This is a genomic window from Streptomyces sp. NPDC056144, from assembly GCF_042264145.1.
Classification (GTDB): Bacteria; Actinomycetota; Actinomycetes; order Streptomycetales; family Streptomycetaceae; genus Streptomyces.
The window spans coordinates 1-54,962 of sequence record NZ_JBHJVF010000018.1 but is presented as its reverse complement, the minus strand read 5'-3'; the positions used below and the strand labels follow the sequence as shown (position 1 = coordinate 54,962).

The window sequence follows — 54,962 nt, the reverse complement described above, 5'->3', positions numbered from 1 at the left end:
GGCCTGGATGAGCTGCCTGTCCACGGCGTCCATAGGTATAGGCCTTCCATTATCCAGCGATACCGCGAGTTTAGGTGTAGAATCTAAGGCATACAGAGCAGACGCCCTGCGAATCAGTCCAACATGTGCATCAGGTGTCTGCAGATCAAAGACGATCTAATGGAGTGGTGATCACCGTGTACACGATCGAGATGGCCTACGCCCGCATGCGTGAGCTGCAGGAGATGGCCAACCGCTCGCGTGCCCACCAGTCGACCTCCGCCTCGAAGCGCGCCGCGAAGAAGCGCGCCAAGAAGCGCTAATCGGTAGGGAGAGCCGCACCGAGCTCTCCTTCCCACCGGCGGTACAGCTGGTGCGGCACACCTGCCGCGTCCAGCACCCGCCCGGCGACGAAGTCCACCAGATCCTGGATGTGCGTCGCCCCCGCGTAGAACGCCGGAGAGGCGGGCAGCACCACAGCGCCCGCCTCGTCCAGCGTCACCATGTGTTTCAGCGTCTGACCGTTCAGCGGGGTCTCCCGCACGGCGACCACCAGCGGCCTCCGCTCCTTGAGCGTCACGCTCGCGACCCGCTGCAGCAGATCCTTCGAGAGCCCGAGCGCCATTCCCGCGACCGCCGCGGTCGAGGCCGGGACCACCAGCATGCCCTTCGAGGGGTACGACCCCGACGACGGCCCGGCGGCCAGATCCCCGGCCACCCAGTACCGCACGTCCCCCAGCTTGTCGGAGACGTCGAACGTGTCCGGCTTCCCGTCGGCCCCCCGGGCCAGCCAGGTCGCGAGGTCCTCGCGCCAGTGGGCGTCCCGGAAGGAGAGGCCGGTCTCGTCGAGGAGGGTGAGCCGCGAGGCCCGCGACACGACGAGGTCCACGCTCTCCCCCGCGGCGAGCAGACCCCGCAGGACGGAGGCGGCGTACGGGGTCCCCGAAGCACCGGAGACCCCCACGATCCATGGCGTGCGGGCGCTGCCGCCGTCGTTCCTGAGGCCGTCGTTCATGCGGTCGAGCCTATCGGTCATCCGATGTCACGGCTCAGGGCGTGAGCCCGCGCACGAGCAGGTCGAGCAGGGCGCACACGAAGAGCGTGATCCCGATGAAGCCGTTCACGGTGAAGAAGGCCCGGTTCAGGCGGGACAGGTCGTGCGGCTTCACGATCGTGTGCTCGTAGCAGAAGGCGGCGACGACGATCACGAGACCGAGCCAGAAGAAGAACCCGACGTCCGTGGCGAGCGCGTACCAGACCAGGAGCGCCGTGGTGACGACCGCGGAGGCGCGGGCGCCCCAGAGGGCGGCCGGGATGCCGAAGCGCGCGGGCACGGACATGACGCCGCCGGCCCGGTCCGCCTGCACGTCCTGGCAGGCGAAGATCAGGTCGAAGCCGCCGATCCACACGCCGACCGCGAGGCCGAGGATGACCGCGTCCCAGGACCACTCGCCGGTCACGGCGAGCCAGGCGCCGATCGGGCCCATGGCCTGGGCGAGGCCGAGGATCGCGTGCGGGAAGTTCGTGAACCGCTTCCCGTACGGGTAGACGACCATCGGGATGACGGCCAGCGGCGCGAGCGCGAGGCACAGCGGGTTGAGCAGCGCGGCGGCGCCGAGGAAGACGACCACCGCGATCCCGGCCCCGGTCCACGCCGACCGCACGGACACGGCCCCCGTCACGAGCTCGCGGTTCGCCGTGCGCGGATTACGCGCGTCGATCTCGCGGTCGATGATCCGGTTGCAGGCCATGGCGAAGGTCCGCAGACCCACCATGCAGACGGTGACGAGGAAGAGCGTCCACCAGTGGATGTTCTTGTCGACCTGGAACATCGCGGTGAGGGCGGCGATGTACGCGAAGGGCAGCGCGAAGACCGAGTGCTCGATCATCACGAGCCGCAGGAAGGCCTTCGTACGGCCCGGCTGAGGCTGCTGCGGCTGGGCGCCGGGCACGGCGGCCGTGGCCATCACAGCCCGTACTCCTTCCAGCGACGGTCGACGAGCGCGGCCGTCGCCGGGTCCGACTCGACCATGTCCGGCCAGCCGCCGTCCCGGGTGTAGCCCTCCTCGGGCAGCTTCTTCGTGGCGTCGATGCCGGCCTTGCCGCCCCAGAACTGCTGGTAGGAGGCGTGGTCGAGATGGTCGACGGGCCCCTCGACGACGGTCAGGTCACGGGAGTAGTCGGTGTTCCCGAGCGCCCGCCACGAGACCTCGTGCAGGTCGTGCACGTCGCAGTCCTTGTCGACCACGATGATCAGCTTGGTCAGCGACATCATGTGGGCACCCCAGATGGCGTGCATGACCTTCTGCGCGTGCTTCGGGTACTTCTTGTCGATCGAGACGATCGCGCAGTTGTGGAAGCCGCCCGACTCCGGCAGGTGGTAGTCCACGATGTCCGGAACGATGATCTTGAGCAGCGGCAGGAAGAACCGCTCCGTGGCGCGCCCGAGCGGCCCGTCCTCGGTCGGCGGACGGCCGACGACGATCGACTGGAGCAGCGGACGCTTCCGCATGGTGATGCAGTCGATCTTCAGCGCGGGGAACGGCTCCTGCGGCGTGTAGAAGCCCGTGTGGTCGCCGAAGGGACCCTCGGGCAGCATCTCGCCGGGCTCCAGCCAGCCCTCGACGACGACCTCGGCGTGCGCCGGGACCTGGAGCGGGACGGTCTTGCAGTCGACCATCTCGATCCGCTTGCCCTGCACGAAACCGGCGAAGAGGTACTCGTCGATGTCGCCGGGCAGCGGGGCCGTGGAGGCGTACGTGACGGCCGGCGGGCAGCCGAAGGCGATGGCGACCGGCAGGCGCTCGCCCTTCGCGGCGGCGACCGCGTAGTGGTTCCGGCTGTCCTTGTGGATCTGCCAGTGCATGCCGATGGTGCGCTTGTCGTGGCGCTGGAGGCGGTAGAGACCGAGGTTGCGGACGCCGGTCTCGGGGTGCTTGGTGTGCGTGAGCCCGAGGTTGAAGAAGGAGCCGCCGTCCTTGGGCCAGGTGAAGAGCGCGGGAAGGAGGTCGAGGTCGACGTCGTCCCCGGTGAGGACGACCTCCTGGACGGGAGCGTCCTTCACCTTCTTCGGCGGCACGTGGACCATCGAGCCGAGCTTGCCGAAGGCCTCGCGGACGCCCACGAAACCGTGCGGCAGCTCCGGCTTGAGGAGCCCGCCGATCTTCTCGCTGATCTCCCCGTACGACTTCAGGCCGAGGGCCTTGAGGAGGCGGCGGTCGGTCCCGAAGACGTTCATCGCGAGCGGCATGGCGGAGCCCTTGACGTTCTCGAAGAGAAGCGCCGGACCCCCCGCCTTGTTCACCCGGTCGACGATCTCCCCTACCTCCAGGTACGGGTCGACTTCGGCCTTGATGCGCTTGAGGTCGCCTTCGCGCTCAAGCGCCCTGAGCAGCGAGCGCAGATCGTCGTAAGCCATAAGGGCCAGTATCGGTCACCGGCTACCCTGGAACTGTCACCGGGGCCGCCGAATCGCGCGCCCGCCACCGCTTCCAGGGGGCTGCACCACATGCTCAGGGCGCTGATGTACATCCTGCCGCTGGCGCTGACGATCTACGCGTTCATCGACTGCCTGAACACCCCGGAGGAAGACACCAAGCACCTGCCCAAGGTGGTCTGGGTCATCATCATCCTGCTCTTCTGGTTCGTCGGCCCGATCGTCTGGCTCTTCGCGGGCAAGCGGCGCCGAGCGGCCCCGGCGGGCGGATTCAGGGGCGGGTCCAAGGGCGGCGGCTGGGTCGCGCCCGACGACAACCCCGAGTTCCTGAAGTCGCTGAAGAAGGACCAGCCGGCGGACGAGCCCGTGGACCGGCCGACGGACGGGTCGACGGACGGGCCGACGCTCAGCGAGCGGGAGGCGGAGCTGAACCGCCGCGAGGAAGAGCTGCGCAAGCGCGAGCGCGACCTCGACGAAGGCACGGACAAGTCCTGATGGAGCTGCGCCTCCTGGCGGCCTTCGAGAAGGTGGCGGAGGTCCTCTCCTTCACGCGGGCGGCGGCGGAGCTGGGCTACGCCCAGTCCAGCGTGACGGCCCAGATCCGCTCCCTGGAGTCCTCGCTCGGCGTGGAACTCTTCGAGCGCCTCGGCTCCCGCATCCGGCTGACGGAGGCGGGCGAGCGCCTGCTGCCGTACGCGGTCCGTCTGCGGACCCTCGGGGAGGAGGCGCGGGAGGCCGTGGCGGGCACGGCCGCCCCCTCCGGCACGATCGCGATCGGCACGATGGAGTCCTTCACCTCCTACCGGCTGCCGCCGCTCCTGGAGTACTTCCACCACCGCTACCCGGACGTGCGGCTGATGCTGCGGCCCACGCTCGGCGACGAGACCCGGCGGGCGCTGCGGCAGGGCGTGTACGACGTGGGCTTCCTGATGGAGGCGGAGACGGAGCACGAGGGCCTGGAGTCGGAGATCGTGACCCCCGAGCCGCTGACCCTGGTCGCGTCCCCGTCCCACGCCCTCGCGGGGCGCCCGGCCCTCTCGGCGGCGGACGTCGCCTCGGCGACGCTGCTCGGCCTGGAGCCCGGCTGCCCGTACCGGGACCTCTTCGAGGAGGCGCTACGGGAGTGGTCGCCGCAGTTCACGGAGTTCGGCACGGTCGAGGCGACGAAGCGGGGCGTGGCCGTGGGCCTCGGGATCGCGCTGCTCCCCCGGGTGGCGGTGGCGGAGGAACTGGCCTCCGGGACCCTCGTCGCCCTTCCTTGGGAAGCCCCCTTCACCCTCTTCACCCAACTCGCGTGGCGGCGGGGGAAGCGGCTGCCGGCGCACGTCCGCCTGTTCGTGGAGCAGACGCGACGACTCGTGTCCGAGCAGTCCCGGCAGTCCGAGCAGTCCGAGCAGTCCCCGCAAGCGTGACCTTGAGGCTCGCGAGGACGATCAGCGGGACGCCGAGCGCCTGGACGAGCCCGATGTGGTGCCCGTACACCGCCCAGTCGACGCCCATGGCGACGGCGGGATAGGTGAAGGCCAGGACGGCGATCTTCGCGGTCGGCAGCTTGGCGTAGGCGGCGTACATGAGCACGTACATCACCCCGGTGTGGATGACGCCGAGCCCGACGAGCCAGCCCCACCCGCCGCTCACCCCGCTCGCCCCGCCGAGGTCGACGAAGGGCAGGAGCAGCGGCAGGCCCGCGGTGACCTGCACGAGGGCGATCAGGTGGGGCCTGACGCCGGTGATCCGCTTGGTGACGAAGGTGGCGAGGGCGTAGAGCACGGCGGCGGCGAGGGCGAAGCCGAGGCCGGCGAGGGAGCCGGTGTCCCCCGGCCCCACCCCGGAGACGAGGACGAGCCCGGCGAACGCGACCCCGAGCCAGCCGAGCTTCGCCTTCGCGATCCGCTCCCGCATGAGGACGGACCCGAGCAGCACGAGGAAGAACGGCTGCGTGTGGTAGACGACGGTGGCGAGGGAGATCGAGGTGGCGGCGTAGGCCTCGAAGAGGAAGACCCAGTTGAAGACGATGAACACCCCGCCGAGCAGCGCGAGCCCGAACGACCTCGGCGTGAACCCGTGCCCGGTGAAGAACCCCCGGGCGAGGCTGTACGCCCCGAGCGCCAGCGCCCCGAACAGGCACCGGTAGAACACCACCTCGAACGGCGACGCCCCCGACTCGACGACGAAGACCCCGAGGGTCCCGGACAGCACCATGGCCAGGCTGAGTTCGACGGCTCCCCGCGTTTCGCTTCTCATGCCGACGACGCTACGAGCGGACCGGCGGAGGGGTCCACGGGCCATTGGGGCGTCCTGCCGATGGGGGCGATCGGCGGAGCCGATGCCGGGGAAGGCTTCCCGCATGGACGCTTCCCGTATGAACGCTCCCCGCACAGACGTTCCCCCCATGGACAAGGAACTCGCGCGGCTCTGGCTCGGCACCGCCCTCCACGAGGCCCGGGACGGCCTGGCCGAAGGGGGCATCCCGATCGGGGCCGCGCTGTACGGGGCCGACGGGCGGGTCCTCGGACGCGGGCACAACCGGCGGGTCCAGGACGGGGACCCCTCCCTCCACGCGGAGACCGCGGCCTTCCGCGACGCCGGGCGGCAGCGGTCGTACCGGGGGACGACCATGGTGACGACGCTGTCGCCGTGCTGGTACTGCTCCGGGCTCGTCCGGCAGTTCGGGATCTCGCGGGTGGTCGTCGGGGAGGCGCGGACCTTCTTCGGGGGCCACGAGTGGCTGGCCGGGCACGGGGTCGAGGTCGTCGTCCTCGACGACGAGGACTGCGTCGCGCTCATGCGGGACTTCGTGCTCGACCGGCCGGAGCTCTGGTACGAGGACATCGGCGAGGACGTGCCCGCCGGACCCCCGTCCGTCGAGAGCTCGTGAGAAAAGCTTGACTAAGCCCCAACATGCTTTCTATACCCTGGATTTGATGATGTGACGGGTTGGGTGGGGCGCATCTCGTGGGGACACAGGGGGGCTGTGGCGCGTGGAGAGACAGCTGTACGGCCGCGGTGCGGCGCTGGACGACGACGGGCTCGTCGCACGGCTCATCGGACTGACCGAGGGGGGCGCCGCGCGGGTCGCGTACGAGCACGGGGACGACCCGCCCGTGACCGTCTTCACCGGCGGGCGCGGCATGGGGAAGACCGCCCTCCTGAAGGAGGTCCGCAACCGGTACAAGGGGGTCACCCCGCTCGCGCTGCTCGACTGCGCGCGCATCGACGAGCCCGCCGACCACGGTCCCGGCTGGACGCCGGTCACCGGCGCGCTCGCCGATCTCGCCGTGAAGCTGTCGCCGAGGGGGCCGCTGGTGCGGCCCGTGCGGTTCCCGAGGCTCTCGCTCGGGCTCGTCGCCGTCGCCTCGCTGGGCTGGCGGCCCGGGGACGAGGAGCAGACCGCCGGTGATCTCCGGCGGCTCCGGCCGCTGCTCACGACGGTCGACGCGACCAGGGGCGCCACCGCCGAATGGGTCGGGCGGGTGCTGACCAACCTCGCCACCACCTTCGCCGAGGCCACCGCGCCGCTGGCGGGCCCGATCGCCGGGGCGACCGTGGAGACCGTCCTCGAAGAGGTCTTCAGCCGCCGCCAGCGCACCTACACGAACTGGTACGGCACCTACCGGAACGCGGGCGGCGTCGGCAGGACCGGGCTCCAGCTGCTCGCCGCCGACTTCGAGCACGGCGGCGAACGGCGGCGCGAGGCGGAGGCCTTCCTCGTCCAGACGCTCACCGAGGACCTGTTACGCGCCTACACCGGCCTCACCCAGCTCGGCGCCCGCGTCGGCCGCCCCGTCCTCCTCCTCGACAACGCCCACGAACCCCTCGGCCGCCAACTGGTCGAACCGATTCTGCGGGCCCGCGCCGGCGGCCGCCGCGACCGGACCGTGGTCCTCGCCACCTCCCGCGTCCGCGAGCACGAGGCCATGCGGCACGCGACCAGGGCCCAGCTGCCCGAGACCGCTCACCGGGCGCCCTGCCCGCGCGGCGCGAGCGTCAGCTCCGGGATCCTCGCCGTCGCGCTGACCCCGCTCTCCCCGACCCAGACCCGGAACGCCTTCGACGACCACGACCCCGAGGGCACGATCCCCGCCGAGCTCGCCCGCGCCGTCCACCGGCTGACCGGCGGGCGGCCCGGCGGCGTCGACCGCCTCGGCCGGGCCGCCGGCCAGGCCCCGCCCGGGCAGCGCGCCGGCCTCACCCCCGGCGGCCTCCTCGACCTGCCCGTGGAGCTCCGCGAGGACGCCCCGCCGGTCCAGGTCGCCCCCACGCTCCTCGCCGAACTGCTGCCCGTCCGAAGACCGGAGCCGTACGCCGTCCTCGCCGCGACCCACGACGAGGAGTCCGCCCGGCTCCTCGCCCACGCCCGCCTCCAGAACGAGTCCCTCGACGGGGACGTGGCCCTGCGCGTGCGCGACCACCTGCGCTCCGAGGACTGGCGCGAGGGCCCCGGCCACTTCGTCGCCGACCCGCTGCTGCGCGCCCTGCTCCTGCACCGGCTGCGCTTCGAGGACGCCGATCACCCGCGGTACGCGCAGTGGCGCGCGGTCCACGAGACCCTGCGCCGCCACTACGGGCCCACGCCCGGCCCGTACCGCCTCCACCACGACCTCGCGCTCGGCGACACCGAGGAGGCCGTCACCCACTTCCGGGCCACCTTCCCCGAGCAGGACGTCCTCGGCTGGCTCGGGCGGCTGCGGTTCGTCGCCGCCGCCCCGTACCCCCGCGACCGGGACCGGCCGCGCACCGACCCGCGCCGGGCCGTCGCCCTCGGCCAGGCGCCCGCCGGGACCCTCCCGCCGGGCCTCGACGTCGACACGATCGAACTCCACCTGTCCATACGGCGGCTGCTGCACGCCGTATGGCTGCTCACCGATCCGCTCGCGCTCCCCGACGAGGAGGTCGCCCGGCGGCTCGCGCACGAGCTGCGCGGGCTCTCCGGCCGCCATCTGACGGGCAGCGGTTTCCTCTGGGACGCGGCCACGCACTGGCCGCGCGACATCCGCGCCTGGCGGGGGCTCTCCCTGCCGCCGGGGCGCGAGGACGGAGTCTGACGCCATGCCCGACCGCATACCGCGCCCGTTCGGCGGACCGCGTCGCCGCGTCCGCACCCCCCGCCAGAAGCTGGTCATCACGGTGGTCGGCGCCGCCCTCGTCTTCGGCGCGGGCGGCTACGGCATCAACAGGATCGTCCAGCCGGAGGACCTCTCCTGCGACGTCGGCGTCGAGCGCCTCGTCGAGGGAGGCGAGTGCGTCGGCGTCAACGGCACCGGCCACGCCTTCGAGGTGCCCGAGCTCGCCGAGATCGCCGACGCCATCGGCCGCGAGAACGCCACCCTCAAGCCCGAGGAGTACGCGACCGTCGCCGTCCTCCTCCCGCTCAGCTCCCCCGACCCCGGCATGCGGACGAAGGTCCTCCACGAGGTGCAGGGCGCGTACGCCTACCAGTACCGCGCCAACCACGAGTCCAACAGCCAGACCCCGAAGATCCGGCTCGTCCTCGCCAACACCGGCAAGGGCAACGCCCAGTGGGAGCGGATCACCCACCAGCTCGCGACGATGACCGGCGCACCCGACCGGCTGCGGGCCGTCACCGGCGTCGCCACCTCCTCCACCGAGATGCGGCAGGCGGTCGGCGCGCTCACCGGCGCCGGGATCGCCGTCGTCGGCACCACCATCACCGCCGACGACATCGCCAACGGCCCCGGCGCGGCGAACCGCTATCCCGGTCTCGCCCGCGTCTCCCCCACCAACACCGACGAGGCCAAGGCCCTCGCCCACTTCGGCCGCGTCGACGCCGCCAAGGCGATCCTCGTCCAGGACACCCGCAGCGGCGACCACTACACGGACACCCTCAAGTCCGCCTTCTCCACCACCCTCAAGGGCGCCCCGTACGAGCCCCAGCTCTTCACCTCGCCCGCCGATCAGACCGAGGAGGGCACCACCGCGAACACGTTCCGGCAGATCACCCACCTCATCTGCGACACCCGCGCCGAGACGGTCTTCTTCGCCGGCCGCCACACACAGCTCCGCCAGTTCATCAACGCGCTGGGCGCCCGGGGCTGCCTCGACCGCTCCTTCACGATCCTGACCGGCGACGAGGGCTCGTACCTCGGGGCCGACAAGAAGCTCGACCGCGCCGCCCTCAAGGCGAAGCTGACCGTGCGGTACGCGTCCCTCGCCCACCCGGACGCCTGGAAGCCCGGCAAGGGGCGGCCCGTCCCGGCGACGGGCGGCTCCGTCGTCGCGTACAAGACCTTCGAGACGGACATCGCGCGCGCCTCGAAGAAGCCGGTGGCACTCGCGGACGGGCAGGCGATCATCGCGTACGACGCGATGGCGACGGCCGTCCACGCGATCCGCCAGGCCACCCCGCAGGGCGCGCAGTACCCGGAGCCGGCGGACGTGGTGACGCAGTGGCCGCAGGTGAAGGGCTCGCTGCGGGTGCAGGGCGCGAGCGGCTGGATCTGCCTGGACAACTACGGCAACCCGTACAACAAGGCGGTCCCGATCGTGGAGCTCGCCCAGGACGGCTCCCAGCGCTTCGTCCAGATCGCCTGGCCGGAGGGCCGCCCGCCGACGACCTCCTGCCTCCCGCCGAAGCGAGGGTGAGCCCTGGCGCGCCCACCGGTTGTGGGCATGCGTTCCCCGGGGCGGACTACGGCTCCCACCTGGGCCAGGGGCCTTCGTCGCGCTCGTACAGGCCGCGCAGGTGACGCCACCGCTCGGGCGTCCAGGCCGCCCACTCCGTACGGTGACCGCCCAGCGCCGCCGCGAGCCGTTCGAAGTGGTCGTGCCATCCCGCCAGGCAGTCGAGGCGGTACGCGCGGTCGCCCCGGATCTCGTTGGTGAAACGCAGCACGGCCGACCCCCCGGCCCCGCCAGGACCATGTTCCACGTGAAACCGGATCCTGCCGTGGGTCGTGGGATCGACCGTGTACTCGGCGACGTGGCCGGGGTCCCAGGCGGTCACCCGTCCCTCGGCCACGGTGTCACTGTTGAGCCAGCGGAGGGTGACCCGACCGTCGAGCCGGGGCTCGAAGGGGTCCGCCGCGCAGAGCCAGCCGACCAGCCCTCCGGGCGTGGCGACGGCCTCCCACACATCGGCGGGCGGGTGCGGAAGCTCCATGACGTACCGCAGCAGGTGCGTGTCGCCGTCGTGGGTCTCGCACCTGCCCCGAGGTATCTCGCTCATACCTCCAGCGTGGCCCCGGGGCCTCTCACTCGCGAGCTCAGACGCCCGCGTACGAGTGCTTGCTGCTCACGAAGATGTTCACGCCGTAGTAGTTGAACAGGAAGCAGGCGAAGGCGATGAGCGCGATGTACGCGGCCTTCCGCCCCTTCCAGCCCGCCGTGGCCCGCGCGTGCAGGTACGCCGCGTAACCGACCCACGTGATGAAGGACCAGACCTCCTTGGCGTCCCAGCCCCAGTAGCGGCCCCAGGCGTCGCCGGCCCAGATCGCGCCCGCGATGATCGTGAAGGTCCAGAGCGGGAAGACCGCCGCGTTGACCCGGTACGAGAACTTGTCGAGCGAGGCCGCGGACGGCAGCCGCTCCATGACCGAGCGGGCGAAGGTGCCCGGGTTGCCGCCGGTCGCGAGCTTGTTCTCGTACGAGTCGCGGAAGAGGTACAGCAGGGTGCCGACCGCGCCGAGGTAGAAGACCGCGCCGCAGAAGATCGCGGTGGAGACGTGGATCCACAGCCAGTACGAGTCGAGCGCCGGGACCAGCTGGTCGCTGGGGGTCTTCAGCCAGGTCGTGGCCATGCCCAGGTCCAGCAGGACGGTCGTCACGAGCGGCAGACCGATCCAGCGGACGTTCTTCTTCGCGAGGAGGAAGCCGAGGTACGCGCCGACCGCCACCGTGGAGAAGGTGGTGGAGAACTCGTACATGTTGCCCCAGGGGGCCCGCTGCACGGACAGCGCGCGCGTGATCACGCCCGAGGCCTCGACCAGGAAGGCGAGGACGGTGAGCGAGACGGCGATCCGGCCGTACAGGTCGCCCTTGACCGTGCCGCCGGCCGCGCCGGGGCCGTCCGGGACGTTCCGGGCACCGGCCGCGGCCCGCGTGACGACCTGCGGCTTGTCGAGGACGGCGGTGGCGCCGGCGGCCCCCTTGACCTGGACGGTCACGGCGGGGGCCGCGGCCGCGTCGGCCGTCTTCTTCTGCGTGAGCGCGGCGGCGGTACGGCCGACCTTGCTGCGGCTGCCGAAGACCCACTCGGCGATGTGGGCGAAGAAGGCCAGGGTGTAGACGGCCATCGAGGAGTAGATGAGCAGGTCGCTCAGCTGCGCCAGGCTCTCGTTGGTCGTGGCGGCGAGGGTCACTTGTCGGCCTCTCCAGAAGGGGCAGGGTCTTCTGCGGGTGCTTCGGCTGCTGCTTCGGCGGGGTCATCCGCTGCTGTGGGTGCGGGAGGTGCGGGTGGCGCCTGCGCCGCGAGCGCGGCGGCGAGGTCGCCCAGCTCCTCCGGCAGCTTGGCGGACTCGCTCCGGCCGAGGCCGGCCATCTCGACGACGGTCACGCCGTCCTCACCGCGTACGGCCCGGACCCAGACCCGGCGCCGCTGGATGAAGAGCGAACCCGTCAGACCGGCGATCGCGGCGATCGCGCCCGCGAGGGCGAGGCCGTTGCCCGGCTGCTGCGAGATCTGGAAGCTCGCCCACTCCTTGATGTCCTTCTCGAAGGTGATCGAGCCGGCGCCGCCGGGCAGCGTCATCGCCTCGCCGGGGAGCAGCCGCTCGGCCTTCCCGGTGCCCTTGTCGAGCTGGAACTGCTTCATCTTGCTCGTGTCCAGCTGGTACACGTTCTGCGGCAGACCGGAGTCCACGCCGAGGCTGCCGTGGTAGCCGGTGAGCGCGATGACGGGGAAGTCCAGGGCGGGGAACTGGGAGAACATCGTCCCCTTGCCCTCGCCCGCGAAGGTCGGCACGAACAGCGCGGTGAAGCCGAGCTGGTCCTTCTTGCCGTTCTTGTCGCGGTAGCCGTCCATGACCTTGATCGCACCGGTCGACGTGATGTTGTTGTCGACGGGCAGCATGGGCACGGCGCCGTGGAAGACGACCTTGCCCTTGCCGTCCCTGACGGTGAAGACGGGCGCGTAGCCGTGGGCGATCAGATAGACCTTGGAGCCGCCGACCTCAAGGGGCTCGTTGACCCGGATGACGGCCTTCTGCTCCTTGCCGCCGTCCTCGGAGTACGTGACGTCCGCCTCGAAGGTGCGCGGGGTGCCGCGCTGCGGGCCGGTCTTCTCGTACGTACCGGTGAACGAGTTCAGGGTGAAGCTGAACGGCTCCAGCTCGTCCGTGCCGAACTGGGAGCCGGACTTGAAGTCGTCGTACTGGGTGAGCGTGTTGGAGAAGCCGTCGCCCTCGACGATCAGCTTGCCGCCCTCGGACTTGAAGAGCTGGCCCCAGGCGAAGGCGACGAGCATGACGATCAGGGCGACGTGGAAGGCCAGGTTCCCGGCCTCGCGCAGATAGCCCTTCTCGGCGGCGACGGCGTCACCCGCGGTGTGGGCGCGGAAGCGGCGGCCCTTGAGGACCGTCAGCGCGGCCTCGCGGACCTGCTCGGGCTCGGCCTCGGTGCGCCAGGTCGCGTACGCGGGGAGCCGGGTGAGGCGCTTGGGCGCGCCCGGCGGGCGGCTGCGGAGCTGGCCGACGAACTGCCAGGTGCGGGGCAGGATGCAGCCGATGAGGGAGACGAACAGCAGGATGTAGATCGCGGAGAACCACACCGAGCTGTAGACGTCGAAGAACTGGAGCTTCTCGTAGAGCGGCGTCAGCGTCGGGTGGGCGTCCTTGAACGCCTGCACCTTGAACTCGTCCGCGCTGCTCTGCGGGACCAGGGAGCCGGGGACGGCGCCGAGGGAGAGCATGAAGAGGAGGATCAGCGCGACCCGCATGGAGGTCAGCTGCCGCCAGAACCAGCGGATCCAGCCGATGACCCCGAGGGTGGGCCCGCCGAGGGGGGCGTCGCCGCGGTCCTCGGTGGGGGCGGTGGAGAGCTGGGCCCCGGCCGCGGCCTCGGTCTCGGCCTCGCCGGGGTTCTCCCGCTGCTCCGTCGTGTCGGTCTTGCTCATGGAACTCAGATCCCCACCGTGAAACCGCTGGACCAGCCCTGCATCGTGGCGACCATGCTGTCCCACGCGCCTGTGAGGAGCAGGACGCCGGTGACGATCATCATCCCGCCGCCGATCCGCATGACCCATACGTAGTGCTTCTTGACCCAGCTGAACGCGCCCAGCGCCTTGCGGAAGGCGACGGCCGCGAGGACGAACGGTACGCCGAGCCCGAGGCAGTACGCGAAGGCGAGCACCGCGCCGCGGCCGGCGCTCGCCTGGTCGATGGCGAGGGCGTTGACGGAGGCGAGGGTCGGGCCGATGCACGGGGTCCAGCCGATGCCGAAGAGCGCGCCGAGCAGCGGGGCCCCGGCGAGTCCGGCGGCGGGCTTCTTGTGGAAGCGGAACTCGCGCTGCGTGAACCAGGGCATGAGGCCCATGAAGAAGACGCCCATGGCGATCATGAGCACGCCGAGGATCGTCGTGAGCGTGTCGCGGTACTCCTGGAGGTTCGTCCCGAAGTAGCCGAAGAGGGCGCCGCCGGAGACGAAGACGGCGGTGAAGCCGAGCACGAAGAGGACGGCCCCGGTGGTCATCCGGCCGCGGCGGCTCTCGGCGAGGTCGGTGCCGGTGACCCCGGTCACGTACGAGAGGTAGCCCGGGACGAGCGGGAGGACGCACGGCGAGAAGAAGGAGACCAGGCCGCCGAGGACCGCGATGGGCAGGGCGAGCAGCAGGGCTCCGCTGGTGACCGTCTCGTTCACCGGCTCACTTCTCCTTGAGGAGCGGCTCGATCATCGAACGGAGCTTCTCGTCGTCGAGGGCCATGAGCGAACGGGCGGCGATCTTGCCCTCCTTGTCGAGGACGACGGTGGAGGGGATCGCCTGCGGGTTGAGGGTGCCCTTGGGGAAGCCGAAGAGGATGAGCTTGCCCTGCGGGTCGTAGAGGCTGGGGTACGGGACCCCGTAGTCCTCCTCGAAGGCGATCGCGGGCTGCTTGTTGGGGTCCCGGGTGTTGAGTCCGACGAACTCGACGTCCTGGCCCTTGAGCTCCTTGGCGACCTTGGCGAAGTGCGGGGCCTCGGCGCGGCAGGGGCCGCACCACGAGCCCCAGACGTTCAGGACGACGACCTTGCCCTTGAGGTCGGCGACGTCGAGCGGCTTGCCTTCGAGGGTCTCGCCGGCGATCTCCTTGGGCGTTGTGCGCTCGCCCTTGGCGACGGTGTCGATACCACCCGTGTTGCTCACGAAGTTGGTGCCGCCACCGCCGCCGGACTTGCCGTTGTTGTCGCCGGAGCACGCCGAGAGCGCGACGGCGGCGGTCAGCACTCCGGCGACGGCCAGCAGGGTGCGTCGTGGGGCACGACGGGCGAGGCTAAGGCTCATGTGAAAAGTTTCGCATGGGCGTTTGGGGGATCTTGGGCACCCCCCTACGTGCCCGTAAAGCCCCTTGTCAAGACGGCTTAAGACGACGGCTTACGGCGACGACTACGGCGCGGTCGTGGCGCTCGCGGTCGCGGCGGGCCTCAGGTACGCGTTCCAGCCGCCGGCCGGCTTCTGTCCGACCTCAAGGCCGCGCAGCTTGGCGAGGATCTTCGGGTCCTGGACGTCGAGCCAGTCCACGAACTGACGGAACGAGACAAGTCGGACATCCTTCTTGCCGGCCATGCCCTTGAGCGCGTCCTCGACGGCGTCCATGTAGATGCCGCCGTTCCACTGCTCGAAGTGGTTGCCGACGAAGAAGGGCGCACGGTTGGACTCGTACGCGCGGTTGAAGCCGCCGAGGAGCGCGTCGGTGGCCTGCTTGCGCCAGCCCGGGTAGCGCGAGGGCATGCCCTTGGTGGTGTTCTTCGACTGGTTGGCGAGCATGTTGTAGTCCATCGAGAGGACCTCGAAGGAGTGCCCGGGGAAGGGCACGGCCTGGAGCGGCAGGTCCCAGATGCCCTGGCGCTTGACGGGCCAGGTCTGCCGGCCGCCCGGCGAGCTGGCGTCGTAACGCCAGTTCAGGCGCTTGGCGGTGGGCAGCAGGTTGTCCTGGCCGAGGAGGCAGGGCGTACGGCCGCCGACGAGCTCCTTCGAGTAGTCGAAGGGCAGCGGGTCGAGGTCGGTCCAGCCGCTGTTCGTCTTCCACTCGGTGACGAACTTCATCGCCTGGTCGATCTCGCTCTGCCACTGCGCCGGGGTCCAGTTGCCGACGGAGCCGGAGCCGCCGCAGAAGTGGCCGTTGAAGTGGGTGCCGATCTCGTGGCCTTCGAGCCAGGCCTGCCGGACGTACTTGAGCGTGTCCTTGATGTGGCCGTCGGTGAGGTAGCCGATGTCGGAGGCACCGACGCGGTTGTTCGGCGGGCGGTAGAGGTTCTTCTTCGACTCGGGGAGGAGGTAGATCCCGGAGAGGAAGAAGGTCATCGCCGCGTCGTGGTTCTTCGCGAGTTCGAGGAAGCGCGGGAAGAGGCCGTTGCCGACCTCGCCGGCGCCGTCCCAGGAGAAGACCACGAACTGCGGCGGGGTCTGGCCGGGTTCGAGCGGGACGGGGGCGTCGGGCTGGTGCGGCTGCTTGCCGGTGTCGGCGGTGGAACCGTCGCCGATGAGCCGGGCGTCGTCCTTGGTGGGGGCGGGAGTCGTCGCGTCGGTCGCGGTGTCACCGCCCTTGCCGGGACCGGAACGCCCTGGCTTCTTGTCGTCACCGGTGCCGCACCCGGCGATCCCGATGGCCGCCGCGGCCCCGACACCCGCCCCGAGAAGTCCCCTTCGACTGATTCCGCTGATCCCGCGCATGAACATCCCCATTCGCGCTGACGTACTACCGAAACGTCATCCAAACCGACAATGAGTGAGATGCAGGGCGGAACACGGAGGTTCCGGGAATTAGCACAAAAATTTCAGGGCGGCCGGTTGGTGTCGCTTGGCATGGACACCTCTTGACCGCCCTGACAATAGCGCTTCGCCGGGCGTGCGCCGCTCGTTCGGCTCGGCTCTGCTCGGCTACGCGCCGAACGCCTTCGACTTCCCCTTCACCGGCTTCGCGCCGGCGAGCAGGTGCGCGGGGACGAGATCCCGGGCCGGCTCGCTGTACCCGACCGAGACGATCTTGTCGCCGCGGTACGTGAACGAGGTCAGCGAGGCGAGGGTGCACTGCCGCCGCCGCGGGTCGTGCCACAGACGCCGCTTCTCCACGAAGCTGCGGACGATCCAGATCGGCAGCTGGTGGCTGACGGCGACGGCCTCGTGCCCGCGGGCCGCGTCCTTCGCCGCGTCCAGCGCGCCCATCATCCGGACGACCTGCTCGACGTACGGCTCGCCCCACGAGGGCTGGAACGGGTTGGTGAGGTGCTTCCAGTTGCCCGGCTTGCGCAGGGCCCCGTCACCGACACCGAAGGTCTTGCCCTCGAAGACGTTCGCCGCCTCGATCAGCCGCTCGTCGATGGCCAGGTCGAGACCGTGCGACTTGGCGACGGGCGTGGCCGTCTCCTGCGCCCGCTCCAGAGGAGAGGAGACGACGTGCGTGATGTCCCGGCCGGCCAGGTGCTCGGCGACCCGGTCCGCCATCTGACGGCCCAGGTCGGACAGGTGGTAGCCGGCGCGGCGCCCGTACAGGACACCGTCGGGGTTGTGGACCTCGCCGTGCCGCATGAGGTGGACGACGGTGATGTCCTCGTCGCTCTTCGGGGGGTTCACGGCCTCGCTCATGCGGTCGCCTCCGCGGCGGCGCGCGCGGCGGCCGGCAGGGCGGCGGCGATCCGCTCGATCGCCCGCTCGTCGTGCGAGGCCGAGACGAACCAGGACTCGAAGGCGGACGGCGGCAGGTAGACGCCGTCGGCGAGCATCGAGTGGAAGAAGGCGTTGAAGCGGAACGCCTCCTGCGCCTTCGCCTCGTCGTAGTTCCGCACCTCGTCGGCGGTGAAGAAGACCGAGAACATGTTGGAGGCGGTCTGCAGCCGGTGCGCGACACCCTCCTTCGCCAGGGCGTCGGTGACGAGGCCCTGGATCTCCCGGGAGACCGCGTTGACCTTCTCGTACGCGGCGTCGTCGAGCAGCCGCAGCTGCGCGAGACCGGCGGCGGTCGCGATCGGGTTACCGGAGAGCGTGCCGGCCTGGTAGACCGGGCCGGCCGGGGCGAGGTGGCCCATGACGTCGGCGCGGCCGCCGAACGCGGCGGCCGGGAAGCCGCCGCCCATGACCTTGCCGAAGGTCAGCAGGTCGGCCTTGACGCCGTCGACGCCGTACCAGCCGGCCTTCGACGTACGGAAGCCGGTCATGACCTCGTCGGAGATGTACAGCGCGCCGGCCTCCCGGCACAGGTCCGCGAGGCCCTGGTTGAAGCCCGGCAGCGGCGGGACGACGCCCATGTTGCCCGGGGAGGCCTCGGTGATGACGCAGGCGATCTCGCCCGGGTGCGCGGCGAACGCGGCCCGCACGGCCTCCAGGTCGTTGTAGGGGAGCACGATCGTGTCCCCGGCCTGGGCGCCGGTCACGCCGGGGGTGTCCGGCAGACCGAGGGTCGCGACACCGGAACCGGCCGCGGCGAGCAGCGCGTCCACATGACCGTGGTAGCAGCCGGCGAACTTCACGACCTTGGCGCGACCGGTGAACCCGCGGGCGAGCCGGATCGCGGACATCGTGGCCTCGGTGCCCGAGGAGACGAGCCGGACCTGCTCGACGGGCTCGACGCGCGCGACGATCTCCTCCGCCAGCGCGACCTCGCCCTCGCCCGGCGTGCCGAAGGACGTGCCGCGGGCCACGGCCTCCTGCACGGCGGCGGTGACCTCGGGGTGTGCGTGGCCGAGAATCATCGGTCCCCACGAGCAGACCAGGTCGACGTACTCACGACCGTCGGCGTCGGTGAGGTACGGACCGGTACCGGAGACCATGAACCGGGGCGTACCGCCCACGGCTCGGAAGGCACGCACCGGCGAGTTCACGCCGCCGGGCGTCACGAGGGACGCGCGGTCGAAAAGCGTCTGTGAGACTGGGGCTTCGTATGAATACGGCACTGTGATCCTGACCTGCGAATACGGCTGCGAGTACGGACGAGACGGTGAGGACACCCCCTGATTACGCCGGGGCGGTTGTCCGTCGCGTCTGCGAAACTGGGGCGTCATAGGGATGGCTCACGGAATCCATGGTGTCAGAGGCCACGACGTTCTTGCGGACAGGTGTTTCACCGTACGAGTGCGGGGGAGGTCACTGACACGATGATCGGGTTGCGCGGCGGGGTCGTGTTGCCGAGAAAAAGCAGTCGGGTGGAGATATGCATCGCGGTGGCGGACCGGGCGAGGGGACGGGCGACCTGGGTCCGGAGTCTGCCCGGCGGGGCAGGCACCGGCGCCGGCGGTCCGAAGACCCGGCCTCCGGGAACCCGACCGTTCCGGGAGCGTCGGGCCCCGCGGACGAGTCGGCCGGCGGAAGCGGGAGCGGCCGCTTGGGGGTGACGTACAAGTACTTCGGCGCGCCCGACGGCGCCACGGCCGCGCGCGTCCCGATCTCGATGCGCCCGGAGGAGCTCGGCGGGGACGAGCTCGGCATGGGCGGCATGTTCACCAAGATCAAGCCCGAGACCATAGCGGCGATGGTCCTCACGGGCATCCAGGGCATGCCCCTGCACAGGGTGCCCCCGCTGGAACTGGTCGTGCTCCACCCCGACTACGCCGTCGTGAAGCTCCCGATGACCGTCGTCGACCCGCTGCGCGGGATCGGCGAGGAGTCGGTGGGCGCCGCCGCCTTCATCTGGTCCACGGTCCCGGACCGCGGCGGCCCGCGCGACGCCTTCGACGTCTACCAGCTGCTCCACGAGTGGCAGGACTTCTCCGTCCGCCTGCACGAGGCGGGACATCAGCCGTACTGCCTGGTGTGGCCGTAAGAGGTGTCTTGGGGGGCCACTCGGGCCCGTCGCCGGGCGTTTCGCGACACTCCCGGCATTCATAAGTGCTGAAGTTAGGACGAATCGGACGAGTCAGATGTAATGCGCAGGGTGGAACGTCCGTCATCGGACGCTCGGGAGAGGACGTGACGCGTGTGAGCGGAGTACGGACGACCGGCGGGCCCATGCAGCTCCGGGAGGTCGCCGCACGGACGGAACTGTCCCTGCGCACCATCCGCCAGTACGAGGACATCGGCCTGGTGGTGCCCTCGGCGGCCTCGCCGGGCGGCTTCCCCCTCTACACGGACGCCGACGTGTCCCGCCTGATGGTGATCCGCCGCATGCAGCCGCTCGGCTTCACGCTCGACGAGACCCGCGACCTGCTCACGGCCGTGGACCTGCTGACCGCCGACCGCCCGGGCACGGAGACCGAACTGACCCCGGAGGACCGCGCGGCGCTCGTCGACCGCGTCCGCCGCTACGAGCAGGCGGCGGCGGAACGCGTCGACGAGCTGCGCACCCAGCTGGCCCGCGCGGAGGAGTTCGCGACCTCGCTCCGCACCCGCCTGACGCCCGCTTAGCTCAGGAGTCCAGGGACTCCGTCAGGTCGCGGAAGAAGCGCGCGTAGGCGTCCGGACTCGGCGGCGTCTCGGGGTTCCAGGGCACGAGCCGGACGGCGCCCGGTATCCCGTACGAGCTCGGCGGAGCCGCGTGCGCCCGGTTGTCGAAGAGCACCACGTCCGGCCGGAGCTCACCGGCACGCTCCCAGTCCGTGGTCAGCCAGTTGACGCCGGCGCCGGGCCCCGGATCGAGAAGCCGGACACCGAGCGCGGCGAGCCGCCCCAGCTCCGGCCAGGCCCCGGGCCGGGCGAGATGGACCTGCTCGGGCCCGCCGCCGGAGAGCGCGAGGACGGAGAGCCGGCTCCGCCCGGCCGCCTCCCGAAGGGCGTCCTCCGCCTCCGGGAGACCGCCCCGGGGCCCGGCGGGCGACGGGTCTCCCCCGAGGGAGCGGGCCAGCGCGCCGAAGCGCCCGAGGATCCCGGGAAGGCCGAGCTCGTTGCCGACGGAGAGCACGACGAGCGGTATCCCCAGCCGCTCGACGACCGCCTCGTCGAGGGCGTACGGACTCTTGCCGTCGTAGGTGACGTCGACCACCAGCTCGGGCCGCGGCCCCCCGAGCACCCCCTCGTCGAGCCCGCGCCCTCCGCCGAGATACGCCACACCGGCCTCACCGAGGCGACCGGCCTTGGCGGGATCGAGGACGGCCCCGTCGTGCCCCGACCCGTAGACGGCGACCGGCGGCACCCCCGCATCGAGCAGCGCGGCCCCGGCCCGTACGTACGCCACGATCCGCTCCGGCACTCGGGCCGCGCCCGACTCCACACCCCTGTCGTCCGTGAAAGCCCACGGCTGCGCTCCGGACATGCGGGCACTCCCTCCCCGACGCGTTCTGTCTCCTCCCGCCACAGTGGAGCGACGGCGAAGCCCGCACAAGAGGGCCCCCGGGAACCTGTGGACAACCCCTTTTCGGGACTTTGGTCCCGAACCCCCCTGCCGAAAGACCCCCAGGGTGGTGTTAACTGACCGGGTCGGGAGGAAGCAGCAGGAATCACCACCGCCTGCCGTACCCGCGCGCCTCTGCCAGGGCGCTCGCGTACGGAGGGCTTCTCACGTCCTGGAGTGCGCCATGTCCTTCCCCGGCCAGTTCTCTGACCCCCGCGTGATCACGCTCTTCGCCCTGCTCGCCGCGTCGACGGTGATCTGGCTGACGATGAGCCTGCGCAGCCGTGCCCGCGACCGCCGGGAGCGTGCGGCGGCGACGCCCCTGGAGCGCGTCTGGCACCCGCAGGAGTCGGTGACCCTGACCGAGGAGGAAGAGGCCGCCTTCGGCCGGCTCGTCTCCCGTCTCTCCCTGACCGCCCCGGGCCGTCTGCGCTGAGACACCGCCGTCGGCGGGGGCCGGCCCCCGCCGACGGCGCGGGTCAGGCCGCCCAGGCGTGCGGGTCGCGGCCGGTGGTCGCGAGCAGGCGCTCGAAGACGGAGGCGCTCCCGGGCAGCTCGACGGCGTCGCCGAAGACGCTCATCTCCCGGGCCATGGGCGCCATCTTCTCCACTTCCCCGACGAGCCCGTCCACCACGGCCGGGTCGGGTTCGAAGGCCTGCCCCGTGGCGCGGGCCAGGTCCCAGGCGTGGACGGTCAGGTCGAGCAGCACCATGGAGCCGACGGTCCGCGCGGGCAGCCCCATCGCGCCGGAGGTGCCCTCGTCGGCGCCCGGCTCCGCCCAGGCCGCGACCAGCTTCCCGGCCTCCGCCGCGAAACGGTCCCGCCAGTCGGCCTCGGCAACCCGGTCGGGGATCTCGGAGAAGTCGGCCGGCTGCTTGGCGGCGAGGGCCTGGAAGTTCACGACGACCGCGAAGAGGTGGTTGAGCAGCGCCCGCACGTCGTACTCGGAGCAGGGCGTGGGCGCGTCGAGCGAGGCGTCGTCGATGCCGCCGACCAGGGGCGCGGCCTGCGCGGCGGCGGTGTGCAGCAGATCGGCGATGCGGGGAAGGTCCTGGTTCGTCATGGAATCGACGCTAGGCGATCATGGCGGCAGCCGTCTTGAAGAAACACGTCAGGAGTACGCGCGCCATGGCCACCCCGACTCCGCGCAGGGACACCGGGACGCCGTGCACGGACACCGGGACTCCGCGCACGGACACCCGGGGCATCGTCGACCCCGCCGAACTGCTCGCCCGGGTCCGCTTCCGCCGCCACACGCCCGCGCCCGAGCTGCGGCCCTTCCTTGAGCACTACTGGCTGATCGACTGGGCGCTGCCGGAGCCGTACGCGACCCAGGTCGTCCCGCACCCGTCGGTGAACGTGGTCTTCCAGCGCTACGGCAGGCTCGGCGGCCCGCCGGAGGAGGCCGCGGCGTCCGCCGAGGTCTCGGGGATCGGCCTCGGCCTCTTCACGCAGCGGCTGTCCGGCACGGGCCGGGTCTGCGGGATCCAGTTCCGGCCGGGCGGTTTCCGTCCGTTCGCGCCCGCGTGGCCGGTGTCGGCGTGGACGAGCCGCCGGGTGCCGCTCGGCGAGGTGTTCCCGGAGGTTCCGGAGGGCGCGGTCGCGAGCGTCCTGTCCCCGGACGAGGACCGGGAGCGCGTGGCGGCGCTCGACGCCTTCCTCCTGGCTCTCGGCCCGGCGCCCGATCCGGTGGCCGCGCAGGCGATGGAGCTGGTGGACCTGGCCCGCGCGGACCGCGCGATCCGCAGGGCCTCGCAGCTGGCCGCCGCGTCGGGCCTGTCGGCCCGCTCGCTGCAGCGGCTGTTCGCCTCCCACGTCGGGGTGGGCCCGAAGTGGGTGATCCTGCGCTACCGCATCCACGAGGCCCTGGAGCGCGCCGAGTCGGCGGGGACGGTGGAGGCCGCCGTGGACTGGCCGGCGCTCGCGGCCGAGCTGGGCTACAGCGACCAGGCGCATCTCGTACGGGACTTCACGGCGACGATCGGGGTGCCCCCGACGGCGTACGCCCGGGGCCTGTCAGTGCCCTGACCTACCGTTCGATCATGACGAACACGAACGGGAACGCGAACACGGACACGGACACCGATGCCGATGCCGGGGGCGTGCGCCTGGAGCCCTGGTCCGAGGAGGACGCGGGCTTGCTGCGCGCCCTGAACGCGCCGGAGCTGATGGAGCACCTCGGCGGCCCGGAGACCGAGGAGCAGCTGGAGCGGCGCCATCAGCGGTACGTGAAGCTGAGCGCGGACCGCACGGGAGCGGGGCGGATGTTCCGGATCGTGCTGCTGCCGGAGGAGACGGTGGCGGGCAGCATCGGCTTCTGGGCCCGCGAGCACGAGGGACGGCAGGTGTACGAGACGGGCTGGACGGTCCTTCCGGGCTTCCAGGGCCGCGGGGTGGCGACCTCCGCCACGCGCGCGGTGGCGGCGGAGGCCCGGGCCGCGGGCCTGCACCGCCATCTGCACGCGTTCCCGTCCGCGGAGAACACCGCGTCGAACGCGGTGTGCCGCAAGGCCGGTTTCGAGCTGCTCGGCGAGCTGTCCTTCGAGTACCCGCCGGGGCACATGATGACCTGCCGGGACTGGCGGCTCGACCTGGCCCAGGGGGCGTACAGGCCCTAGCCGGCGTCCGGCGCGGTGAGCGGCCGGGTGAAGTGGAAGGCCGCGATGTCGAAGCGCTCGCGCAGATAGAAGCGGTGCGCTCCGGTGCGATGGGTGCCGGAGTCGAGGTTGAGCTCATGGCAGCCGGCCTCGCGCGCGTGGCCCTCCAGGTGCTCGACGAGCGCGTGGCCGACGCCGGTGGAGCGCTCGGCGGACGCGGTCACGAGGTCGTCGACATAGAGCTTGCGCAGGGAGCTCGTGTTGATGACGATCCGCCACCCGGCCGCGCCGACGCAGCGGCCCCCGTCGGCGTAGGCGGCGCTGAACCGCAGGCCCTGGGGGTGTCCGGCCTCGTAGACCTCGCGGAAGAGCGCGGGGGTGAGGTGCGGGCGGAGTTCGAGCAGGACCGGCAGCAGGTCGCTCTCCAGCCTGGGGTCGCCGGGCTCAAGGTCGATGATCTTCATGCCGGGACGGTACCCCAGGTTTTTTCAGGGTTGACGGAGACGGCGGCCTCGCGGATATTTATCTGCGTAACGCAGACTCTTCTTCATGCAAGTGATCCGACACGAGAGACCAAGGATTCCGCCATGACCTCCCAGACCCCCGCGAACGTCCTCGTCACCGGCGGCCGCGGCCGCGTCGCCACCGCCCTCCTCGACCTCCTCGCGGCCGCGGGCATCAAGGCCACAGCCGGCTCCAAGAACCCCGCCGACCTCTCACCACCCGCCGGAACCGACACCGTCCACTGCGACCTCGCCGACCCGGCCACCTTCGACACGGCCCTCGCCGGCGTCGACTCCGTCTTCCTCTACGCCGAGGCGACCCACGCCCGCGCCTTCGCCGAACGGGCCCGCGCCGCCGGCGTCGAGCACATCGCGCTCCTCTCCTCCAGCTCCGTGCTCGCCCCGGACGCCGAGGAGAACGCCATCGCCACCTCCCACCTCGCCGCCGAACGCGCCCTCGCCGCCGTCGCGGACACCGGAGCCTTCGAGGCCACCCACCTCCAGCCGGGCGCCTTCGCCGCCAACGCCCTCCAGTGGGCCCGAGCCCTCCGGGCCGGACACGCGCCCGCCCTCCCCTACCCCCACTCCCACGGCGACCCCCTCCACGAGCGCGACATCGCGGAGGCGGCCTTCGCCGTCCTCACCCAGCCCCGCCTGCGCGGCTCCTCCTACCTGCTCACAGGCCCCGAATCGCTGGACTTCACCGAACAGCTCGCGATCGTGGAGCGGGTGACGGGCCGCCCCGCGCCCCACACCGTCATCACCCCGGAGGAGTGGAAGGCCTCGGTCACCGGCCACCTGCCGGCCCCATTCGCCGACGCCCTGCTCTCCTACTGGGCGTCCACCGACGGCCGCCCGGTCCCCCTGACCGACACGGTCGAGCACCTGACGGGCCGGCCGCCCCGCACGTTCGCCGAGTGGACGACGGACCACGCGAGAGCCTTCCGCCCCTGACCGGGCGCCCGGAGCCGCCTCGGGCACCCCGGAATTCCCTGGCCCCTCCCCCACCCCGGTGCCATCCTGTCCCCGTGAACGGACCGGAGATCCACATCAGCTTCGCCCCCGGCCTGCACCTCTTCGTCTCGGCGGAGCGGCGCAAGGGACGCACCCCCGTGACGACCGACGGCTCCTCCTCGCTCGGCCACGTCGTGGAATCGCTCGGCGTCCCCCTCACCGAGGCCGGACGCCTGCTCGTCGACGGCGAGCCGGTGGCCGCCTCGCACGTCCCGGCCGTGGGAGAGACGGTCGAGGTGGAGGGGGTCGCGCGCCCGCAGACGGTCCCCGGCGCACCGCTCCGGTTCCTGCTCGACGTCCACCTCGGCACGCTCGCACGGCGCCTGCGCCTGCTCGGCGTGGACGCGGCGTACGAGAGCGAGGACATCGGCGACCCGGCGCTCGCCGCGCTCTCCGCGCGGGAGCGGCGTATGATGCTCTCGCGCGACCGCGGGCTGCTGCGCCGCAGAGAGCTCTGGGCGGGCGCGTACGTCTACAGCGACCGCCCCGAGGAGCAGCTCCGCGACGTCCTGGAGCGCTTCGCACCCCCGCTGGCGCCCTGGACCCGCTGCACGGCGTGCAACGGACAGCTCTCGACCGCCGACAAGGACGCCGTGCGCGAGCGCCTGGAGCAGGGCACGGAGAAGACGTACGACGTGTTCGCGGAGTGCGAGGAGTGCGGCCGGGTCTACTGGCGCGGCGCCCACCACGCCCGCCTGGAGGCCATCGTCGCGGACGCGCTCACGGAGTTCGGCGGCGCGACGACGGCCGGCTAGAAGGACCGGCCAGCAGAAGCCGCCCTCGTCACCCGAGCTCGCCGCTATCCGAGCTCGCCACTCCGCAACCGCTCGACCTGCGCGGCACTGACCTCGACGGTCCGCCGCATGTGGGCGATGAGGAGCGCGACCTCGGCGTCGCTGTAGACGTCGAACATGGTGCCCCAGGTGCCGTTGAGCTTCCGCCACAGCGCGGCGAGCTCGGCCATCCGTCCGGGCACGAGCGCCACCAGGACCCGCCGCCGGTCCTCCGTGTCCCGCTCGCGCGTCACGTACCCGGCCTTCTCCAGCCGGTCCACGAGCCGCGTGGCGGAGCCCGTGGTGAGCCCGGTTAGCTCGGCCACCCGCCCGGTGGTCACCGGCCCGTCCTCCAGGCTGAGCAGGTTCAGGCACTGCACGTCGGTCGGGTGGAGCCGCAGATGGTCGGCGACGGCCTGGTTGAACAGGGCGTAGGAGGCCATGTAGCGCCGGGCCTCGCCGTACAGCTCGGTCATGAGCGCCTCACGCCGGGCGGAACTCTTCTGCGTCATGCAGGGATTGTACGAACCGGCCGTCAGAACACGTAGGGATCGCCGGTGGCGAGCACCAGCACACGATGGCGGTCGTTCCTGGGGTTCAGGTCGATCCTGCCGTCCCGCCAGGCCGTGCTGACCTCCACCGTGATCTCGTCCGGAAGACCGGCGGTCCGCAGGTCGAGTGCGAGCTCACCGGCGGCCCCGGCGGCCCGCAGCGCACCGGTCCGGCAGGACACCACCCGGTCGCTGCTCCACAGGCAGTCCGGGGGCAGCGCCTGCTCACCCGCCATCGGCACGGAGAAGGCGAGCCGGACGGTCGCCTGTCCGAGATCGGAGGGACCGTGGTTCTCGCTCACCACCCACACCCCGACCCGCCCGTCCCAGAGGGAGACGTGCCCGTGATGGGCGAGGTCCGCCTCGGGCAGACCCCGGTCACCGACCCCGGGCCCCACGGCCCCGGCGCCCACCGCGGCACCGACAGCCAGCGCCCCCGCGCACGCAACCCCCAGCACAGATGTGACGACTCTTCGCATAAGCACAAAATACCCACCATCACCCCCAATTCCTGACACCCAGTCAGAGACGCGTGTCCGTCCCCCCGTGCAAGGCTCTCCCCATGCTCATCGCACGCTCCGCCGCCCTCTTCCTCCTCGCCGCCCTCTTCGAGATCGGCGGCGCCTGGCTCGTCTGGCAAGGCGTACGGGAGCACCGCGGCTGGATCTGGATCGGCGGCGGCGTCATCGCGCTCGGCGTCTACGGCTTCGTCGCCACCCTCCAGCCCGACGCCGAGTTCGGCCGCGTCCTCGCCGCCTACGGCGGCGTCTTCGTCGCCGGATCGATCGCCTGGGGGATGGCCGCCGACGGCTACCGCCCCGACCGCTGGGACATCACCGGCGCACTGGTCTGCCTCGCCGGAATGGCCCTGATCATGTACGCCCCCCGAGGCCGCTGAGGGGCGTCCCGACCTATCCTGACCGGGCGATCCACGGAATCGACCACCTGCGCGAGGAGCACGCCACCATGACCGCCGCCGGCACCCCCATCGCCGTCATCACCGGAGCGAGCAGCGGAATCGGCGCCGCCACCGCCCGGCAGCTCGCCGCCGCCGGCTACCGCGTCGTCCTCACCGCCCGCCGCAAGGACCGCATCGAGGCCCTCGCCGCCGAGATCAACGCGGCCGGCCACCAGGCCACCGCCTACGCCCTCGACGTCACCGACCGCGCCGCCGTCGACGAGTTCGCCACCGCCTTCCGCGCCCTCGCCGTCCTCGTCAACAACGCCGGCGGCGCCCTCGGCGCCGACCCCGTCGCCACCGGCGACCCGGCCGACTGGCGCCAGATGTACGAGGTCAACGTCATCGGCACCCTCAACCTCACCCAGGCCCTGCTCCCCGCCCTCACAGCGAGCGGCGACGGCACGGTCGTCGTCCTCTCCTCCACCGCGGGCCACGGCACCTACGAGGGCGGCGCGGGCTACGTCGCCGCCAAGAACGGCGCCCGCGTCCTCGCCGAGACCCTCCGCCTGGAGATCGTCGGCACCCCGGTCCGCGTCATCGAGATCGCCCCCGGCATGGTCAAGACCGACGAGTTCGCCACGACCCGCTTCCGCGGCGACACCGACAAGGCCGCCAAGGTCTACGCGGGCGTCGCCGACCCCCTGACGGCCGACGACGTGGCCGACACCATCACCTGGGCCTGCACCCGCCCCCCGCACGTCAACATCGACCTCCTGGTCGTCCGCCCCCGAGCCCAGGCCTCCAACACCAAGGTCCACCGCGAGCTCTGACCGCCCGCGCACCTCTGACGCACAGGCGAAAGGGCCCCGGTACGGCGATCCGTACCGGGGCCCTTCCCGTGCGCGACGACCGGCGACGGCCCGCGACGACCCACGACGACCCGCGTCAGCCCTTCACGCAGATGACCTGCTTCAGCTTCGCGACGACCTCCACGAGGTCCCGCTGCTGGTCGATGACCTTCTCGATCGGCTTGTACGCACCCGGGATCTCGTCCACGACGCCGGAGTCCTTGCGGCACTCCACCCCCCGCGTCTGCTCCTCCAGGTCCTTCGTCGTGAAGTGCCGTTTCGCCGCGCTCCGGCTCATCCGCCGACCCGCCCCGTGCGAGGCGGAGTTGAACGAGGCGGCGTTCCCCAGGCCCTTCACGATGTACGAACCCGTGCCCATCGAGCCCGGGATGATCCCGAACTCCCCGGAGCCGGCCCGGATCGCGCCCTTCCGCGTGACCAGCATGTCCATGCCCTCGTACCGCTCCTCCGCCACGTAGTTGTGGTGGCAGGAGATCACCGGCTCGAAGGTCACCCGCGCCTTGCGGAACTCCCGGCGGACGACCTCCTGGAAGAGCGCCATCATGATCGCGCGGTTGTACTTCGCGTACTCCTGCGCCCAGAAGAGGTCGTGCCGGTACGCCGCCATCTGCGGGGTGTCCGCGACGAACACCGCGAGATCGCGGTCGACGAGGCCCTGGTTGTGCGGCAGCTTCTGCGCCTCGCCGATGTGATGCTCGGCGAGCTCCTTGCCGATGTTCCTCGAACCCGAGTGCAGCATGAGCCACACCGAACCGGACGTATCGATACAGAATTCCACGAAATGGTTGCCCGACCCGAGCGTCCCCATCTGCTGAGCCGCCCGTTCCCGCCGGAACTTCACCGCGTCCGCGACCCCGTCGAACCGCGACCAGAAGTCGTCCCACCCCGCCGTCGGGAACTGGAACAGCCGCTTCGGGTCCACCGCCTCGCGGTGCAGGCCGCGGCCCACCGGGATGGCCTGCTCGATCTTGGAGCGCAGGCGCGACAGGTCGCCCGGGAGGTCGTTCGCCGTCAGGGACGTCTTCACCGCGGACATGCCGCAGCCGATGTCCACGCCGACCGCCGCCGGACAGACGGCTCCCTGCATCGCGATCACCGAACCGACCGTCGCGCCCTTGCCGTAGTGCACGTCCGGCATCACGGCCAGGCCCTTGATCCACGGAAGCGTCGCCGTATTCCGGAGCTGCTGCATCGCTCCGTCGTCGACCGTGGAAGGATCGGTCCACATCCGGATGGGTACCTTCGCCCCCGGCACCTCGACGTACGACATATTTCCTCGATTCCCCCGAAAAGTCTGATAACGCAAAAACCGGCGCCAAAGCCCGTACAGGTGACAACGGACCGGCATCAACAGCTGCGTGTGCGATAGACATTGTGTCCATCGGCCGGGTTCGCGCCGCAAACAGTTTTCGGGAAGAGACCTCGGGAGAAGGGAGCCTGGGACCGTGCAGCGAGAGAGGTACGCCCCCGGCCGCGCCGGATCCGCGGCACGTGCCGCCGCCGTCCTCACCAGCGCCCTCGGGCTGGGCCTCGGGCTCGCCCTCACCGGCTGCTCCGCCGGTTCCCCGGCCGACAAGGCCTCGATCGACGCCAAGGCCGGCGGCGCCACCGTCCCCCTCGCGCCCCCCGGCCGCTACACCACCCTCTTCGAGGCCTGCGGCGCCGTCCCGCAGGCCATGCTCAAGGACCTGCTCCCGGGTGCGGAGGCGCTGCCCGATCCGGAGCGCGCGAAGGCGTACCGCGGTTCACCGGCCGTCACGTACGACACGGACCGGCGGGTCGGCTGCACGTGGAAGGCGGACAGCCCGGAGCTCTCCCACCGGCTCGTGCTCGACATCGAACGGGTGGTCTCGTACGACCCCGCCGTGAGCGACGACGCCCGGGCGCAGGAGGTGTACCTCCGCAAGCAGCTCGCGGCGGGCATCCCCGTACCGCCGACGACCCCGCCGAGCCCCACGGGCGGCACCGGCTCCCCGTCCCCCACGGGCAAGACCCCGGGGACCACCTCCCCGACCACTCCCGCGGCCCCCGCCTCGACGTCCGCCTCCGCCATCACCGCCGCGGCGACGAGCCCGACGAACACGCCGGGCGGACCCGGCCCGACGGACACGGCGGACACGACAAGCCCGTCCGCCGACGCGACACCCGACCCGGACACCACCGGTCTCGAACCCCGCGTCCTCGACGGCCTCGGCGACATCGCGTACGTCGACGACCGCCTGACCACCGTCGGCGCGAACAGCCTCCAGCGGGCCGTCAGCGTGGTGTTCCGCACATCCAACGTGATCGTGACCATCGCTTACCGGGAGCAGACAGCGGGTTCCCCGGAGGGCCCCGACAGCGAAGAACTGCAGGCGAAGGCCCAGAAGCTGGCCCGCCGGCTCGCCGAGCGCCTGGAGGAGTAGCCGTCCGCTTCCGCTCCGTGAGTGGACGGCGACCACGTAACGTGTCGGCGTACCCGTGGCCGCCCGCCGGCCGTGGCAGCCGGCCCGACCGGCCGCCGGACCGCACGACAAGCGACTGAAGGAACCATGCAGCGATCAGCCTCGCGCCTCCCCCGCATACTCGCCTGCGCCGCCGTCCCGGTGATGCTCGTCGCCGCCGGCTGCTCCTCCGGCTCCGACGGCTCCGGCTCGGGTTCCGGCAAGGCGGGCTCGGGCGACAAGGCGGCCGCGTCGGCCTCCGCGACGCCCACCCCCTCGCCGACGCCGACGGTCGCCCCGGCGAAGTTCGCGAAGCTGCCCGAGGTCTGCAAGGCGATCTCCGCGAAGACGACGGCCTCGCTGGTGCCGGACGCGAAGAACAAGAAGGGCACGCAGGCCGCGTCGAGCGACGTGAACAGCCGCACCGGCTGCTCGTGGAACGGTCTCGACGACAAGGGCGTGGACGGTTCCCAGTACCGCTGGCTCGACGTCTCCTTCTACCGGTACGACTCCGACGTGTCGCTCGGCAGCGGCCAGGACCGCGCGGAGGAGAACTTCGCGAAGGAGGTCGGCAAGGTCCAGCAGACGCCGGGCGCGAAGAAGCTGAGCACGACCGCCGCGACCGGCGTCGGCGAGGAGGCGAAGACGGTCTCGTACCAGGTGCGCAAGACGGGCGAGGACTTCGTCTACACGTCGGTGGTCGCCCGCACGGGCAACGTCCTGGTCCTGCTGTCGTACAACGGCGCCGGTTACGCGGGCGCCGACGCCCCGTCGCAGAAGTCGATCACGGCCGGCGCGGTGAAGGCCGCGAAGGAGGCCGTCGCGGCGGTCGCGGCAGCCAACAAGTAGTCACAAACCTGCCCAGACAGGCACATGCGCGCGGAGCCCGTCCCTCCCCCGAGGGCCGGGCTTCGCGCACATGTGCCACTCTGTGCGCGCGAGATGTCGTTTGACGGGAGGGGTCGCGGGTGGCCGCGATGCAGCTGACACGCACACACCGAATACTCATCGGCCTCGTCATCGCCGGTGCGCTGATCATCGCGGGAATCGGTTTCGCCGGTTCGTACGCGGCCGTCCGCGAGCTGGCCGTGAACAAGGGCTTCGGCACCTTCTCGTACTTCTTCCCGATCGGCATCGACGCGGGCATCTGCGTCCTGCTCGCCCTCGACCTGCTGCTGACCTGGCTGCGGATCCCGTTCCCGCTGCTGCGGCAGACGGCGTGGGTGCTGACGGCGGCGACGATCGCGTTCAACGGCGCGGCGGCCTGGCCCGACCCGCTGGGCGTCGGCATGCACGCGGTGATCCCGGTCCTGTTCGTCGTCTCGGTCGAGGCCGCGCGGCACGCCGTGGGCCGGATCGCGGACATCACGGCGGACAAGCACATGGAGGGCGTGCGGCTCACCCGCTGGCTGCTGTCCCCGGTCCCCACCTTCCGCCTGTGGCGCCGGATGAAGCTGTGGGAGCTGCGCTCGTACGAGCAGGTCATCAAGCTGGAGCAGGAGCGGATGATCTACCAGGCCCGGCTCCAGGCCCGCTACGGCCGTGGCTGGCGCCGCAAGGCGCCGGTGGAGGCGCTGATGCCGCTGCGCCTGGCGCGGTACGGCGTGCCGCTGGCGGAGACGGCGGCGGAGGGCCTGGCGGCGGCGGGCATCGAGCCGGCGGTGCTGCCGGCGGAGCAGCCGCAGCCCCCCGTGATGATCCCGCAGCAGACCGTCCCGGCGATCCCGCAGCAGCTCCCGCACCCGGAGCCGGTCGCGGTGGGGCCGGGCGCGGTGCAGCCGGGCGCCGCGGAGGCGGGCGCGGTGGACGCGGCCGGCAACCCTTGGTTCAAGGACAACCAGGTCTCCCCGGAGTCCTACGAGGGCGACTACAACCCCCAGATCGTGGAGGGCCTCGAACCCACCCCGGTCCCGGTCCCCCAGGGCCCGGAGGACGTCCCGCCGCCGGGCCCGGAGCAGTTCGTCGAGTACCCGGAGTACGTCGAGCAGCAGCCGCAGCGGCCTCAGGACGACGACTTCGAGGAAGTCGTCTTCAAGGCCATGGACACGTACGTGTACGAGCACGACCAGATGCCGTCCGAGTCCGCGCTGGCTCAGCTGGTGGCCGAGTGGTACGGCCTGGCGGAGTTCCCGGAGGGCGAGCTGGCCCTGCTGCGGCAGGCGGTCCCGAAGGCCGAGGAGCGCGTGCAGCAGGCGAGGGCCGAGGTCGACACTCCCTGACCTCAGGTACGGCGAAGGGCCACCACCTCCGGAAATCCGGAAGTGGTGGCCCTTTCCGTTCGCTTACGCGCCGAGCAGCTTCCGCACCCGGTCCGCGCCCACGGCGAGGAGCAGGGTGGGCAGGCGCGGCCCGGTCTCGCGGCTCACGAGGAGCTTGTAGAGCAGGGCGAAGAAGGCACGCTGGGCGAGCTTCAGCTCGGGCGTCGGCTTGGCCTCGGGGTCGAGACCGGCCATGACCTTCGGGACGCCGTAGACGAGCGTGGTGAGCCCGTCGAGCGACCAGTGGGTGTCGAGGCCTTCGAGGAGCAGCCGCAGCGACTCGCGTCCTTCGTCGTCGAGCGAGCCGAGGATCTCGGTGTCGGGCTCGTCGCGGACGATGGTGCGCTGGTCGGCCGGGACCTGGTTGGTGATCCAGCTCTCGGCGCGGTCCAGACGCGGGCGGACCTCGTCGAGCGAGGTGACCGGGTTCTCCGGGTCGAGCTCGGTGAGGATGCGCAGGGTCTGCTCGTCGTGGCCGGCGGTGATGTCCATGACGGAGGCGAGCGTCCGGTACGGCAGCGGGCGCGGCGTCCGGGGGAGCTCGCCGGCGGCCGTGCGGGCGGCGCGGGAGTGGGCGGCGGCGTCGGCGGGCAGGACGGTGCCGTCGGCGACCTTGGCCTCCAGCTTGTCCCACTCGTCGTAGAGCCGCTGGATCTCCTGGTCGAAGGCGATCTTGAAGGACTGGTTGGGCTTGCGGCGGGCGTACAGCCAGCGCAGGAGCTGGGGCTCCATGATCTTGAGCGCGTCGGCCGCGGTGGGCACGCCGCCCTTCGAGGAGGACATCTTGGCCATGCCGCTGATGCCGACGAAGGCGTACATGGGGCCGATGGGCTGGACGCCGTCGAAGATGCGGACGATCTGGCCGCCGACGACGAAGGAGGAGCCGGGCGAGGTGTGGTCGACGCCGGAGGGCTCGAAGATGACGCCCTCGTAGGCCCAGCGCATGGGCCAGTCGACCTTCCAGACCAGCTTGCCGCGGTTGAACTCGCTGAGCTTCACGGTCTCGCCGAAGCCGCAGTTCGTGCAGGTGTAGGCGAGCTCGGTCGTGTCGTCGTCGTACGAGGTGACCGTGGTGAGGTCCTTCTCGCACTGGCCGCAGAACGGCTTGTACGGGAAGTAGCCGGAGGTGCCGCCGGAGCCGTCGTCCTCGGCGGCGGCGCCGGAGCCCTCCTCGGCCTCCAGCTCGGCCTCGTCGACCGGCTTCTGCGACTGCTTCTTCGGCGCCTTCTTCGTCCGGTACTGGTCGAGGATGGCGTCGATGTCACCGCGGTGCTTCATCGCGTGCAGGATCTGCTCGCGGTAGGTGCCGGCGGTGTACTGCTCGGTCTGGCTGATGGGGTCGTACTCGACGCCCAGCTCGGCGAGCGCCTCGACCATGGCGGCCTTGAAGTGCTCGGCCCAGTTGGGGTACGCCGAGCCGGCGGGGGCCGGGACGGAGGTCAGCGGCTTGCCGATGTGCTCGGCCCAGGACTCGTCGACGCCCTCGATGCCGTTGGGCACCTTGCGGTAGCGGTCGTAGTCGTCCCAGGAGATGAGGTGCCTGACCTCGTACCCGCGGCGGCGGATCTCGTCGGCGACCAGGTGCGGGGTCATGACCTCGCGGAGGTTGCCGAGGTGGATCGGGCCGGACGGGGAGAGGCCGGAGGCGACGACGACCGGTTTGCCAGGCGCACGTCGCTCCGATTCGGCGATGACATCGTCCGCGAAACGGGAGACCCAGTCGGTCTCGGTGCTGCTCTGAGCCACGGTCGGTACGTCCTTCTTCCTTGACGGTTCTGCGGGACAGCCCTGCGTCGTCCATTCTCCCAGACGGATGGGAAGTCGCGGCGGTTGTCCACAGGTGCGGATTTGTCCACAGGCGGAGAAAACACGTTGCTCCCCCGTGGGACACTTGACAAGCGAAATCAGACCTGACGATCTCACCCTCAACAGGAACGGAAGCTCATGGCCTCGGTCCCTTCCCTCGCTTCGACCGTGCAGCAGCGCCTCGCGGACGGACTCTCGGCAGCCCTGCCGGAGGCCGCGTCCGCCGACCCGCTGCTGCGACGAAGCGACCGGGCCGACTTCCAGGCCAACGGCATCCTGGCGCTGGCCAAGCAGCTCAAGGGCAATCCGCGTGAGCTGGCGACGAAGGTCGTCGAGGCGATCCCGGCGAACGACGTGCTGAAGGAGATCGAGGTCTCGGGCCCCGGCTTCCTGAACATCACGGTCACGGACGCGGCGATCATCGAGACCCTCGCGGCCCGTGCCGCGGACGCGCGTCTCGGTGTGCCGTTCAACGAGGCCGCGGGCACGACGGTGATCGACTACGCCCAGCCGAACGTGGCGAAGGAGATGCACGTCGGCCACCTGCGGTCCGCCGTGATCGGTGCCGCCATGGTGGAGATCCTGGAGTTCACGGGCGAGACGGTGGTCCGTCGTCACCACATCGGCGACTGGGGCACCCAGTTCGGCATGCTCATCCAGTTCCTGATCGAGCACCCGCACGAGCTGGACCACTCCTCGGAGGCCGAGGTCTCCGGCGAGGAGGCCATGTCGAACCTCAACCGGCTGTACAAGGCCTCGCGCGCCCTCTTCGACTCGGACGAGGAGTTCAAGACGCGGGCGCGTGCCCGGGTGGTGGACCTCCAGGCCGGCGACGAGGAGACGCTCGCCCTGTGGCAGCGGTTCGTCGACGAGTCGAAGATCTACTTCTACTCGGTCTTCGACAAGCTGGACATGGACATCCGGGACGGCGACGTGGTCGGCGAGTCCGGCTACAACGACATGCTGCACGAGACGTGCCGCCTCCTCGAGGAGTCGGGCGTGGCCGTCCGCTCCGAGGGTGCGCTCTGCGTGTTCTTCGACGACGTCAAGGGCCCGGACGGCAACCCGACGCCGCTGATCGTCCAGAAGTCCGACGGCGGCTTCGGCTACGCGGCGACGGACCTGTCGGCGATCCGCGACCGCGTGGGCAACCTGAAGGCGACCTCGCTGCTCTACGTGGTGGACGCCCGTCAGTCGCTGCACTTCAAGATGGTCTTCGAGACGGCCCGCCGGGCGGGCTGGCTGAACGAGGACGTGAAGGCCGTCCAGCTGGCGTTCGGCACGGTCCTCGGCAAGGACGGCAAGCCGTTCAAGACCCGTGAGGGCGAGACGGTCCGGCTGGTGGACCTCCTCGACGAGGCGATCGACCGCGCGTCGGCCGTCGTCCGCGAGAAGGCCCAGGACCTGACCGAGGAGGAGATCGCCGAGCGTGGTGCCCAGGTCGGCATCGGCGCGGTGAAGTACGCGGACCTGTCGACGTCGGCGGCCCGAGACTACAAGTTCGACCTGGACCAGATGGTCTCGCTGAACGGCGACACCTCGGTGTACCTCCAGTACGCGTACGCGCGTATCCAGTCGATCCTGCGCAAGGCGGGCGACGCGAAGCCGGTGGCGCACGCCGAGCTGGCCCTCGCGCCGTCGGAGCGGGCCCTCGGCCTGCACCTGGACACGTTCGGCGAGCTGATCGCGGAGACCGCCGCGGAGTACGCGCCGCACAAGCTGGCCGCGTACCTGTACCAGCTGGCTTCGCAGTACACGACGTTCTACTCGGAGTGCCCGGTGCTCAAGGCGGACACCCCGGAGCAGGTCGAGAACCGTCTGTTCCTGTGCGAGCTGACGGCCCGGACGCTGCACCAGGGCATGGCGCTCCTGGGCATCAGGACGCCCGAGCGTCTCTGAGTCGTACACCGCCGGAGCCCCCGCCACGGAAGCCCGTGGCGGGGGCTTCGTCGTGCGTGGACATCAGCGGATGCTGCGGGAGGTCCGCCCCGAGACCTGGTCGATCTCGGTGTGGGCCTTCTGGAGCAGCTGGGAGGCGAGGTCCATCAGGGCGCGCGCGCCCGCGATCTCCTCGCCGACGCGGAGCTGGTCGGGATCGGAGGGGTGGCGATTGGCCCGGCCGTGGGCCCGGAACTCGGTGCCGTCGCTGAGCCGGACCATGGCCGCGGCCCGCGTGCGGTCGCCTTCCTCCTGGAACTCCATCTCCACATGCCATCCGACGAGCGTGTTCATCATGAGGATCACCTCCGGCGAGGTACCTGTCGGCTACCCCTCCAGAGTGCGCTGCGGCGTGCCGCACCACCACTCGCCCCGGCGTTGTCAGTGGTGCCCCGTACGTTCTCCGCATGGCGATGATCCCGAACCAGCTGCCCCGGCTCGCAGCCGATCCGACCGGCCGTTCCCTCGGCCTCGACCTGCCGCCCGGCGCCGTCACCGGCCCGGCGGACGCCCCGTACCTCTGGTCGGGGCACGGTGCTGCGGGGCCCGCCGCGTGGAGCGCGCTGCGCCCGGCGGCCCGTACGGCCGGGCTGCTGCCGGTGCTGCTGGGCGGTGACTGGGGGCTGGACCGGTGGGAGCTGATGCCGGAGCGGATGAGCGATCCGGCCGACCACGAGGCGGACGAGGTCCTCGCCGGCTTCTGGGAGGCGTACGCGTCGGACGAGATACCTGACGCGGCGGGCTGGCCGGGCCTGGCCCCGGCGCAGCCGTACGACACGGACCCCGACAAGGCGGCGGCCGCCGTCGCCGAGATGCTGACGGAGCCGGGCTTCTGGCTGGAGGACGCGCGTCCGGCGCTGGTTCCGGCGCGGCGCAGCGCGGACATCCCGGCGGTGATCGGCTGGACCGGGCCGCTGAACCACGAGAACGACGTGGCCAGGCTGTGCGCGGTGCTGCGGTCCTGGGAGGACCGCTTCGGGGCCCGGGTCGTGGCGCTGACCTTCGACCAGCTGGTGGTCTCGGTCGCCGCCCCGCCGCAGACGCAGGAGGAGGCCGAGGCGCTGGCGGCGGAGCACTACGCGTTCTGCCCGGACAACATCGACCAGGGCAGCCACACGAACCTGCGGGACTACGCCCGGGCGGGGCTGCTGGACAGCCCCGTCTGGACGTTCTGGTGGGACTAGGAGGCGCCTAGGCGCGCGCGGCGGACAGCTTCTGGGCGACCTCGGTGGCCCAGTAGGTGAGGATCATCTGCGCGCCGGCCCGGCGGATGCCGGTGAGGGTCTCGAAGATCGCCCGGTCGCGCTCGATCCAGCCCTTCTCGGCGGCGGCCTCGACCATCGCGTACTCGCCGCTGATCTGGTACGCGGCGACGGGGACGTCCACGGACTCGGCGACCTTGGCGAGGACGTCGAGGTACGGTCCCGCGGGCTTGACCATGACCATGTCGGCCCCCTCCTCCAGGTCGAGGGCGAGCTCGCGCATCGACTCACGGAGGTTGGCGGGGTCCTGCTGGTAGGTCTTGCGGTCGCCGGTGAGCGAGGAGCCGACGGCCTCGCGGAAGGGCCCGTAGAAGGCGGAGGAGTACTTCGCGGTGTACGCGAGGATCGACACGTCCTCCTTGCCGATGGTGTCGAGGGCGTCCCGGACCACTCCGACCTGCCCGTCCATCATTCCGGAGGGTCCGACGACGTGGACGCCGGCGTCGGCCTGGACCTGGGCCATCTCGGCGTACCGCTCCAGGGTGGCGTCGTTGTCGACGCGCCCGTCGGCGTCGAGAACCCCGCAGTGCCCGTGGTCGGTGTACTCGTCGAGGCAGAGGTCGGACATGATCACGAGGTCGTCGCCGACCTCGGCGCGGACGTCGCGGATGGCGACCTGGAGGATCCCGTCCGGGTCGGTGCCGGCGGTCCCCGCGCCGTCCTTCTTGGCGTCCTCGGGCACGCCGAAGAGCATGATCCCGGAGACCCCGGCCTCCACCGCCTCGACGGCGGCCTTCCGCAGGGTGTCCCGGGTGTGCTGGACGACGCCGGGCATGGCGGCGATCGGCGCGGGCTCGGAGATCCCCTCGCGCACGAACGCGGGAAGGATCAGATCGGCCGGATGCAGCCGAGTCTCGGCCACCATCCGTCGCATGGCAGGGTTCACCCGCAGACGCCGCGGCCGCGCTCCGGGAAAAGATCCGTACGAGTTCATGACCCCGAGGCTACGCCCGCACACACAGTGCACTTACCGACACAGTGTTGCCGCACCACGTTGTGGGCATGCGTTCCGCCGGGCTGCGTCCGCACCCGCAGGGCCCGGAAACGCACCGGGTGCGGGCCCCAAAAGGAACCCGCACCCGAACCGAACTACGTCGTGCGACGCCGCCGCGCACCCGGCCGCCGCTCACTCGGCCGCGTCACCGGATCCCCCGCCTCCAGCGCGACCTCCCGCCGCCGCAGCCCGAAGTCCGCGAGCGCCTCGGCGAGCTTGTGCACGGACGGCTCGGGCGAGAGCACGTCCACCCGCAGCCCGTGCTCCTCCGCCGTCTTGGCGGTGGCGGGCCCGATGCAGGCGATGACGGTGACGTTGTGCGGCTTGCCGGCGATGCCGACGAGGTTCCGCACGGTCGACGACGAGGTGAAGAGCACCGCGTCGAAGCCGCCGCCCTTGATCGCCTCTCGCGTGTCCGCCGGCGGCGGCGAGGCCCGTACGGTCCGGTACGCGGTGACGTCGTCGACCTCCCAGCCCAGTTCGATGAGCCCGGCGACGAGCGTCTCGGTCGCGATGTCGGCCCGCGGCAGGAAGACGCGGTCGATCGGGTCGAAGACGGGGTCGTACGGAGGCCAGTCCTCGAGGAGACCGGCCGCCGACTGCTCACCGCTCGGCACGAGGTCCGGCTTCACACCGAAGTCGACCAGCGCGGCGGCCGTCTGCTCGCCCACCGCGGCGACCTTGATCCCGGCGAAGGCGCGGGCGTCGAGCCCGTACTCCTCGAACTTCTCCCGCACGGCCTTGACGGCGTTGACGGAGGTGAAGGCGATCCACTCGTACCGTCCGGTGACGAGTCCCTTGACCGCCCGCTCCATCTGCTGCGGCGTGCGCGGCGGCTCGACGGCGATGGTCGGGACCTCGTGCGGCACGGCGCCGTACGAGCGCAGCTGGTCGGAGAGCGAGGCCGCCTGCTCCTTGGTGCGCGGGACGAGGACCCGCCAGCCGAAGAGCGGCTTGGACTCGAACCAGGACAGCTGGTCGCGGTGCGCGGCGGCGCTGGGCTCGCCGACCACGGCTATCACCGGGCGGTGGCCCTCGGGCGAGGGGAGGATCTTCCCCTGCTTGAAGACCTGCGCGATGGTGCCGAGCGTCGCGTTCCACGTGCGCTGGCGGGTGGTCGTGCCGGCGATGGTCACGGTGAGCGGGGTGTCGGGCTTACGGCCCGCCGACACCAGCTCGGCCGCGGCCGCGGCCACCGAGTCGAGAGAGGTGGAGACGACGACGGTGCCGTCGGAGGCGCCGACCTCGGCCCAGCACCGCTCGTCGGCGGTACGGGCGTCCACGAACCGCACGTCGGTGCCCTGCGCGTCACGGAGCGGCACTCCGGCGTACGCGGGCACGCCGACGGCGGTCGCGACGCCGGGGACGACCTCGAAGGGGATGCCCTCGGCGGCGCAGGCGAGCATCTCGGCACCCGCGTTCCCGTCGAGTCCGGGGTCGCCGGTCACCGCACGGACGACCCGCCTGCCGCCCCTCGCGGCCTCCATGACAAGATTGGCGGCATCCCTCAACACGGGGACTCCGGCGGCTGTTGACGCCTCGTCAACAACCGTCAGCTCAGGCGTGCTCACCCCCGCGCGCGCATGGCCGCGAACGACCTCGAGCACCTCCGGCTCGGCGATCAGGACGTCCGCGCCCCCGAGGGCCTCGACGGCCCTGAGGGTCAGCAGTCCGGGGTCTCCCGGTCCTGCGCCGAGGAACGTGACGTGCCCGTGGCCGGTGAAGGCCGAGGACACAGGGCTGGTGGTCGGGCGGGTGGGGTTCAAAGTGCTCGCTCCCCCATAAGACCGGCCGCACCCTTGGCGAGCATCTCGTCCGCGAGTTCGCGTCCGAGCGCCATGGCCTCGTCGTGCGAGGTGGGTACGGGACCGGTGGTGGACAGCTGCACCAGCGTCGAGCCGTCGGTGGTGCCGACGACGCCACGCAGGCGCATTTCGGTGACAACCTGCCCGTGACCGGGGCCGTCGGCCAGCAGGTCGGCGAGCGCACCCACGGGTGCGGAACAGCCGGCCTCCAGGGCGGCGAGCAGGGAACGCTCCGCGGTGACGGCGGCCCGGGTGAGCGGGTCGTCGAGACCGGCGAGCGCGGCGACGAGGTCGGCGTTGGCGGCCGGGCACTCGATCGCCAGGGCCCCCTGGCCGGGGGCGGGCAGGACGGAGTCGACCGACAGGTGGTCGACGGACAGGGAGCCGGTGAGCTCCGAGGTCCCGCCGATGCGGTTGAGGCCGGCCGCGGCCAGGACCACCGCGTCGAGTTCGCCGCTGTGGACATAACCGACACGGGTGTCGATGTTGCCGCGGATCGGGACGCAGGTGAACTCCAGGCCGTGGCTGCGCGCGTACGCGTGGAGCTGGGCCATGCGCCGGGGGGAGCCGGTGCCGACGCGGGCGCCCTTGGGCAGCCGGTCGAGCGTGACGCCTTCGCGGGCGATCAGGACGTCGCGCGGGTCCTCGCGCTTCGGGATCGCGGCCAGCACCAGGTCCGGGTGCTGCGCGGTCGGCAGGTCCTTCAGGGAGTGGACGGCGAAGTCCACCTCGCCGGCGAGCAGCGCGTCGCGCAGGGCGGCGACGAAGACGCCGGTGCCGCCGATCCGCGCGAGGTGCTCCCGGGAGGTGTCCCCGTACGTGGTGATCTCCACGAGCTCGACGGCCCGGCCGGTCAGCTGCCGGACGGCGTCGGCCACGTGCCCGGACTGGGCCATGGCGAGCTTGCTGCGCCTGGTCCCGAGCCTCAGTGCCCTCTCGGTCATACTCGCCCTCGGTTCTTGACGTCGGCGTCATTCAGGTCGGCCCGGCTGACGGATGCGACCGTCTCCGGGTCGAGGTCGAAGAGTGTCCGCAGCGCGTCCGCGTACCCGGCACCGCCGGGCTCGCTGGCCAGCTGCTTGACCCGCACGGTCGGCGCGTGCAGGAGCTTGTCGACCACGCGTCGCACGGTCTGGGTGATCTCGGCGCGCTGCTTCTCGTCGAGGTCGGGGAGCCGGCCTTCGAGCCGCGCGACCTCGGTGGCCACGACATCGGCGGCCATCGTGCGCAGGGCGACGACGGTCGGGGTGATGTGCGCGGCGCGCTGGGCGGCGCCGAAGGCGGCGACCTCGTCGGAGACGATGCCGCGGACCTGGTCGACGTCGGCGGCCATGGGCGCGTCGGCGGAGGCCTCGGCGAGCGACTCGATGTCGACGAGCCGGACACCGGGGATCCGGTGGGCGGCGGCGTCGATGTCGCGGGGCATCGCGAGGTCGAGCAGGGCGAGCGGGGTGCGTCGGCCCTGCACGGCGGTCGTGATGTCCTCGCCGGTGAGGACGAGTCCGGTGGCGCCGGTGCAGGAGACGACGACGTCGGCCCGGGTGAGTTCGTCGCCGACGGCAACCATGTCGACCGCGCGCGCGGTCACGCCGGTGCCGCCGGGCTCGCTCAGGATCTGGGCGAGGCGCTCGGCGCGGGCGAAGGTGCGGTTGGCGATGACGATCTCGGAGACGCCGGAGCGCGCGAGGGTGGCGGCGGCGAGCGAGGACATCGAGCCCGCGCCGATGACGAGCGCCTTCTTGCCCTTGGCCCAGGTGTCGACGTCCGCGCCGGCCGCGCCGTCGACGAGTTGCTCGAGCCCGAAGGTGACGAGCGACTGCCCGGCCCGGTCGATCCCGGTCTCGCTGTGGGCGCGCTTGCCGACCCTCAGGGCCTGCTGGAACAGGTCGTTGAGGAGGCGGCCGGCGGTGTGGAGGTCCTGGCCGAGGGCGAGGGCGTCCTTGATCTGGCCGAGGATCTGGCCCTCGCCGACGACCATGGAGTCGAGGCCGCAGGCCACCGAGAAGAGGTGGTGGACGGCCCGGTCCTCGTAGTGCACATAGAGATAGGGGGTGAGCTCGTCGAGGCCGACGCCGCTGTGCTGCGCGAGCAGCGTGGACAGCTCGGCGACACCGGCGTGGAACTTGTCCACGTCGGCGTAGAGCTCGATGCGGTTGCAGGTGGCGAGGACGGTGCCCTCGGTGGCCGGTTCGGCGGCGAGGGTGTCCTGGAGGAGCTTGGCCGGGGTGTCACCGGTGAGCGCGGCCCGTTCGAGGATGGAGACGGGGGCGCTGCGGTGGCTGAGACCGACGACGAGAAGACTCATGCCGGCATCACCGCGGGGACGTCCCCGTCGGGTCCCTTGCGGCCGCTGTCGGCGGTGCGCTCGGCGGACGGCACGGCGGGCGCGCCCGCCTGCGTACGGGTCGCACCGGCCGCACCGGTCGCACCGGTCTCCGGGGTGCCCTCCGGAGCGGTCCCCTGGCCGCCCTCGTTGCCCGAGTCCTCCCCCGCCTTGCGCTGCTCGTGGAAGGCGAGGATCTGGAGCTCGATGGAGAGGTCGACCTTGCGGACGTCCACGCCGTCGGGCACGGAGAGCACGGTCGGGGCGAAGTTCAGGATGGAGGTGACTCCGGCGGCGACGAGCCGGTCGCAGACCTGCTGGGCGACGCCGGCCGGGGTCGCGATGACGCCGATGGAGACGCCGTCCTCGCTGATGATCTTCTCGAGGTCGTCGCTGTGCTGTACGGGGATGCCGGCGACGGGCTTGCCGGTCATCGCCGGGTCGGCGTCGATCAGCGCGGCGACCCGGAAGCCGCGGGAGGCGAAGCCGCCGTAGCCGGCGAGGGCGGCACCGAGGTTACCGATGCCGACGATGACGACCGGCCAGTCCTGGGTGAGCCCGAGCTCGCGCGAGATCTGGTAGACGAGGTACTCGACGTCGTATCCGACACCGCGGGTGCCGTACGAGCCGAGGTAGCTGAAGTCCTTGCGCAGCTTCGCGGAGTTGACGCCCGCGGCGGCCGCGAGCTCCTCGGAGGAGACCGTGGGAACGGAGCGCTCCGAGAGCGCGGTCAGGGCGCGCAGATACAGCGGAAGCCGGGCGACGGTGGCCTCGGGAATTCCTCGGCTACGGGTCGCCGGTCGGTGAGTTCGGCCAGTTGCCACGGTGCTCCTGCGGGATGAGCGGGGCTGCAGGCGGCCATATGTCCCAAGACCGCCCCGTCGAATGCAGGCTATGTCTTTGTGAACGCGTGCACAAAGATGGTGTCCGTTTTGTCCGGCCAAAGTGACCGGGGTCACGCGACCGGTTCGGATCTTCCCGGAACCACGAAGTGCTTCAGGGCGTTGAGATCCCGAAGGGGGCAAAGCCGTACACACTCCTCACGACGCCACCCCCGAAAGCCAACAAAACGTCCACGATGGTAACCGCCTTTCGGTCACGCACCCAGTTCGCGCCGAAGACGCCCGGCGTCCACGCGCCAGAACGTGTGCTGCTCACCGTCGATGAGGACGACCGGGATCTGCTCCCAGTACGCCCGGTGGACCTCCTCGTCGCGAGTGATGTCCTTCTCCTCCCAGAGTGCCCCCGTTTCCGCGCAGACCTGCTCGATCACCGCCCGGGCGTCGTCACAGAGATGACATCCCGGCTTGCCGATCAGCGTCACGGTGCGCGATCCGGCGTCCTTCTTCTTCGCTCGTCCGAACATGACGTCCATTCTGTCCAATTAACAGGAGGGCCCCGCAGTGTTCACGCCCCGGCATCGTCACAAGTCGGGAAGTACCGAACAGACTGGCTATGCTCGCCACATGGCCGCTCTGGGATGGCTCACCCCCCGTAGGCGCTCCGCCACCGCGCGCAGCGTCCTCGCAGGCGAGGCCGCTGCCGAGGCAGCGCGCAAGTCCTCGCTCCAGCTGGAGAGGGAGCGGGAGGAGGCCGCCGCCGAGGCCGAGGCCCCCGAGAGCACCGAGACCGCCCCACCGGCCGAGCCCGAGTTCCCGGTCGTCGGCGACGTGGAGGCCGCGGCCTTCTTCGACCTCGACAACACGGTGATGCAGGGCGCCGCCCTCTTCCACTTCGGCCGCGGCCTGTACAAGCGGAAGTTCTTCCAGCGCCGCGAACTGGCGCGCTTCGCCTGGCAGCAGGCCTGGTTCCGGCTGGCGGGCGTCGAGGACCCCGAGCACATGCAGGACGCCCGCGACAGCGCGCTCTCCATCGTCAAGGGCCACCGCGTCTCCGAGCTGATGTCGATCGGCGAGGAGATCTACGACGAGTACATGGCCGACCGCATCTGGCCCGGCACCCGCGGCCTCGCCCAGGCCCACCTCGACGCGGGCCAGAAGGTGTGGCTGGTCACGGCCGCCCCCGTGGAGACGGCCACGATCATCGCCCGCAGGCTCGGCCTGACCGGCGCGCTCGGCACGGTCGCCGAGTCCGTCGACGGCGTCTACACGGGCAGGCTGGTCGGCGAACCGCTGCACGGCCCGGCGAAGGCCGAGGCGGTACGGGCTCTCGCCGCCGCCGAGGGCCTCGACCTGAGCCGCTGCGCCGCGTACAGCGACTCGCACAACGACATCCCGATGCTCTCCCTCGTCGGGCACCCGTACGCGATCAACCCCGACACGAAGCTCCGCAAGTACGCCAAGGCCCGCGAGTGGCGCCTGCGCGACTACCGGACCGGGCGCAAGGCCGCGAAGGTCGGCATCCCGGCCGCCGCCGGCCTGGGCGCGATCGCGGGCGGCACCGCCGCCGCGGTCGCCCTCCACCGCCGCCGCCACTGACGCGGGGCCGCCTGCCGATACGTTTCGGCTGCGATCGTCTACGACAACCCCGGACCACGCCCACTCACCCGTCCGTGGTCGAACAGCCCCGCACACGTCGACTCCCGAGCATTCCGGGCCCCTTACCCAGCAGCGGCCCCGATCACTCTTCCGCTCCGGACTTGAGCACAACACAACGCGCACGCAGTCACACCCGAAAGCAATTCGATCAACACTCGGTCACCAAGTGACCCTAGATACGACTGCAAGCAGTAACGAAAACGTCGTAATCGATGATTTGAGCAACTGGGTGTAGTGCTGCCTGTACGAAGCGTTATTCTCCTCAGACGCACAAAGGACCCCTCCCGTCGCCACGACGAGTGAACGGTCCCGCACTGCACGTGATGGAAGCTCTGCCTCTGGGAGTCCCGTGTACCCACACGTCGGGGTTGACACCTCGGGCCTGGCTACGCTGCGCGCAACGGTCCTCGACCACTTGCGCGGCTTCGTCCCCACCGCGTACGCCGGCCCTGTCCCCGCCTTCGCCTTCGCCTCACCGGCACCCGCCGGCCCTTGCTATGCCCTGGCCGACGGCAGCGCCGCCGTGGGCAGACGAGGAGCGCGCGGCGGCGCCGGAACCTCGACACCCGCCCGCCGCCCCACCGCCGACAGCGACAGCGCGCGCATGATGGACCTGGTCGAGCGCGCCCAGGCCGGCGAGGCCGAGGCCTTCGGCCGCCTGTACGACCAGTACAGCGACACCGTCTACCGCTACATCTACTACCGCGTCGGCGGGAAGGCCACGGCGGAGGACCTCACCAGCGAGACGTTCCTGCGCGCCCTGCGCCGGATCTCCACCTTCACCTGGCAGGGCCGCGACTTCGGCGCCTGGCTCGTCACCATCGCCCGCAACCTGGTCGCCGACCACTTCAAGTCCAGCCGCTTCCGCCTCGAAGTCACCACCGGCGAGATGCTCGACGCCAACGAGGTCGAGCGCAGCCCCGAGGACTCCGTCCTGGAGTCCCTCTCCAACGCGGCGCTGCTCGACGCGGTCCGCCGCCTCAACCCCCAGCAGCAGGAGTGCGTGACCCTGCGCTTCCTCCAGGGCCTCTCGGTCGCCGAGACCGCCCGCGTCATGGGCAAGAACGAGGGCGCGATCAAGACCCTCCAGTACCGGGCCGTCCGCACCCTGGCCCGCCTCCTCCCGGACGACGCGCGCTGACCGGTCCGCGCCCCCCACACGCGACCATCGGCACCCCCCACACCCCACCCTGCCCCCACACCACCCCCACAACCCCCGCATTCCTCACGGTCGGTGACGTTCCGGTAACTCGCTGGTCCGATCATCTTTCGCGCGTAACCCAAGTGCCGCGCCGCTCGTTGTGCGGAATGCAGGCTCCCTGTGGTCACGCCATGTCCGCAGCCACTCACTCGTTCGTGTGGATGTGCTCAAGGCGTGCAACCTTCCGGACACCCCGGGGAGTCGACCGTCATGACGAGAGGAGGTGCCGCCAGTGATCGCGAACGTATCGGCGCACCGGCGGGCGAACGCCTTCGCCCAGGCCCTGGAGGACCGGGCGGCCGAGGGCGCGGCGGCCGAACAGCCCGAAGCTCCGGCCGAACCGGCGGAGCAGGGGCGGCTGTTGGCCTTGGCGAACGGTCTCGGCGAGCTGCCGAAGCCGCATCTTGACCCCGAGGTCAAGGTGGTGCAGCGAGCGCAGCTCGTCGCCGCCATGGAAGCGATGCTCATGGAGGGAAGCGCGGCCGCGGGCCCCACGGTCCCCGAGCAACGGACGTCGACCGGCCGGGGAGCCCACCGGGCCTCCCCGCTCCGCAAGCTCCGTCCCCGCTCCCGCTGGACCAAGGGCCTCGCCGCGGGCGGGCTCACGGTCGGCGTGGCCGCGGGCGCCTTCGGCGGCGTCGCAGCCGCCAGCTCCGACGCCCTCCCCGGCGACTCGCTCTACGGGCTGAAGCGGGGCATGGAGGACATCAAGCTCGGCATGGCGGACGACGACCTGGACCGCGGGGGCATCTACCTCGACCAGGCGTCCACCCGGCTCAGCGAGGCCCGCCGTCTCATGGAGCGAGGCCGCTCCGGCGACCTCGACCACGAGTCCCTCACCGAGATCCGCCGCGTCCTCGGCGGCATGAAGCACGACGTCTCGGAAGGCCACCGCCTGCTCCGCCAGGCGTACGAGCGGGACGGCGAGATCGCCCCCATGGCCCGGCTCAACTCCTTCGCCCAGGCCCACCGCGACACCTGGAAGGGCCTGCGCGACCGGCTCCCGCTCCAGCTGGCGGACGTCGGCAGCGAGGTCACCGGCGTCTTCGACGCCATGGACGACGAGGTCGAACCGCTCCAGTCGGTGCTTCCCCGCACCCCGGAGAGGGGCGCGGCCGGCACCGAGAGCCCCACCACCGGCAGCGGCGCCCCGCAGGACACCCGGGACACGGGCACCCCCAGCCCGCCGTCCACCCAGGAAGCCTCCCCCACGGGAAGCCACTCCGCCCCGCCCCGCCCGTCCGGCCCCCCGAGCACCGGTACGAGCACGAGCGCCGGCCCCGAGGCCAGCGGCAGCGACGCCCCGCCGGAGGACGACGGCCTCCTCGGCGGCAACACCGGCGGACTGCTCCCGCCGCCGCCGACCAGTCCGACGACGACACCCTCGACCACGGCCCCGGCCGCGACCCCCGAGGTGCCGGACGTGACCCTTCCTCCACTCCTGCCGGGCCTGCTACCGGGCCTCGGCATCGACAGCGAGGACGCTCGCTAGCAAGAAGAGGAGGGCGCCCCACGGACGGGGGCGCCCTCCTCTTCCTTCAAGCGTCTTCTCTTCAAGCGTCCTCTAGAAGAACACCGACCGCCGCTGCACCAGCAGCTTGTACAGCGTGTGCTGTATCCGCTCCCGCACCTGATCCGTCAGGTTGAACATCAGCATCGGGTCCTCCGCCGCCTCCGGCGCGTACCCGTCCGTCGGGATCGGCTCCCCGAACTGGATGGTCCACTTCGTCGGCAGCGGCAGCGCCCCGAGCGGCCCGAGCCACGGGAAGGTCGGCGTGATCGGGACGTACGGAAGGCCGAGCACCCGCGCCAGCGTCTTCGCGTTCCCGATCATCGGGTAGATCTCCTCCGCCCCCACGATCGAGCAGGGCACGATCGGCACCCCGGCCCGCAGCGCCGTCGAGACGAAGCCGCCCCGCCCGAACCGCTGGAGCTTGTACCGCTCCGAGAACGGCTTCCCGATCCCCTTGAAGCCCTCCGGCATCACGCCGACGAGCTCCCCGCCCCGCAGCAGCCGCTCCGCGTCCTCCGCGCAGGCCAGGGTGTGCCCCGCCTTCCGCGCCAGCTCGTTGACGACCGGCAGCATGAAGACCAGGTCGGCTGCGAGCAGCCGCAGGTGCCGCCCCTCCGGGTGCTTGTCGTGGACGGCCGCCTGGAGCATCAGCCCGTCCAGCGGCAGCGTCCCCGAGTGGTTGGCGACGATCAGCGCCCCGCCCTTGTCGGGGATGTTCTCGATCCCCTTCACCTCGACCCGGAAGTACTTCTCGTACAGGGGCCGCAGCAGCGCCATCAGGACCTGGTCGGTGAGTTCCTCGTCGTAGCCGAACTCGTCGACCTCGTACTCGCCGGTGATCCGCCGCCGCAGGAACGCGAGGCCGCCCGCGAGCCGCCGCTCCCAGCCCGCCGCCGCCCCTTCCGCCCTGGGCGGTTCGGGAGGAGCGGGCGGGGGCGCCGGCAGGGCCCGTACGGCCGCCTCCTCCCCGTCGGCGCGGGCGGGCCGGCGACGGGCCCGCGAGCGGTCGTCGTCGAACGGAATGACCTTGGCGTCCGCCATGGCTGTCGGGCCTCCTCAGGCGCCGTCGTGACGGGTGGGGGCGGGAGACGGGGCGAGGCGGCCGGCGAGCCGGTCCACCGCCCCGGCGAGCGTCTCGGGCGGCAGCAGCCCGGGACCGCGGCTCTCCGCGAAGTCGGCGAAGGCCTCGGCCGTCGTGTAGCGCGGCGAGAAGCCGAGGACCTCGCGCATCTGCACCGTGGAGACGACCCGGCCGTGGGTGAGCAGACGGATCTGCTCGGGCGCGAAGTCGGTGACCCCGACCGTCCGCAGCGCCGTCCCCACCCAGGTGACGGCGGGCAGGAGGACGGGCACGGTCGGCCGGCCGAGCCTCCGGGCGCACTGCGAGAGCAGCAGGACCCCGTCACCGGCGATGTTGAACGTCCCGCTGTTCAGGCTCGCCCTGCGGGGCTCGTGGGCCGCCAGGCGCAGGACGTCGACGACGTCGTCCTCGTGGACGAACTGGAGTCTGGGGTCGTAGCCGAACACGGTCGGCATGACGGGCAGCGCCAGGTACTCGGAGAGCGGCGAGTCGATCCGCGGCCCGAGGATGTTCGCGAACCGCAGCACGCAGACGGCCACGTCCGGGCGGCGCCGGGCGAAGCCGCGCACGTACCCCTCGACCTCGACGACGTCCTTCGCGAAGCCGCCGCTGGGCAGTGACTTCGCGGGCGTGTTCTCGGTGAAGACGGCCGGGTCGCGGGGAGCGGAGCCGTAGACGCTCGTACTGGACTTGATCACGAGCCGGTTGAGCCGGGGCGACTTCTGGCAGGCCCCGAGCAGCTGCATGGTGCCGATGACGTTGGTCTCCTTGACCGACGTACGGCCTCCGGCGCCGAGCGCCGTCCCGGTGACGTCCATGTGGACGACCGTGTCGACCTCGTGCTCGGCGAGGACCTTCGCTATGGCGGGCCTGCGGATGTCCGCGCCGACGAACGTGGCGGCACCGAGCTCGTGCTCCGGCTCGACCGCGTCGACCGCGATCACCCGCTCCACTTCCGGGTCCCGCTGGATCCGCCGGATGAAGCGGCCCCCGAGATGCCGGGCGGCACCGGTGACGAGCACGACCCTGCCCAAGATCAGCGCCTTCCGTCCGTCTTCCGTTGGTCGCCACCGTAGCGCGTCGAGATTTCCGCGCGATAAAAAACGTGGCCCCCCACCGCGAACGGTGAAGGGCCACGCCTGCGCACGAAACACTGCGAAGCAGCGGTCGCTTACTTCTTGTTGCGACGCTGAACGCGCGTGCGCTTAAGCAGCTTGCGGTGCTTCTTCTTCGCCATCCGCTTACGGCGCTTCTTGATAACAGAGCCCACGACTACCCTCGCTCACTACTCGGAACATCCCCGACTGAGCGGGGATCGGTGCGGGGCGTCTGGGCCCACACGACCTACGTCGGCCTAGCCTACCGTCCCGAGCTCCACGCTTGTAATCCGAGGGCCGTACGGGACTTTCCGGACTCTGCGGAAAGCGCCCCGCTACGCGGTGCCCACCCCCACGAAGGACTCCCTCAGGTACTCGTGAACCGCCTGTTCCGGCACCCGGAAGGACCTGCCCACCCGGATCGCCGGCAGATGACCGCTGTGCACCAAGCGGTACACGGTCATCTTCGACACGCGCATCACCGAGGCTACTTCCGCCACGGTCAGAAACTTGACCTCGTTGAGAGGTCGCTCGCCAGCAGCCATGACCCACCTGTACCTTCCGCCGCGACGGCCACCGGCTTCCCCTCCGGTGACTCAACGTCGTCGAGCGCTCACGCTCCAGACTAGGGGCGGGTGGTACGAGTGGGGAAGAGGAGCTGCGATCGGCCGTTTACCGTGACAGACACGCTCGATTGAGTACATAGCGCGTGAGGGGACGGTAGTAGTCGGAGCGCACGCCGTCATCAAGCGGAACGGCCACCGACACCTGCCCCTCGGCCTCCCCCACGAAGAGCGCCGGATCATCCGTATCGGCCAGCCCGATGGCCTCGATACCCAGCTGACCTGCACCGCAGACCCATCCGTGGTCCCCGATCACCAGCTCCGGCAGCGGCCCGCCGGAGTCCGCCGCGCTCTCCAGAGCCGCCCGAACCGGCAGCGCGGAGTGCGTGTGCGCCCCCTGTTCCCCGCCTCCCCCGGGTGCCCCGGCCTCCCGCAGCAACGCGACCCCCCGTACGTAGTCGAGGAGGTGTGTACGTACGCCGAACCGGGTCGTTATGTCGACAGATCGCCCCTGCGCCGGGGTGAGGACAAGACATCCCGCCGCCGACAAAGCGTCTGCGAGCGCGACGTAGAAACCGAGCAAGCGGTGCGGATGCCCGGTCCCGAACAGCACCGGGACCCGACGCGCGGCCGCCGCCGCGAGCCGCGCGGCGAAGGCGTCGAGCCCCCTCACCGTACGCTCGGGATCGATGACGTCGGGCCCCGAACGGTGCGCCGGATCCCCCGACACCCCGCACTTCTCGGCCATCAGCCGCAACAGGTCGGCCTCACCCCACCGCCAGGCCGGGTCGAGACCCAACAGCACCCGCGGGTCCCGGGCGGCGAAGAGCCGGTAGCTCCGCAGGCTCTCCTCCCGCGACGTCGCCACCGTCCCCGCCAACCCCGCCGCCAACAGATGCGCCCGCAGCGCCCCGGTACTCAACACCCTCCGATGCTGCCGGAACCCGACGCGCCCGGAGCCGAAACCCCGGGGACAGCGCACAGTCGGCCTAACGCGCGCCCACCCTGGCCCGAAAGGCCCCTACGGCAGCAGCCCCCGCAGCGGGAACGCCGCCTTCCGGGTCGCGAGCACCGCCTGGTCGAGCCGGTCCGCCGGGTCGTACCCCGCGGACCAGTCGCGGAACTCCACCGGCCACCGCCCGTCCGTCATCCGCGCCGGCCCGAGCTGCCGCGTCCGCGCGTACACCTCGTCCCGCCAGGACGACGGGATCACCGAGGCCGGATCGACCGGCGCGTGCGCCGCGATCCCCACCAGATGCGTCCACGACCGCGGTACGACGTCCACGACCGCGTATCCCCCGCCGCCGAGCGCCAGCCAGCGCCCGTCGGCGTGCGCGTGCGCCAGCTCGTGACAGGCCTCCTGGACCGCCCGCTGCGCGTCCAGGGACACCGCCAGGTGCGCGAGCGGATCCTCGAAGTGCGTGTCCGCCCCGTGCTGCGTCACCAGCACCTGCGGCCGGAACTCCTCGATCAGCTCCGGCACCACCGCGTGGAAGGCCCGCAGCCACCCCGCGTCCCCGGTCCCGGCCGGCAGCGCCACGTTCACGGCCCCGCCCTCACCGGCCCCGGCCGCCCCCGTCTCCTCCGGCCACCCGGTGTTCGGGAACAGCGTCCGCGGGTGCTCGTGCAGCGAGATCGTCAGAACCCGCGGGTCGTCCCAGAACGCCGCCTGCACCCCGTCCCCGTGGTGCACGTCCACGTCCACGTACGCGACCCGCTCCGCGCCCAGCTCCAGGAGCCGGGCGATGGCGAGCGAGGCGTCGTTGTAGATGCAGAACCCCGAGGCGGCCCCCGGCATCGCGTGGTGCAGCCCGCCGGCGAAGTTCACGGCGTGCGCGGCCTCCCCGCGCCAGATCGCCTCCGCCGCCCCCACCGACTGCCCGGCGATCAGCGCCGACGCCTCGTGCATCCCGGCGAACGCCGGGTCGTCGACCGTCCCGATCCCGTACGTCTGGTCGGCGCGGCGCGGATCCGCCGACGCGGCCCGCACCGCCGCCACGTAGTCCTCACGGTGGACGAGCCGCAGCGTCGAGTCCCCGGCGGGCCGCGCCGCGACCACGTCCACGGCCCGGTCGAGCCCGAAGGCCCGCACGAGCCCCATGGTCAGCGCGAGCCGTACCGGGTCCATCGGATGCTCGGACCCGAAGTCGTACTGGGTGACAGCTTCATCCCACATCAACAGTGCGCGGCCGCTCATGGACGCCACCGTATCGGGCGTCCCGAGAGCCGAACGACGTGGCGTACACCACCGTCACCAGGACCAGCGCCATCGGCACCAGCATCGCCCCCCGATAGCTCCACGCGTCCCCCAGCGCGCCCACCAGCGGGGAGCCGACGAGGAAGCCGACGTAGTTGAAGACGTTGAGCCGCGCGACCGCCGCGTCACTGGCCTCCGGGAACAGCCGGCCTGCGGCGGCGAAGGTCTGCGGCACGATCACGCTCAGCCCGAGCCCGAGCACCGTGAACCCGAAGATCCCCACCCACGCCCCCGGCGCGACCGCGACCACCCCGAACCCCAGCGCCCCGAGCACCGCCCCGGCCCGCACGACCGTCGCCGCCCCGAACCTGCGCACCCCGAGGTCCCCGACGGCCCGCCCGAGCAGCGTCGTCACCATGTACGCGTTGTACGGCACCGTCGCCAGCTCCTCCGAGCTGCCCAGCACGTCCTGGAGGTACTTGGCGCTCCAGTTGGAGACCGTCGAGTCCCCGATGTACGCGAAGGTCATGACGAGGCAGAGCGGCAGCAGCAGCGCGAACGCGATCCGGCCCCCCGCACGGGCCCCGTCCTCACCGGCCGTCCCGCCCTCGCCGGCCACGTACCAGCGGCTGCCGACGAGCGCCACGGGCAGCAGCACCGCCACGACCGGCAGGTACGACACGAACAGCGACAGGTGCCAGTGCGCCCCCACCCAGGCCAGCGAGGCACCGGCGATCCCGCCGAGACTGTACGAGGCGTGGAAACCGAGCATGATGCTGCGCCCGTACGCCCGCTGGAGGCTGACCCCCAGCATGTTCATGGAGGCGTCCAGGGCGCCCACGGCGAGCCCGAAGAGCCCGAGGGCGACCGCCGCCTGCCAGAGCTCCGATCCGGCACCCACGGCGAGCAGGGCGAGCAGGACGAAGGGCTGGGAGCACCGCAGCACCGCCACGGGCCCCACCCGGGCGACGAGCTTCTCCGTCGCCACGCTCGCGACCCCCGCGAGGATCGGCACCGCGGCCAGGAAGGCCGGCAACAGGGCGTCCGAGATCCCGTACCGGGTCTGGATCCCCGGTATTCGGGTCACGAGCAGGGCGAAGGTGACCCCTTGCACGAAGAAACTGACCGCCAGGGCTCCCCGCCCGCGCCGCAAGCGCGCATCTGTCATGGCGGCTCAGCGTAGGGCCGAAAGCTACCCCTGGGTAGATGGATCACCGCCCCAAAATCGCGGGAAGCTCCTCCATCCTCCCGAAGAACCCCGCCGCCCCCGCCAGCTTCTCCTCGGGAGTCATCGCCGTGAACCCGTAGACGTCCATCCCCGCCGCCACGGCGGCCTGCACCCCGAGCCGGCTGTCCTCGACCACCACACACCGCTCCGGAGGGACCCCCATCGTCGCGGCGGCGTGCAGGAACAGGTCCGGCGCGGGCTTCCCCCGGCCGACGTCCTCGGCACTGAACACGATCTCCTCGGGAAACCACACGTCGAGCCCGGTCTTCCGGTGCCCCACCCTGATCCGCTCATGGCTCCCCGAAGAGGCCACACAGTACGGAACCCCGGCCCCGGCAAGCCCCTCCAGCACCTCCGGGGCCCCGTCCACAGCCTCCAACTCCCGCTGGAACGCGGCGAAGACCCGCCCGTGGAACGTCTCGTCGAAGTCCGCCGGCAACCGCTCCCCGGTCCGCGCCTCGATCAGCTCGTGAATCCGGTGCATGGCCGATCCCATGTAGTCCCGGACCGACTCCTCGTACGAGGTGGGGTGCCCGAGCTCCGTCAGATAGTCGGCGAGAATCGTGTTGGAGATCGGCTCGCTGTCCACGAGCACACCGTCATTGTCGAAGATCACCAGGTCGTAGCGCATGCCCCCAGCGTAGAACTCGCCTAGAACGCAAAAATGCCTCAACCCCCGGACAGAGTCCGGGGGTTGAGGCTAAAAATTGTTCGGCGGCGTCCTACTCTCCCACAGGGTCCCC

57 protein-coding genes and 1 pseudogene (1 of these 58 running past the window's edge) are annotated in these 54,962 nt (G+C 71.4%); 23 read left to right on the top strand and 35 right to left on the bottom strand.

From position 1 onward, the window contains the following. On the bottom strand, positions 1–33 hold the 5' portion of the coding sequence (locus ACFC0Z_RS33690; RefSeq protein WP_169094305.1) for an Lrp/AsnC family transcriptional regulator. 423 nt of this gene lie to the left of the window's left edge; 33 of the gene's 456 nt are visible here — the first part of the coding sequence; it begins with the start codon at positions 31–33; its stop codon lies off the left edge, out of view. Between the two features lie 131 nt (positions 34–164). On the opposite strand from ACFC0Z_RS33690, the gene ACFC0Z_RS33685 reads away from it, so the two are divergent. Then, the gene (locus ACFC0Z_RS33685; RefSeq protein WP_360811327.1) at positions 165–302 is read left to right on the top strand and encodes a hypothetical protein; all 138 of its coding nucleotides are present in this window, start codon (positions 165–167) and stop codon (positions 300–302) included. On the opposite strand, the gene ACFC0Z_RS33680 is transcribed toward ACFC0Z_RS33685, so the two are convergent. From ACFC0Z_RS33680 to ACFC0Z_RS33670, 3 genes are read right to left on the bottom strand one after another with little or no spacing between them, the layout of a single operon-like run. After that, positions 299–994 (bottom strand): UbiX family flavin prenyltransferase, encoded by a 696-nt coding sequence (locus tag ACFC0Z_RS33680; protein WP_376446236.1) that lies wholly within the window; start codon positions 992–994, stop codon positions 299–301. The two genes, ACFC0Z_RS33685 and ACFC0Z_RS33680, sit on opposite strands and share 4 nt — an antisense overlap. Before the next feature lie 34 nt (positions 995–1,028). Next, positions 1,029–1,946, bottom strand: coding sequence for a menaquinone biosynthesis prenyltransferase MqnP (gene mqnP / locus ACFC0Z_RS33675; RefSeq protein ID WP_376446233.1), 918 nt, complete (start codon positions 1,944–1,946; stop codon positions 1,029–1,031). Further along, complete coding sequence (locus ACFC0Z_RS33670) at positions 1,946–3,397, bottom strand: menaquinone biosynthesis decarboxylase (protein WP_376446230.1); 1,452 nt, start codon at positions 3,395–3,397, stop codon at positions 1,946–1,948. Before ACFC0Z_RS33670 ends, mqnP begins: the two co-directional genes overlap by 1 nt. A gap of 90 nt (positions 3,398–3,487) precedes the next feature. On the opposite strand from ACFC0Z_RS33670, the gene ACFC0Z_RS33665 reads away from it, so the two are divergent. Both ACFC0Z_RS33665 and ACFC0Z_RS33660 read left to right on the top strand, forming a co-directional pair. Beyond that, positions 3,488–3,910: a PLD nuclease N-terminal domain-containing protein gene (locus ACFC0Z_RS33665; protein ID WP_376446227.1), complete on the top strand. Its 423-nt coding sequence runs from the start codon at positions 3,488–3,490 to the stop codon at positions 3,908–3,910. Then, a pseudogene (locus ACFC0Z_RS33660) lies at positions 3,910–4,785 on the top strand (LysR family transcriptional regulator); the annotation flags it as partial. The gene ACFC0Z_RS33665 and the pseudogene ACFC0Z_RS33660, both read left to right, overlap by 1 nt. On the opposite strand, the gene ACFC0Z_RS33655 reads toward ACFC0Z_RS33660, so the two are convergent. Further along, positions 4,697–5,659, bottom strand: coding sequence for a DMT family transporter (locus ACFC0Z_RS33655; RefSeq protein ID WP_376446224.1), 963 nt, complete (start codon positions 5,657–5,659; stop codon positions 4,697–4,699). The pseudogene ACFC0Z_RS33660 and the gene ACFC0Z_RS33655 sit on opposite strands and share 89 nt — an antisense overlap. Positions 5,660–5,807: 148 nt before the next feature. Between ACFC0Z_RS33655 and ACFC0Z_RS33650 the strand changes: the two genes are divergently transcribed. The 3 genes from ACFC0Z_RS33650 (at position 5,808) to ACFC0Z_RS33640 (ending at position 10,018) form a co-directional block, all read left to right on the top strand. Next, positions 5,808–6,293 (top strand): nucleoside deaminase, encoded by a 486-nt coding sequence (locus ACFC0Z_RS33650; protein ID WP_376446221.1) that lies wholly within the window; start codon positions 5,808–5,810, stop codon positions 6,291–6,293. Positions 6,294–6,396: 103 nt separating this feature from the next. Then, a complete protein-coding gene (locus ACFC0Z_RS33645) occupies positions 6,397–8,460 on the top strand; it encodes a hypothetical protein (protein WP_376446219.1) in 2,064 nt (687 codons plus the stop codon). A 4-nt stretch (positions 8,461–8,464) separates the two neighbouring features. Continuing rightward, positions 8,465–10,018 (top strand): hypothetical protein, encoded by a 1,554-nt coding sequence (locus ACFC0Z_RS33640; protein WP_376446216.1) that lies wholly within the window; start codon positions 8,465–8,467, stop codon positions 10,016–10,018. Between the two features lie 46 nt (positions 10,019–10,064). Here ACFC0Z_RS33640 and ACFC0Z_RS33635 read toward each other — a convergent pair whose 3' ends face one another. From ACFC0Z_RS33635 to hemL, 8 genes are all read right to left on the bottom strand, one after another. After that, positions 10,065–10,601 carry an SRPBCC domain-containing protein gene (locus ACFC0Z_RS33635; RefSeq protein ID WP_376446213.1) on the bottom strand — a complete coding sequence of 179 codons (537 nt, stop codon included), beginning with the start codon at positions 10,599–10,601 and terminating at the stop codon, positions 10,065–10,067. Between the two features lie 37 nt (positions 10,602–10,638). Next, positions 10,639–11,733 carry a c-type cytochrome biogenesis protein CcsB gene (gene ccsB, locus ACFC0Z_RS33630; RefSeq protein WP_376446210.1) on the bottom strand — a complete coding sequence of 365 codons (1,095 nt, stop codon included), beginning with the start codon at positions 11,731–11,733 and terminating at the stop codon, positions 10,639–10,641. Beyond that, positions 11,730–13,484 (bottom strand): cytochrome c biogenesis protein ResB, encoded by a 1,755-nt coding sequence (locus ACFC0Z_RS33625; protein ID WP_376446207.1) that lies wholly within the window; start codon positions 13,482–13,484, stop codon positions 11,730–11,732. Before ACFC0Z_RS33625 ends, ccsB begins: the two co-directional genes overlap by 4 nt. Positions 13,485–13,489: 5 nt before the next feature. After that, on the bottom strand, positions 13,490–14,227 hold the full coding sequence (locus ACFC0Z_RS33620) for a cytochrome c biogenesis CcdA family protein (protein WP_376446205.1): 738 nt from the start codon (positions 14,225–14,227) through the stop codon (positions 13,490–13,492). Between the two features lie 4 nt (positions 14,228–14,231). Further along, positions 14,232–14,849, bottom strand: a complete 618-nt coding sequence (locus ACFC0Z_RS33615) for a TlpA family protein disulfide reductase (RefSeq protein WP_376446202.1) — start codon at positions 14,847–14,849, stop codon at positions 14,232–14,234. 102 nt (positions 14,850–14,951) lie between these two features. Further along, positions 14,952–16,229 (bottom strand): hypothetical protein, encoded by a 1,278-nt coding sequence (locus ACFC0Z_RS33610; RefSeq protein WP_376446325.1) that lies wholly within the window; start codon positions 16,227–16,229, stop codon positions 14,952–14,954. 216 nt (positions 16,230–16,445) lie between these two features. Continuing rightward, entirely contained in the window at positions 16,446–17,150 is a 705-nt protein-coding gene (locus ACFC0Z_RS33605) for a histidine phosphatase family protein (RefSeq protein WP_376446200.1), read from the bottom strand. Beyond that, on the bottom strand, positions 17,147–18,454 hold the full coding sequence (hemL, locus tag ACFC0Z_RS33600) for a glutamate-1-semialdehyde 2,1-aminomutase (RefSeq protein WP_376446197.1): 1,308 nt from the start codon (positions 18,452–18,454) through the stop codon (positions 17,147–17,149). Before hemL ends, ACFC0Z_RS33605 begins: the two co-directional genes overlap by 4 nt. A 257-nt stretch (positions 18,455–18,711) precedes the next feature. Between hemL and ACFC0Z_RS33595 the strand changes: the two genes are divergently transcribed. Both ACFC0Z_RS33595 and ACFC0Z_RS33590 read left to right on the top strand, forming a co-directional pair. Further along, entirely contained in the window at positions 18,712–19,320 is a 609-nt protein-coding gene (locus tag ACFC0Z_RS33595; RefSeq protein ID WP_376446194.1) for a hypothetical protein, read from the top strand. 185 nt (positions 19,321–19,505) lie between these two features. Beyond that, positions 19,506–19,901 carry a MerR family transcriptional regulator gene (locus ACFC0Z_RS33590; protein WP_376446322.1) on the top strand — a complete coding sequence of 132 codons (396 nt, stop codon included), beginning with the start codon at positions 19,506–19,508 and terminating at the stop codon, positions 19,899–19,901. Between the two features lies 1 nt (position 19,902). On the opposite strand, the gene ACFC0Z_RS33585 is transcribed toward ACFC0Z_RS33590, so the two are convergent. Next, positions 19,903–20,745, bottom strand: coding sequence for an ABC transporter substrate-binding protein (locus ACFC0Z_RS33585; RefSeq protein WP_376446191.1), 843 nt, complete (start codon positions 20,743–20,745; stop codon positions 19,903–19,905). A gap of 262 nt (positions 20,746–21,007) precedes the next feature. Here ACFC0Z_RS33585 and ACFC0Z_RS33580 point away from each other — a divergent pair, with 262 nt between their 5' ends. Next, on the top strand, positions 21,008–21,259 hold the full coding sequence (locus tag ACFC0Z_RS33580) for a hypothetical protein (RefSeq protein WP_376446188.1): 252 nt from the start codon (positions 21,008–21,010) through the stop codon (positions 21,257–21,259). A gap of 43 nt (positions 21,260–21,302) precedes the next feature. Here ACFC0Z_RS33580 and ACFC0Z_RS33575 read toward each other — a convergent pair whose 3' ends face one another. Continuing rightward, positions 21,303–21,887 carry a TIGR03086 family metal-binding protein gene (locus ACFC0Z_RS33575; RefSeq protein WP_376446186.1) on the bottom strand — a complete coding sequence of 195 codons (585 nt, stop codon included), beginning with the start codon at positions 21,885–21,887 and terminating at the stop codon, positions 21,303–21,305. 65 nt (positions 21,888–21,952) lie between these two features. Here ACFC0Z_RS33575 and ACFC0Z_RS33570 point away from each other — a divergent pair, with 65 nt between their 5' ends. Then, positions 21,953–22,852, top strand: coding sequence for a DUF6597 domain-containing transcriptional factor (locus tag ACFC0Z_RS33570; protein WP_376446184.1), 900 nt, complete (start codon positions 21,953–21,955; stop codon positions 22,850–22,852). Between the two features lie 14 nt (positions 22,853–22,866). Beyond that, positions 22,867–23,442 carry a GNAT family N-acetyltransferase gene (locus tag ACFC0Z_RS33565; RefSeq protein ID WP_376446181.1) on the top strand — a complete coding sequence of 192 codons (576 nt, stop codon included), beginning with the start codon at positions 22,867–22,869 and terminating at the stop codon, positions 23,440–23,442. Here ACFC0Z_RS33565 and ACFC0Z_RS33560 read toward each other — a convergent pair. Then, entirely contained in the window at positions 23,439–23,885 is a 447-nt protein-coding gene (locus ACFC0Z_RS33560) for a GNAT family N-acetyltransferase (protein WP_376446178.1), read from the bottom strand. The two genes, ACFC0Z_RS33565 and ACFC0Z_RS33560, sit on opposite strands and share 4 nt — an antisense overlap. Before the next feature lie 123 nt (positions 23,886–24,008). Between ACFC0Z_RS33560 and ACFC0Z_RS33555 the strand changes: the two genes are divergently transcribed. Next, a complete protein-coding gene (locus ACFC0Z_RS33555; RefSeq protein ID WP_376446176.1) occupies positions 24,009–24,878 on the top strand; it encodes an NAD(P)H-binding protein in 870 nt (289 codons plus the stop codon). A gap of 74 nt (positions 24,879–24,952) precedes the next feature. Further along, positions 24,953–25,693 (top strand): Mut7-C RNAse domain-containing protein, encoded by a 741-nt coding sequence (locus ACFC0Z_RS33550; protein WP_376446173.1) that lies wholly within the window; start codon positions 24,953–24,955, stop codon positions 25,691–25,693. A gap of 44 nt (positions 25,694–25,737) precedes the next feature. On the opposite strand, the gene ACFC0Z_RS33545 is transcribed toward ACFC0Z_RS33550, so the two are convergent. Both ACFC0Z_RS33545 and ACFC0Z_RS33540 read right to left on the bottom strand, forming a co-directional pair. Further along, positions 25,738–26,223, bottom strand: coding sequence for a MarR family winged helix-turn-helix transcriptional regulator (locus ACFC0Z_RS33545; protein ID WP_360811382.1), 486 nt, complete (start codon positions 26,221–26,223; stop codon positions 25,738–25,740). A gap of 23 nt (positions 26,224–26,246) precedes the next feature. Next, positions 26,247–26,660, bottom strand: a complete 414-nt coding sequence (locus ACFC0Z_RS33540) for a hypothetical protein (protein WP_376446169.1) — start codon at positions 26,658–26,660, stop codon at positions 26,247–26,249. 164 nt (positions 26,661–26,824) lie between these two features. Between ACFC0Z_RS33540 and ACFC0Z_RS33535 the strand changes: the two genes are divergently transcribed. Both ACFC0Z_RS33535 and ACFC0Z_RS33530 read left to right on the top strand, forming a co-directional pair. Beyond that, positions 26,825–27,160 carry a YnfA family protein gene (locus ACFC0Z_RS33535; RefSeq protein ID WP_376446166.1) on the top strand — a complete coding sequence of 112 codons (336 nt, stop codon included), beginning with the start codon at positions 26,825–26,827 and terminating at the stop codon, positions 27,158–27,160. 68 nt (positions 27,161–27,228) lie between these two features. Beyond that, complete coding sequence (locus tag ACFC0Z_RS33530) at positions 27,229–27,993, top strand: SDR family NAD(P)-dependent oxidoreductase (protein WP_376446164.1); 765 nt, start codon at positions 27,229–27,231, stop codon at positions 27,991–27,993. Positions 27,994–28,108: 115 nt separating this feature from the next. Here ACFC0Z_RS33530 and ACFC0Z_RS33525 read toward each other — a convergent pair whose 3' ends face one another. Further along, positions 28,109–29,302 (bottom strand): RtcB family protein, encoded by a 1,194-nt coding sequence (locus ACFC0Z_RS33525; RefSeq protein WP_376446161.1) that lies wholly within the window; start codon positions 29,300–29,302, stop codon positions 28,109–28,111. 175 nt (positions 29,303–29,477) lie between these two features. Here ACFC0Z_RS33525 and ACFC0Z_RS33520 point away from each other — a divergent pair, with 175 nt between their 5' ends. The 3 genes from ACFC0Z_RS33520 (at position 29,478) to ACFC0Z_RS33510 (ending at position 32,674) form a co-directional block, all read left to right on the top strand. Continuing rightward, a complete protein-coding gene (locus ACFC0Z_RS33520; protein WP_376446158.1) occupies positions 29,478–30,437 on the top strand; it encodes a DUF3558 domain-containing protein in 960 nt (319 codons plus the stop codon). A gap of 126 nt (positions 30,438–30,563) precedes the next feature. Next, entirely contained in the window at positions 30,564–31,304 is a 741-nt protein-coding gene (locus ACFC0Z_RS33515) for a DUF3558 domain-containing protein (RefSeq protein WP_376446155.1), read from the top strand. A 119-nt stretch (positions 31,305–31,423) separates the two neighbouring features. Further along, positions 31,424–32,674 carry a DUF2637 domain-containing protein gene (locus tag ACFC0Z_RS33510; RefSeq protein WP_376446152.1) on the top strand — a complete coding sequence of 417 codons (1,251 nt, stop codon included), beginning with the start codon at positions 31,424–31,426 and terminating at the stop codon, positions 32,672–32,674. Between the two features lie 63 nt (positions 32,675–32,737). On the opposite strand, the gene lysS is transcribed toward ACFC0Z_RS33510, so the two are convergent. Continuing rightward, on the bottom strand, positions 32,738–34,459 hold the full coding sequence (gene lysS, locus ACFC0Z_RS33505) for a lysine--tRNA ligase (RefSeq protein ID WP_376446150.1): 1,722 nt from the start codon (positions 34,457–34,459) through the stop codon (positions 32,738–32,740). Between the two features lie 198 nt (positions 34,460–34,657). Between lysS and argS the strand changes: the two genes are divergently transcribed. Further along, complete coding sequence (argS, locus tag ACFC0Z_RS33500) at positions 34,658–36,418, top strand: arginine--tRNA ligase (RefSeq protein WP_376446147.1); 1,761 nt, start codon at positions 34,658–34,660, stop codon at positions 36,416–36,418. Positions 36,419–36,481: 63 nt separating this feature from the next. Here argS and ACFC0Z_RS33495 read toward each other — a convergent pair whose 3' ends face one another. Next, positions 36,482–36,751: a DUF1876 domain-containing protein gene (locus ACFC0Z_RS33495; RefSeq protein WP_376446320.1), complete on the bottom strand. Its 270-nt coding sequence runs from the start codon at positions 36,749–36,751 to the stop codon at positions 36,482–36,484. A 113-nt stretch (positions 36,752–36,864) separates the two neighbouring features. On the opposite strand from ACFC0Z_RS33495, the gene ACFC0Z_RS33490 reads away from it, so the two are divergent. After that, positions 36,865–37,641, top strand: a complete 777-nt coding sequence (locus ACFC0Z_RS33490) for a DUF4253 domain-containing protein (RefSeq protein WP_376446145.1) — start codon at positions 36,865–36,867, stop codon at positions 37,639–37,641. Positions 37,642–37,648: 7 nt separating this feature from the next. Here ACFC0Z_RS33490 and hemB read toward each other — a convergent pair whose 3' ends face one another. The 6 genes from hemB to ACFC0Z_RS33460 all read right to left on the bottom strand — a co-directional run bounded on the left by hemB (position 37,649) and on the right by ACFC0Z_RS33460 (position 44,216). Next, on the bottom strand, positions 37,649–38,653 hold the full coding sequence (gene hemB, locus ACFC0Z_RS33485) for a porphobilinogen synthase (protein ID WP_376446142.1): 1,005 nt from the start codon (positions 38,651–38,653) through the stop codon (positions 37,649–37,651). A gap of 155 nt (positions 38,654–38,808) precedes the next feature. Continuing rightward, the gene (locus ACFC0Z_RS33480; protein WP_376446140.1) at positions 38,809–40,479 is read right to left on the bottom strand and encodes a uroporphyrinogen-III synthase; all 1,671 of its coding nucleotides are present in this window, start codon (positions 40,477–40,479) and stop codon (positions 38,809–38,811) included. After that, complete coding sequence (hemC, locus tag ACFC0Z_RS33475; RefSeq protein WP_376446137.1) at positions 40,476–41,462, bottom strand: hydroxymethylbilane synthase; 987 nt, start codon at positions 41,460–41,462, stop codon at positions 40,476–40,478. Before hemC ends, ACFC0Z_RS33480 begins: the two co-directional genes overlap by 4 nt. After that, positions 41,459–42,823, bottom strand: a complete 1,365-nt coding sequence (locus ACFC0Z_RS33470; RefSeq protein WP_376446134.1) for a glutamyl-tRNA reductase — start codon at positions 42,821–42,823, stop codon at positions 41,459–41,461. Before ACFC0Z_RS33470 ends, hemC begins: the two co-directional genes overlap by 4 nt. Beyond that, a complete protein-coding gene (locus ACFC0Z_RS33465; protein WP_376446131.1) occupies positions 42,820–43,665 on the bottom strand; it encodes a redox-sensing transcriptional repressor Rex in 846 nt (281 codons plus the stop codon). The genes ACFC0Z_RS33470 and ACFC0Z_RS33465 overlap by 4 nt, the downstream gene beginning before the upstream one ends. A gap of 272 nt (positions 43,666–43,937) precedes the next feature. Continuing rightward, complete coding sequence (locus ACFC0Z_RS33460; protein WP_376446128.1) at positions 43,938–44,216, bottom strand: glutaredoxin family protein; 279 nt, start codon at positions 44,214–44,216, stop codon at positions 43,938–43,940. A gap of 91 nt (positions 44,217–44,307) precedes the next feature. Between ACFC0Z_RS33460 and ACFC0Z_RS33455 the strand changes: the two genes are divergently transcribed. From ACFC0Z_RS33455 to ACFC0Z_RS33445, 3 genes are all read left to right on the top strand, one after another. Further along, positions 44,308–45,279 carry an HAD family hydrolase gene (locus ACFC0Z_RS33455; RefSeq protein WP_376446126.1) on the top strand — a complete coding sequence of 324 codons (972 nt, stop codon included), beginning with the start codon at positions 44,308–44,310 and terminating at the stop codon, positions 45,277–45,279. A gap of 409 nt (positions 45,280–45,688) precedes the next feature. Further along, positions 45,689–46,480 (top strand): ECF subfamily RNA polymerase sigma factor, BldN family, encoded by a 792-nt coding sequence (locus tag ACFC0Z_RS33450; RefSeq protein WP_360811421.1) that lies wholly within the window; start codon positions 45,689–45,691, stop codon positions 46,478–46,480. A 292-nt stretch (positions 46,481–46,772) separates the two neighbouring features. Continuing rightward, positions 46,773–48,032, top strand: a complete 1,260-nt coding sequence (locus ACFC0Z_RS33445; RefSeq protein WP_376446123.1) for a DUF5667 domain-containing protein — start codon at positions 46,773–46,775, stop codon at positions 48,030–48,032. Between the two features lie 72 nt (positions 48,033–48,104). Here ACFC0Z_RS33445 and ACFC0Z_RS33440 read toward each other — a convergent pair whose 3' ends face one another. The 8 genes from ACFC0Z_RS33440 to ACFC0Z_RS33405 form a co-directional block, all read right to left on the bottom strand. After that, entirely contained in the window at positions 48,105–49,094 is a 990-nt protein-coding gene (locus ACFC0Z_RS33440) for a lysophospholipid acyltransferase family protein (protein ID WP_376446120.1), read from the bottom strand. A gap of 15 nt (positions 49,095–49,109) precedes the next feature. Then, positions 49,110–50,168, bottom strand: coding sequence for an NAD-dependent epimerase/dehydratase family protein (locus tag ACFC0Z_RS33435; protein WP_376446117.1), 1,059 nt, complete (start codon positions 50,166–50,168; stop codon positions 49,110–49,112). A 137-nt stretch (positions 50,169–50,305) separates the two neighbouring features. After that, positions 50,306–50,404 carry a 30S ribosomal protein bS22 gene (locus ACFC0Z_RS33430; RefSeq protein WP_003948845.1) on the bottom strand — a complete coding sequence of 33 codons (99 nt, stop codon included), beginning with the start codon at positions 50,402–50,404 and terminating at the stop codon, positions 50,306–50,308. 162 nt (positions 50,405–50,566) lie between these two features. After that, positions 50,567–50,776 carry a helix-turn-helix domain-containing protein gene (locus ACFC0Z_RS33425; RefSeq protein ID WP_015034391.1) on the bottom strand — a complete coding sequence of 70 codons (210 nt, stop codon included), beginning with the start codon at positions 50,774–50,776 and terminating at the stop codon, positions 50,567–50,569. Positions 50,777–50,903: 127 nt separating this feature from the next. Beyond that, positions 50,904–51,719, bottom strand: a complete 816-nt coding sequence (locus tag ACFC0Z_RS33420) for a phosphatase (RefSeq protein ID WP_376446114.1) — start codon at positions 51,717–51,719, stop codon at positions 50,904–50,906. A gap of 96 nt (positions 51,720–51,815) precedes the next feature. After that, complete coding sequence (locus ACFC0Z_RS33415) at positions 51,816–52,991, bottom strand: acetoin utilization protein AcuC (protein WP_376446112.1); 1,176 nt, start codon at positions 52,989–52,991, stop codon at positions 51,816–51,818. Beyond that, entirely contained in the window at positions 52,960–54,159 is a 1,200-nt protein-coding gene (locus ACFC0Z_RS33410; protein ID WP_376446109.1) for an MFS transporter, read from the bottom strand. Before ACFC0Z_RS33410 ends, ACFC0Z_RS33415 begins: the two co-directional genes overlap by 32 nt. Before the next feature lie 43 nt (positions 54,160–54,202). After that, entirely contained in the window at positions 54,203–54,850 is a 648-nt protein-coding gene (locus ACFC0Z_RS33405; RefSeq protein WP_376446106.1) for an HAD family hydrolase, read from the bottom strand. Positions 54,851–54,962: the final 112 nt, after the last annotated feature.

Bases quoted from the DNA above. Each gene is read 5' to 3' on its own strand.
- ACFC0Z_RS33680 (WP_376446236.1), bottom strand. From the start codon at position 994: ATGAACGACGGCCTCAGGAACGACGGCGGCAGCGCCCGCACGCCATGG.
- mqnP (WP_376446233.1), bottom strand. From the start codon at position 1,946: ATGGCCACGGCCGCCGTGCCCGGCGCCCAGCCGCAGCAGCCTCAGCCG.
- ACFC0Z_RS33670 (WP_376446230.1), bottom strand. From the start codon at position 3,397: ATGGCTTACGACGATCTGCGCTCGCTGCTCAGGGCGCTTGAGCGCGAA.
- ACFC0Z_RS33665 (WP_376446227.1), top strand. From the start codon at position 3,488: ATGCTCAGGGCGCTGATGTACATCCTGCCGCTGGCGCTGACGATCTAC.
- ACFC0Z_RS33655 (WP_376446224.1), bottom strand. From the start codon at position 5,659: ATGAGAAGCGAAACGCGGGGAGCCGTCGAACTCAGCCTGGCCATGGTG.
- ACFC0Z_RS33650 (WP_376446221.1), top strand. From the start codon at position 5,808: ATGGACAAGGAACTCGCGCGGCTCTGGCTCGGCACCGCCCTCCACGAG.
- ACFC0Z_RS33640 (WP_376446216.1), top strand. From the start codon at position 8,465: ATGCCCGACCGCATACCGCGCCCGTTCGGCGGACCGCGTCGCCGCGTC.
- ACFC0Z_RS33635 (WP_376446213.1), bottom strand. From the start codon at position 10,601: ATGAGCGAGATACCTCGGGGCAGGTGCGAGACCCACGACGGCGACACG.
- ACFC0Z_RS33625 (WP_376446207.1), bottom strand. From the start codon at position 13,484: ATGAGCAAGACCGACACGACGGAGCAGCGGGAGAACCCCGGCGAGGCC.
- ACFC0Z_RS33615 (WP_376446202.1), bottom strand. From the start codon at position 14,849: ATGAGCCTTAGCCTCGCCCGTCGTGCCCCACGACGCACCCTGCTGGCC.
- ACFC0Z_RS33605 (WP_376446200.1), bottom strand. From the start codon at position 17,150: ATGAGCGAGGCCGTGAACCCCCCGAAGAGCGACGAGGACATCACCGTC.
- ACFC0Z_RS33595 (WP_376446194.1), top strand. From the start codon at position 18,712: ATGCATCGCGGTGGCGGACCGGGCGAGGGGACGGGCGACCTGGGTCCG.
- ACFC0Z_RS33590 (WP_376446322.1), top strand. From the start codon at position 19,506: ATGCAGCTCCGGGAGGTCGCCGCACGGACGGAACTGTCCCTGCGCACC.
- ACFC0Z_RS33585 (WP_376446191.1), bottom strand. From the start codon at position 20,745: ATGTCCGGAGCGCAGCCGTGGGCTTTCACGGACGACAGGGGTGTGGAG.
- ACFC0Z_RS33580 (WP_376446188.1), top strand. From the start codon at position 21,008: ATGTCCTTCCCCGGCCAGTTCTCTGACCCCCGCGTGATCACGCTCTTC.
- ACFC0Z_RS33575 (WP_376446186.1), bottom strand. From the start codon at position 21,887: ATGACGAACCAGGACCTTCCCCGCATCGCCGATCTGCTGCACACCGCC.
- ACFC0Z_RS33570 (WP_376446184.1), top strand. From the start codon at position 21,953: ATGGCCACCCCGACTCCGCGCAGGGACACCGGGACGCCGTGCACGGAC.
- ACFC0Z_RS33565 (WP_376446181.1), top strand. From the start codon at position 22,867: ATGACGAACACGAACGGGAACGCGAACACGGACACGGACACCGATGCC.
- ACFC0Z_RS33560 (WP_376446178.1), bottom strand. From the start codon at position 23,885: ATGAAGATCATCGACCTTGAGCCCGGCGACCCCAGGCTGGAGAGCGAC.
- ACFC0Z_RS33555 (WP_376446176.1), top strand. From the start codon at position 24,009: ATGACCTCCCAGACCCCCGCGAACGTCCTCGTCACCGGCGGCCGCGGC.
- ACFC0Z_RS33545 (WP_360811382.1), bottom strand. From the start codon at position 26,223: ATGACGCAGAAGAGTTCCGCCCGGCGTGAGGCGCTCATGACCGAGCTG.
- ACFC0Z_RS33535 (WP_376446166.1), top strand. From the start codon at position 26,825: ATGCTCATCGCACGCTCCGCCGCCCTCTTCCTCCTCGCCGCCCTCTTC.
- ACFC0Z_RS33530 (WP_376446164.1), top strand. From the start codon at position 27,229: ATGACCGCCGCCGGCACCCCCATCGCCGTCATCACCGGAGCGAGCAGC.
- ACFC0Z_RS33525 (WP_376446161.1), bottom strand. From the start codon at position 29,302: ATGTCGTACGTCGAGGTGCCGGGGGCGAAGGTACCCATCCGGATGTGG.
- ACFC0Z_RS33515 (WP_376446155.1), top strand. From the start codon at position 30,564: ATGCAGCGATCAGCCTCGCGCCTCCCCCGCATACTCGCCTGCGCCGCC.
- argS (WP_376446147.1), top strand. From the start codon at position 34,658: ATGGCCTCGGTCCCTTCCCTCGCTTCGACCGTGCAGCAGCGCCTCGCG.
- ACFC0Z_RS33495 (WP_376446320.1), bottom strand. From the start codon at position 36,751: ATGAACACGCTCGTCGGATGGCATGTGGAGATGGAGTTCCAGGAGGAA.
- ACFC0Z_RS33490 (WP_376446145.1), top strand. From the start codon at position 36,865: ATGGCGATGATCCCGAACCAGCTGCCCCGGCTCGCAGCCGATCCGACC.
- hemB (WP_376446142.1), bottom strand. From the start codon at position 38,653: ATGAACTCGTACGGATCTTTTCCCGGAGCGCGGCCGCGGCGTCTGCGG.
- hemC (WP_376446137.1), bottom strand. From the start codon at position 41,462: ATGACCGAGAGGGCACTGAGGCTCGGGACCAGGCGCAGCAAGCTCGCC.
- ACFC0Z_RS33470 (WP_376446134.1), bottom strand. From the start codon at position 42,823: ATGAGTCTTCTCGTCGTCGGTCTCAGCCACCGCAGCGCCCCCGTCTCC.
- ACFC0Z_RS33460 (WP_376446128.1), bottom strand. From the start codon at position 44,216: ATGGACGTCATGTTCGGACGAGCGAAGAAGAAGGACGCCGGATCGCGC.
- ACFC0Z_RS33455 (WP_376446126.1), top strand. From the start codon at position 44,308: ATGGCCGCTCTGGGATGGCTCACCCCCCGTAGGCGCTCCGCCACCGCG.
- ACFC0Z_RS33440 (WP_376446120.1), bottom strand. From the start codon at position 49,094: ATGGCGGACGCCAAGGTCATTCCGTTCGACGACGACCGCTCGCGGGCC.
- ACFC0Z_RS33425 (WP_015034391.1), bottom strand. From the start codon at position 50,776: ATGGCTGCTGGCGAGCGACCTCTCAACGAGGTCAAGTTTCTGACCGTG.
- ACFC0Z_RS33415 (WP_376446112.1), bottom strand. From the start codon at position 52,991: ATGAGCGGCCGCGCACTGTTGATGTGGGATGAAGCTGTCACCCAGTAC.
- ACFC0Z_RS33410 (WP_376446109.1), bottom strand. From the start codon at position 54,159: ATGACAGATGCGCGCTTGCGGCGCGGGCGGGGAGCCCTGGCGGTCAGT.
- ACFC0Z_RS33405 (WP_376446106.1), bottom strand. From the start codon at position 54,850: ATGCGCTACGACCTGGTGATCTTCGACAATGACGGTGTGCTCGTGGAC.